Origin of the sequence: Duganella rivi (assembly GCF_009857435.1) — a bacterium.
Classification (GTDB): Bacteria; Pseudomonadota; Gammaproteobacteria; order Burkholderiales; family Burkholderiaceae_D; genus Rugamonas; species Rugamonas rivi.
On the sequence record NZ_WWCK01000003.1, the window covers coordinates 683713 to 741383 of the forward strand.

40 protein-coding genes (1 of these 40 running past the window's edge) are annotated in these 57671 nt (G+C 63.0%); 25 read left to right on the forward strand and 15 right to left on the reverse strand.

Translation table 11 applies throughout. The features are described from left to right. Window positions 1–2: 2 nt before the first annotated feature. From GTP45_RS11785 to GTP45_RS11795, 3 genes are read right to left on the reverse strand one after another with little or no spacing between them, the layout of a single operon-like run. Window positions 3–356: an Hpt domain-containing protein gene (locus tag GTP45_RS11785; protein WP_161014036.1), complete on the reverse strand. Its 354-nt coding sequence runs from the start codon at window positions 354–356 to the stop codon at window positions 3–5. Between the two features lie 10 nt (window positions 357–366). Then, entirely contained in the window at window positions 367–1017 is a 651-nt protein-coding gene (gene upp / locus GTP45_RS11790) for a uracil phosphoribosyltransferase (RefSeq protein WP_161014037.1), read from the reverse strand. 60 nt (window positions 1018–1077) lie between these two features. After that, the gene (locus GTP45_RS11795) at window positions 1078–2754 is read right to left on the reverse strand and encodes an isovaleryl-CoA dehydrogenase (protein ID WP_161014038.1); all 1677 of its coding nucleotides are present in this window, start codon (window positions 2752–2754) and stop codon (window positions 1078–1080) included. Window positions 2755–2832: 78 nt separating this feature from the next. On the opposite strand from GTP45_RS11795, the gene GTP45_RS11800 reads away from it, so the two are divergent. The 4 genes from GTP45_RS11800 (at window position 2833) to GTP45_RS11815 (ending at window position 8265) form a co-directional block, all read left to right on the forward strand. After that, window positions 2833–4035, forward strand: coding sequence for an acetyl-CoA C-acetyltransferase (locus GTP45_RS11800; protein WP_161014039.1), 1203 nt, complete (start codon window positions 2833–2835; stop codon window positions 4033–4035). Between the two features lie 2 nt (window positions 4036–4037). Beyond that, complete coding sequence (locus tag GTP45_RS11805) at window positions 4038–4886, forward strand: enoyl-CoA hydratase/isomerase family protein (protein WP_161014040.1); 849 nt, start codon at window positions 4038–4040, stop codon at window positions 4884–4886. Window positions 4887–5098: 212 nt separating this feature from the next. Continuing rightward, window positions 5099–6772 carry a putative bifunctional diguanylate cyclase/phosphodiesterase gene (locus GTP45_RS11810; RefSeq protein WP_161014041.1) on the forward strand — a complete coding sequence of 558 codons (1674 nt, stop codon included), beginning with the start codon at window positions 5099–5101 and terminating at the stop codon, window positions 6770–6772. Further along, complete coding sequence (locus GTP45_RS11815; RefSeq protein ID WP_161014042.1) at window positions 6769–8265, forward strand: HDOD domain-containing protein; 1497 nt, start codon at window positions 6769–6771, stop codon at window positions 8263–8265. Before GTP45_RS11810 ends, GTP45_RS11815 begins: the two co-directional genes overlap by 4 nt. On the opposite strand, the gene GTP45_RS11820 is transcribed toward GTP45_RS11815, so the two are convergent. Together GTP45_RS11820 and aroC are read right to left on the reverse strand one after the other, a co-directional pair. Next, window positions 8266–9417, reverse strand: coding sequence for an MFS transporter (locus GTP45_RS11820; RefSeq protein WP_161014043.1), 1152 nt, complete (start codon window positions 9415–9417; stop codon window positions 8266–8268). Window positions 9418–9420: 3 nt separating this feature from the next. Next, on the reverse strand, window positions 9421–10518 hold the full coding sequence (gene aroC / locus GTP45_RS11825) for a chorismate synthase (RefSeq protein WP_161014044.1): 1098 nt from the start codon (window positions 10516–10518) through the stop codon (window positions 9421–9423). 264 nt (window positions 10519–10782) lie between these two features. Here aroC and GTP45_RS11830 point away from each other — a divergent pair, with 264 nt between their 5' ends. Both GTP45_RS11830 and GTP45_RS11835 read left to right on the forward strand, forming a co-directional pair. Continuing rightward, entirely contained in the window at window positions 10783–13044 is a 2262-nt protein-coding gene (locus GTP45_RS11830) for a putative bifunctional diguanylate cyclase/phosphodiesterase (protein ID WP_161014045.1), read from the forward strand. A gap of 175 nt (window positions 13045–13219) precedes the next feature. Continuing rightward, window positions 13220–21826: a beta strand repeat-containing protein gene (locus tag GTP45_RS11835; RefSeq protein WP_161014046.1), complete on the forward strand. Its 8607-nt coding sequence runs from the start codon at window positions 13220–13222 to the stop codon at window positions 21824–21826. 58 nt (window positions 21827–21884) lie between these two features. On the opposite strand, the gene GTP45_RS11840 is transcribed toward GTP45_RS11835, so the two are convergent. Then, on the reverse strand, window positions 21885–22340 hold the full coding sequence (locus GTP45_RS11840) for a CBS domain-containing protein (protein WP_161014047.1): 456 nt from the start codon (window positions 22338–22340) through the stop codon (window positions 21885–21887). Window positions 22341–22529: 189 nt separating this feature from the next. Here GTP45_RS11840 and GTP45_RS11845 point away from each other — a divergent pair, with 189 nt between their 5' ends. Further along, window positions 22530–23213: an alpha/beta fold hydrolase gene (locus GTP45_RS11845; RefSeq protein ID WP_161014048.1), complete on the forward strand. Its 684-nt coding sequence runs from the start codon at window positions 22530–22532 to the stop codon at window positions 23211–23213. On the opposite strand, the gene GTP45_RS11850 is transcribed toward GTP45_RS11845, so the two are convergent. Then, complete coding sequence (locus GTP45_RS11850) at window positions 23197–24573, reverse strand: YihY family inner membrane protein (protein WP_161014049.1); 1377 nt, start codon at window positions 24571–24573, stop codon at window positions 23197–23199. The two genes, GTP45_RS11845 and GTP45_RS11850, sit on opposite strands and share 17 nt — an antisense overlap. A gap of 64 nt (window positions 24574–24637) precedes the next feature. Between GTP45_RS11850 and wrbA the strand changes: the two genes are divergently transcribed. The 16 genes from wrbA (at window position 24638) to GTP45_RS11930 (ending at window position 44484) form a co-directional block, all read left to right on the forward strand. After that, window positions 24638–25237 carry an NAD(P)H:quinone oxidoreductase gene (gene wrbA / locus GTP45_RS11855; RefSeq protein WP_161014050.1) on the forward strand — a complete coding sequence of 200 codons (600 nt, stop codon included), beginning with the start codon at window positions 24638–24640 and terminating at the stop codon, window positions 25235–25237. 5 nt (window positions 25238–25242) lie between these two features. Then, window positions 25243–25650 carry a DUF2069 domain-containing protein gene (locus tag GTP45_RS11860; protein WP_161014051.1) on the forward strand — a complete coding sequence of 136 codons (408 nt, stop codon included), beginning with the start codon at window positions 25243–25245 and terminating at the stop codon, window positions 25648–25650. Next, window positions 25647–27053 carry an FAD-binding oxidoreductase gene (locus GTP45_RS11865; RefSeq protein ID WP_161014052.1) on the forward strand — a complete coding sequence of 469 codons (1407 nt, stop codon included), beginning with the start codon at window positions 25647–25649 and terminating at the stop codon, window positions 27051–27053. Before GTP45_RS11860 ends, GTP45_RS11865 begins: the two co-directional genes overlap by 4 nt. An 11-nt stretch (window positions 27054–27064) precedes the next feature. Continuing rightward, window positions 27065–27472 (forward strand): DUF4124 domain-containing protein, encoded by a 408-nt coding sequence (locus tag GTP45_RS11870; RefSeq protein WP_161014053.1) that lies wholly within the window; start codon window positions 27065–27067, stop codon window positions 27470–27472. Next, window positions 27472–30039, forward strand: coding sequence for an FtsX-like permease family protein (locus GTP45_RS11875; protein WP_229258419.1), 2568 nt, complete (start codon window positions 27472–27474; stop codon window positions 30037–30039). The genes GTP45_RS11870 and GTP45_RS11875 overlap by 1 nt, the downstream gene beginning before the upstream one ends. Then, window positions 30039–31115, forward strand: coding sequence for a lipocalin-like domain-containing protein (locus GTP45_RS11880; RefSeq protein ID WP_161014054.1), 1077 nt, complete (start codon window positions 30039–30041; stop codon window positions 31113–31115). The genes GTP45_RS11875 and GTP45_RS11880 overlap by 1 nt, the downstream gene beginning before the upstream one ends. A gap of 70 nt (window positions 31116–31185) precedes the next feature. Beyond that, entirely contained in the window at window positions 31186–33018 is a 1833-nt protein-coding gene (locus GTP45_RS11885; RefSeq protein ID WP_161014055.1) for an ABC transporter transmembrane domain-containing protein, read from the forward strand. A gap of 22 nt (window positions 33019–33040) precedes the next feature. After that, window positions 33041–34126: a threonine aldolase family protein gene (locus GTP45_RS11890; protein ID WP_161014056.1), complete on the forward strand. Its 1086-nt coding sequence runs from the start codon at window positions 33041–33043 to the stop codon at window positions 34124–34126. Window positions 34127–34141: 15 nt separating this feature from the next. Then, complete coding sequence (locus tag GTP45_RS11895; protein WP_161014057.1) at window positions 34142–35743, forward strand: DEAD/DEAH box helicase; 1602 nt, start codon at window positions 34142–34144, stop codon at window positions 35741–35743. A 55-nt stretch (window positions 35744–35798) separates the two neighbouring features. Continuing rightward, window positions 35799–36770, forward strand: a complete 972-nt coding sequence (locus tag GTP45_RS11900) for a thymidylate synthase (RefSeq protein ID WP_161014058.1) — start codon at window positions 35799–35801, stop codon at window positions 36768–36770. Then, window positions 36767–37459: an alpha/beta fold hydrolase gene (locus tag GTP45_RS11905; RefSeq protein ID WP_161014059.1), complete on the forward strand. Its 693-nt coding sequence runs from the start codon at window positions 36767–36769 to the stop codon at window positions 37457–37459. The genes GTP45_RS11900 and GTP45_RS11905 overlap by 4 nt, the downstream gene beginning before the upstream one ends. Before the next feature lie 4 nt (window positions 37460–37463). Beyond that, on the forward strand, window positions 37464–37949 hold the full coding sequence (locus GTP45_RS11910) for a dihydrofolate reductase (RefSeq protein ID WP_161014060.1): 486 nt from the start codon (window positions 37464–37466) through the stop codon (window positions 37947–37949). Window positions 37950–37976: 27 nt separating this feature from the next. Continuing rightward, window positions 37977–38549, forward strand: a complete 573-nt coding sequence (locus tag GTP45_RS11915; RefSeq protein WP_161014061.1) for a DUF4337 domain-containing protein — start codon at window positions 37977–37979, stop codon at window positions 38547–38549. A gap of 217 nt (window positions 38550–38766) precedes the next feature. Further along, complete coding sequence (locus GTP45_RS11920) at window positions 38767–41022, forward strand: arginine/lysine/ornithine decarboxylase (protein WP_161014062.1); 2256 nt, start codon at window positions 38767–38769, stop codon at window positions 41020–41022. A gap of 266 nt (window positions 41023–41288) precedes the next feature. After that, window positions 41289–43037 carry a DUF1800 domain-containing protein gene (locus GTP45_RS11925; RefSeq protein ID WP_161014063.1) on the forward strand — a complete coding sequence of 583 codons (1749 nt, stop codon included), beginning with the start codon at window positions 41289–41291 and terminating at the stop codon, window positions 43035–43037. Window positions 43038–43047: 10 nt separating this feature from the next. Then, window positions 43048–44484: a DUF1501 domain-containing protein gene (locus GTP45_RS11930; RefSeq protein ID WP_161014064.1), complete on the forward strand. Its 1437-nt coding sequence runs from the start codon at window positions 43048–43050 to the stop codon at window positions 44482–44484. On the opposite strand, the gene GTP45_RS11935 is transcribed toward GTP45_RS11930, so the two are convergent. The 3 genes from GTP45_RS11935 to GTP45_RS11945 form a co-directional block, all read right to left on the reverse strand. Then, on the reverse strand, window positions 44481–45377 hold the full coding sequence (locus GTP45_RS11935; protein ID WP_161014065.1) for a dioxygenase family protein: 897 nt from the start codon (window positions 45375–45377) through the stop codon (window positions 44481–44483). The genes GTP45_RS11930 and GTP45_RS11935 overlap by 4 nt on opposite strands. Window positions 45378–45446: 69 nt before the next feature. Further along, window positions 45447–46145 carry a hypothetical protein gene (locus tag GTP45_RS11940; RefSeq protein WP_161014066.1) on the reverse strand — a complete coding sequence of 233 codons (699 nt, stop codon included), beginning with the start codon at window positions 46143–46145 and terminating at the stop codon, window positions 45447–45449. 56 nt (window positions 46146–46201) lie between these two features. After that, complete coding sequence (locus GTP45_RS11945) at window positions 46202–46711, reverse strand: Spy/CpxP family protein refolding chaperone (protein WP_161014067.1); 510 nt, start codon at window positions 46709–46711, stop codon at window positions 46202–46204. Between the two features lie 205 nt (window positions 46712–46916). Here GTP45_RS11945 and GTP45_RS11950 point away from each other — a divergent pair, with 205 nt between their 5' ends. Both GTP45_RS11950 and GTP45_RS11955 read left to right on the forward strand, forming a co-directional pair. Next, complete coding sequence (locus GTP45_RS11950) at window positions 46917–47609, forward strand: response regulator transcription factor (RefSeq protein WP_161014068.1); 693 nt, start codon at window positions 46917–46919, stop codon at window positions 47607–47609. 3 nt (window positions 47610–47612) lie between these two features. Then, on the forward strand, window positions 47613–49298 hold the full coding sequence (locus tag GTP45_RS11955; protein ID WP_161014069.1) for a sensor histidine kinase: 1686 nt from the start codon (window positions 47613–47615) through the stop codon (window positions 49296–49298). A gap of 12 nt (window positions 49299–49310) precedes the next feature. Here GTP45_RS11955 and dcd read toward each other — a convergent pair whose 3' ends face one another. From dcd to GTP45_RS11980, 5 genes are all read right to left on the reverse strand, one after another. After that, window positions 49311–49877 carry a dCTP deaminase gene (gene dcd, locus GTP45_RS11960; RefSeq protein ID WP_161014070.1) on the reverse strand — a complete coding sequence of 189 codons (567 nt, stop codon included), beginning with the start codon at window positions 49875–49877 and terminating at the stop codon, window positions 49311–49313. A 37-nt stretch (window positions 49878–49914) separates the two neighbouring features. Beyond that, the gene (locus GTP45_RS11965; protein ID WP_161014071.1) at window positions 49915–50751 is read right to left on the reverse strand and encodes an alpha/beta fold hydrolase; all 837 of its coding nucleotides are present in this window, start codon (window positions 50749–50751) and stop codon (window positions 49915–49917) included. A gap of 74 nt (window positions 50752–50825) precedes the next feature. Beyond that, window positions 50826–53249: a DNA internalization-related competence protein ComEC/Rec2 gene (locus tag GTP45_RS11970; RefSeq protein WP_161014072.1), complete on the reverse strand. Its 2424-nt coding sequence runs from the start codon at window positions 53247–53249 to the stop codon at window positions 50826–50828. Between the two features lie 84 nt (window positions 53250–53333). Continuing rightward, on the reverse strand, window positions 53334–55133 hold the full coding sequence (locus GTP45_RS11975; RefSeq protein ID WP_161014073.1) for a glycosyltransferase 87 family protein: 1800 nt from the start codon (window positions 55131–55133) through the stop codon (window positions 53334–53336). Between the two features lie 109 nt (window positions 55134–55242). Further along, a protein-coding gene (locus tag GTP45_RS11980) for a TonB-dependent receptor (RefSeq protein ID WP_161014074.1) crosses the window boundary here: on the reverse strand, window positions 55243–57671 show its 3' portion. It continues 463 nt past the right edge of the window; the window shows 2429 of its 2892 coding nt (coding positions 464–2892); its start codon lies beyond the right edge, outside the window; the stop codon is at window positions 55243–55245.

The window sequence follows — 57671 nt, forward strand, 5'->3', positions numbered from 1 at the left end:
AATCAATCGAACTGGCTTGCCTTGGCGTCCCGTGTGGCCCACTGCAACAGTTTTTCGACTTCCGGCACTACCGCCGCCCAGCCGGTTTGCGTGTTCAGCACGCCGCGCACCATCTGCTCGATGCGGCGCGATTCCTGTCCAAACACCGCATAGCCGAAAGTGCCGGCCGATCCCGCCACGCCGTGCAGCACTTCGTGCAGCTGGTGCAGCGCGTCTTGCGGCGGCTGCTCGCCGCCGGCCACGCAAGCGCCCAGCGCAGCACGGATTTTTTCGAGGGTGCCCGGCACGGTGGCGGCGAACTTCTCGTTCAGCGCCGCCAGCCGCGCCCGGAAATCAGGATCGACAGGAGTAGCCATGGGGATGAGATTATTTAGTGCCGAAGATACGGTCGCCTGCATCGCCCAAGCCTGGGATGATGTAAGCGTGATCGTTCAGGTGCGAATCTAGCGAGGCGCAGTAAATCTTCACGCCCGGATGGGCTTTCTGGAACACTTCAATGCCTTCTGGCGCCGCCACCAGCGCCAGGAAGATGATCTGGTCGTCGGTAACGCCGCGCTTTTTCAGCACGTCCACCGCGTGCACGGCCGAATTGCCGGTCGCAACCATCGGATCGCACAGGATGAAGGTGCGCTCGGCGGTGTCCGGCAGGCGCACCAGGTATTCCACCGGCTGGTGCGTTGCAGGATCGCGGAACACGCCGATGTGGCCGACGCGGGCCGACGGCACCAGATCCAGCAGGCCGTCGCTCATGCCGATACCGGCGCGCAGAATCGGCACGATGGCCAGCTTGCGGCCGGCAATCACCGGCGCTTCGATGGTCATCAGCGGGGTTTCAACGGTGCGGGTGGTGAGCGGCAGGTCGCGGGTGATTTCGTAACCCATCAGCAGCGTGATTTCCTTGAGCAGGTCGCGGAAGGTACGGGTCGACGTATCCTTGGCGCGCATGTGGCTCAGCTTGTGCTGGATCAGCGGGTGATCGGTGATGAACAGGTTAGGAAAACGCGGATCTTGTTTCATTAGTTTTGCTCTTCATTAGACGGTTATCAGCGGCATTATACTATTGGGACGGCGGGCATCTTATTCGACCAGCGCCCGCGCCAGGATCGCCGGGCAATCCACGCCCGGCGGCAAGCGGCCATATGCGCCGCCAGGTTCGCGCTTTAAGCGCGAGGCCATGAAGGCCCCCGACACGCAGGCCGGCGCGTGGCGCAGCAGCAGCGCCGCTTGCACCGCCAGCACCACGCGCTCAGCCAGCACGCGGGCGCCGAATTCCTCGGGCTGTTGCTGCGCGAGGTCGGCCAGCAAGGTCGAGCGATAGGCGACAAAGAAGGTGTCGCCATTGCCGGCCAGCGCCAATTCGGCGGCCAGCGCCTCGCGCGCCTCCGGCGACTTGGCAAAGGCGCGCAGCAAGTCGAGGCACATCACGTTGCCCGAACCTTCCCAGATCGAGTTGACCGGCAGCTCGCGGTACAGGCGCGCCAGCGGGCTCTCCTCCACGTAGCCGCTGCCGCCGATAACCTCCATCGCCTCCGCACCAAAGCCGGGGCCGCGCTTGCAGACCCAGTATTTAGCGGCAGGCGTCAGCACGCGCGCCAGCATGGCTTGCGCCGGATCGTTGATCTCATCGAAGCAGCGCGCCAGCCGCATCGCCAGCACCGTTGCGGCTTCGGATTCCAGCGCCAGATCGGCCAGCACGTTTTGCATCAGCGGCTGCTCGGCCAGCGGACGGCCAAACGCCACGCGGCGGCGCGCATGATGCAGCGCATGCGTCAGCGCAGCGCGCATCGTGCCTGCGCTGCCGAGTACGCAATCGAGCCGGGTGTAGCCGCCCATCTCCAGGATGGTCGGAATGCCGCGCCCCTGCTTGCCGATCAGCCAGCCGTAGGCGCCGGTAAACTCCACTTCCGACGAAGCATTCGAGCGATTGCCGACCTTGTCCTTCAGCCGCTGCACGCGGATCGCGTTACGCTCGCCGTTCGGCAAATAGCGCGGCAGGAAGAAACACGACAGCCCCGCGCTGCCTGCCTCGTCGGTCTGCGCCAAAATGAGATGCGCATCGCTTTGCGGCGCCGAGAAGAACCACTTGTGGCCGACGATGCGGAACACATCCTCGCCCTCCTCGCCAAACAAGGCGCGCGCCTCGGACGGCAGCACCGGCGCGGCGCGGGTAGTGTTGGCGCGCACGTCCGAACCGCCCTGCTTCTCGGTCATGCCCATGCCGATGATTACGCTTCGCTTCTGCTCGACAGGCAGCGAGCGCGGATCGTAATCATTGGACAAGATCTTGGGCAGCCATTTGGCGGCAATGCGCGGCGCCTGCTTCAGCGCCGGTACCGAGGCGTAGGTCATGGTCACCGGGCACTGCGAGCCATTTTCCAGTTGGCCGAACATCAAGTAACGGGCCGCTCGCGCCACCTGCGCGCCGGCGCCGCCCTGCCATGGCGAAGAATGCGTGCCGTGGCCAATCAGCAGCGCCATCAGGCTATGCCAGGACGGATGGAACTCCATCTCGTCAATGCGATGGCCTTCGCGATCGTAATTGTGCAGCTTAGGTGTGTACAGATTGGCGAGCCGCGCCAGATCCAGCATTTCAGCCTTGCCCAGCTCGGCGCCGAGCGCATGCAGCGAGGCCGCCGCATCTGCCGCGCCTTCGCGCTCCAAGGCTTCCTGCAGGGCCGGATCGGCCGCAAACAGGTTGATATTGCCAAACGGCGCAACAGTATTGCGCACTTCGTGGGTGTCAAAAGGCTGCATATTGTCTCCGTTCAAAACGTCATTATTGGTTTTCTTGAACAATGCCATATGATAAGCGCATAACAAGAGGGAGACCGCATGACCGAAGCGTATATTTATGAGGCCATCCGCACCCCGCGCGGCAAGGGCAAAAAGGACGGCAGCCTGCATAGCGTCAAGCCGATCTCCTTGCTGACCGGCTTGATGAGCGAACTCCAGCAGCGCCACCAGCTCGACACTGCGCTGGTCGATGACGTGGTGCTCGGCTGTGTGACACCCATCGGCGAGCAAGGCGCGGACATCGCCAAGATCGCCGCGCTGGCTGCGGGCTGGGACTGGAAAGTGGCCGGCGTGCAGCTCAACCGCTTTTGCGCTTCTGGCTTGGAAGCCGTCAATCTCGCCGCGCAAAAAGTGCGTTCTGGCTGGGAGGATTTAATCGTCGCGGGAGGCATTGAATCGATGTCGCGCGTGCCCATGGGTTCCGACGGCGGCGCCTGGACGCTTGATCCTGAAACCAGTTTAAAAACCGGCTTCGTCCCGCAAGGCATAGGCGCGGATTTGATCGCCACCCTGGACGGCTATCACCGGGAACAGCTGGACGCCTTCGCGCTACGCTCGCAGCAAAAAGCCACCGCCGCGCGCGCAGAAGGCCGCTTCCGCTCCATCGTGCCGGTACGCGACCAAAACGGCGTCTTGATATTAGCGGAAGACGAATTCATCAAGCCCAACACCAGCATGGAAGCGCTAGAAAACCTGCAACCCGTCTTCGCCGCCATGGGCCAGCAGGGATTTGACGCCATCGCCCTGCGCAAATATCCGCAACTGCAACGTATCGAGCACCTGCACACGGCCGGCAACTCCTCCGGCATTGTGGATGGTGCGGCGCTGGCGCTGGTCGGCAGCCAAGCCGCCGGTTCGCGCCTTGGCCTTGAGCCGCGCGCGCGCATCGTGTCGGTCGCTGTCACCGGCTCCGAGCCAACCATCATGCTGACCGGCCCTGCGCCGGCGGCCCGCAAGGCACTGCAGAAAGCCGGCCTCTCCATCAACGACATCGACCTGTTTGAAGTGAACGAAGCCTTCGCCTCCGTGGTACTGCGTTTCATCAACGGGATGGAAGTCCCGGAAGACAAAGTCAACGTCAATGGCGGCGCCATCGCACTCGGCCACCCGCTGGGCGCGACCGGCTGCATGCTGCTCGGCACCCTGCTCGACGAACTGGAAGTGCGCAAGCTGCGGCGCGGCATGGTCACCATGTGCGTGGGCGGCGGCATGGGCATCGCCACCATCATTGAACGGATATGAACATGATTACCACCCACCAGAGCGGCGCCACCCTCACCGTCCTGCTGGCGGCGCGCAGCATCAACCCGCTAAGCCGCTTATTCCAGCGCGACCTGACCGCGCTGCTCGACAAGCTGGAATCGCGCCGCGCGCAGCTGGGCGCCGTCATTATCGGCTTCGACACCGAGACTGCGGATCGCAGCCATGAACTGGAACACATCATGGCGCTGACGGCGGCCCAGGCCGCCGACTGCATGCACATGCTGGACGCCTACAACGCGCTGCTGTGCCGCCTGGAAGGCTTGGGCGTGCCGGTCACGGCCACGTTGAGCGGCGACATCAGCGGTCACGCGCTCGGCCTGGCGCTGGCTTGCCATCGCCGCATCGCCTTGCCGAACGCGCGCTTCAGCATGCCGCAAGTGCAGCTGGGGCTGGCGCCAGTCGCTGGGGAAATCGCTCGCACCGTGCGCCTGACCGGCCTGCAAGCGGCCATGCCGCTGTTGCTGGACGGCGCCGTGCTGAACGCGGAGCAAGCGTTGCAAGCCGGCCTGCTGCATGCCGTCGCCGCGGGCGAGCCCGAGCTCACCAACACTGTCCTGAACAAAATCGCGCTGAGCCAGCCGTGGAATGCGCGCGACTACCGCCTGCCGGGCGGCGGACTCGACACCGCGCCGCTGCGCGCCCTGCTGCAAACCGCACCGGCGCTGCTGCGCATGCGGGCCGGCGGCCCATCACCGGCAGCCGAGGCCGTGTTATGCGCCATGGTCGAAGGCCTTCAAGTCGATTTTGAAAATGCACTACAAATCGAGAGCCGGTATTTTTGTCAAACAGCCATCAATCCGTTGCCTCGGAAAGGCAGTTTTTCACTCTGAGCAGCGGTTTTTTTAGCGATCTCAAGAGATTTCTCAAAAAGTCGCTGTAATGTTGTCTTTTTTCATGCAATTTGCTTCTCAACAGTGATACATTTCGTTATGGTTTTGCAAGATTCGCCTAGCCCAATTGTTACATGCATACTTTGAAAGAATAGATCTTCGCGATGCCAACGAGTGTTTCATCCCAGCCGCGTCATGAATTGGATAACCTCATGGAAGAGGCTGGCGATGTAGTTTTTCGCCTGAATCAGCTAGGCCAGCTGCTGTTTGCCAGCCAACGCGCCACTGCCCGCATTGCCAGCGCCGCGCCGCTGGCTGGCAGCGCCATGGCCAAGCTGGTGGCCGATGGCGACCAGGCGCCGCTGGCCGCCGCATTGGCCGAAGTGCTCGAATCGCGCAATCCACGCCTGCTGGAAGTGCGCATCAAAACGCCCGACATCGAAATCTGGCATGAGCTGCGCATCTCGGCGTTCCTTAACGCGCAAGACACGCTGGAACTGCTGGTGATTGGCCGCGACATGACGGTGCAGCACGCGACCGAAGAGCGCCTGCGGCACATGGCCACGCACGATGCGCTGACCGAGCTGCCGAACCGCCTGCTGCTGTCCGACCGCATGCGCATGGTGATTGCCAATGCGCGCCGCTCGGGCCAAGGCTTCTCGGTGGCCACGATTGGACTGGACGGCTTCAAGAAAGTGAACGATGGCCTCGGCCATCCTATCGGCGACGCCATGCTGCGCATGGCCGCGCAGCGCCTGCGCAAGACCCTGCGCGACAGCGACACGCTGGCCCGCGTCGGCGGCGATGAATTTGTCGCCGTCCTGCCCGGCACCGCCACCGAAGCGCAAATCAAGCTGGTAACGGGCCGCTTGATCGCCACGCTGCAATCGCCGTTTGAAATTGAGAGCCACACGATTTATGTCGGCGCCTCGGTCGGCGTCTCGGTCTACCCGCAGCACGCGGAAGACGAGATTCGCTTGCTGGCGCTGGCCGACGCCGCCATGTCGCGCGCCAAGGAAACCGGCAAGGCGCGCGCCGTGGTCTACAGCCCATCGCATTCCGGCCCGCCGCAGCACGACATCTCGCTGGAAGCGGCGATGTTCCAGGCGGTGCGCGAGGGCGAGTTCCAGCTGTACTACCAGCCGATCGTCGATGCCCACACGCGAGAGATCCAGGGCTTTGAAACGCTGATGCGCTGGAAGCACCCGACGCTGGGCATGGTGCCGCCGGCGCGCTTCATCCCCATCGCCGAGACCAACGGCCTGATTAATCTGCTGGGTGCATGGGCGCTGAAAGCGGCCTGCGTGCAGCTGAAACAATTTGAAGAAGTGGCCAAGCGCAGCTTGTACATCTCTGTTAATATCAGCCCGCGACAATTCCGCAATGATAAATTTTTGGATGTGCTGGACGATGCCATCGCGTTCTCCGGCCTACTTGGTGAGCAATTGGTTTTAGAAATCACAGAAGGCACACTGATGATCGATCCAGTGCATGCCGAGTCTATCTTGTCCAAAATGGCCGAACGTAACGCCCGCATCGCGATTGACGATTTCGGCACCGGCTACTCGTCGCTGGCCTATCTCAAGCGCTTCCCGATCTCCGTACTGAAAATCGACCGCACCTTCATCCGCGACCTGCCCGGCTCGCAGAAGGACGGCGCGATCTGCAACGCCGTGCTGGATCTGGCCAAGCACCTGAACTTGTCGGTGGTGGCGGAAGGCGTGGAGACCGAAGAACAACTGCACTACCTTGAAGAACGCGGCTGCCAGTACATCCAGGGCTACCTGACCGGCAAGCCGATGGCGGCCAACGTGGCGCTGGCCGCGCTCAAGGAAAGCATCCACGCCAAAATGGTGCCGGCGGAGCTGCGACAGGTGGCGCAATGAACACCAGCTTCAAGGCCAGTACGCCGCTCGGCAACAAGACCCTGTCCGAGCTGGGAGACTGCACCCGTCGGCGCGGCGACATGCCAGGCTTCGCCAAGGCCATCACCGCCATTCTCGGCGCCATGCGCGGCGAGGACGAGCAAGAATTCAATATGACCCGCACCGTGTTGTCCGACCCGGTGTTGACGCAAAAGGTGCTGCGGCTGGCCAACAGCGGCATGTACTCGGCCTTCGGCCAGCACGTGAACACGGTATCGAAAGCGGTGCTGGTGCTGGGCACGGAAGCCATCGGCCACTTGGCGCTGGGCCTGAAACTGATTGAAGAATTGGCCGCCACATCAACCGACACCACCATCGCCCATATCGAAATGGAGAAGGCGGTGCTGGCCGGGATCGTGGCGCAGCAAATCGCCTTCACCGCCGAAAGCCGCCATGGCGAAGAAGCCGTGGTGTGCTCCATGCTGCACACGCTGGGCCGCATGATGCTGACCTTCTACATGCCGGATCGCTGGCACGAGCTGCAGCGCCTGGCCGATCAATCGCAGCGTTCGGTGGAAGACGCCGCGCCGGAACTGCTCGGCCTCTCGCTGGAAGAAATCGGCCACGCCGCCGCGCTGCATTGGGGCTTGCCTGCGTCGCTGCTGAACGGCATGCGCACCGTCGGCCCGGCCGAAGCAGGCGCGGAAGTTTCGCCATCCGACTGGATCGCCGGCCTCTCGACCATGGCCGCCAGCTGCGCCGAATCGTTGTGGCATGACGACGCGGAAGGCGCGGAAAAAGTGAAGCAGCTGACCGAGAGCTACGCCGCCATGCTGGGTGTGGAAGCGCCGAACCTCATGAACGCCATCGAGCAAGCCAAGGTGGTGGCGGCCAACGACTTGACTATCGCGCCCCTGTCGCGTCCCGCCGAACGCCGCGCCAAGGCGCTGGCCAAGACGCGCCAGCGCGCCGCCGGCAACAAGATCCTGCTCAGCGGCCTGGCCGATATGCGCGACGTGCTCGATACCGCCAGCCCGGGCCAGATGGTGCAGATCGCGCTGGAGACGGTGTACAAGGGACTGGACTTCTCGCGCGCGGTGGCCTTTGTCCGCAACCGCAAGGACAACCAGTACGCGGCCAAGATCAGCTTCGGCGAAGGCACGCGCGAGCTGCTGGCCGGGATGACTTTCGACGACGCTTACGAACCGAATGTATTTCACGCAGCGCTCAATAGCGACCGCGTGATCTTCATCGAAAACGCGCGCGACGCCAAGTTCGCCGCCAAGCTGCCGCTGTGGTGGAAGACCTCCTTGTCCGAGGCGCGCAGTTTTGTGATTCTGCCGCTATCGGCCAACGGCCAGCCGGCCGGTTTCCTGTACGGCGACTGGGACGATTCCTTCCCGCCGATCTCGCTGAGCGCCACCGAGTTCTCGCTGCTGAACGATATGCGCGCGATGGTAGTGCGCGCAGTGGAACGCCGCCACGGCATTGCGCCGGAAGCGGTCACGCGTTAATTAGTGCCCGTCTCGCTGCTGCCAGCGGAACGACAGCATGGCAGCCAGCGCGGACAGCAGCACCAGCACCGAGGCCAGGTAGTACACCGACTCGGCGCCCGCCCTGTCCCACCACTGCGCCAGGAACAAACCGCCCAGCGAGCCGCCGATGCCGTACGAGATGCTCATGTACAGCGCCTGCCCGCGCGCCTGCAACGGCCCTGAGAACCAGCGCTGCAAGGACATCACCGAAGACGAGTGATGCAGCGCGAAGGTCGCCGCGTGCATCACCTGCGCCAGTATCAGCAGCCACAAAATATGCGAGCCGAAGCCGATCATCAGGAAGCGCACCACGGCAATCCCCAGCGCCAGGTACATCATGCGCATCGCGCCCCAGCGCTTGAACAGCGGCGCCTGGAAGTAGAACAGCAGCACCTCGGCCAGCACGCCCAAGGACCACATGGCGCCGATCACGGTCTTGCTGTAGCCATTGCGCTCAAGGTAGAGCGAATAGAAGGTGTACAGGGCCGTATGCGCCGACACCATCAGCGCGGTCGAAGCGAAGAAGGCGATCACCTCGCGCCGGCGCAGCAGCGACATTAACGGCGGCGGTGCGGTCTTGTGCGTGCGGCGCGGCACATCGCGCAGGCGGAACGCAGCAAGGATGGTCGCCACCAGCAGCGCCGCGGCCACCCACGGCAGCGTGATGATGCCGTAATGCTCCAGCGCCAGCGAGGCCAAGGTCACGGAGACGATAAAGCCGATCGAACCCCACATCCGAATCCGGCCATAGTAGGTCAGGTCGCCCTTCATCTCGGACAGCATCAGCGCTTCGCAAATCGGCGCTTGTCCGCTGGTGAATAGGTTGAGGATCACCATGGCCAGCATGAAGTGGCCAAAGGTGCTGCCGAAGAAGAAGCCCGAGAATCCCACCAGCGCGGCAAAGCCGGCCAAGCGCAGCACCAGCACGCGGCGGTCGTAATGATCGGCGACGTAGCCCCACACATTGGGACCGACGATGCGCAGCACCTGGATCATCGACATCAGCACGCCGATCTGCGCCACGGTCATGCCTTTATCGGCAAAGAACAGCGTGGCGTAGGTGCTCCAGGTTCCAGCGTGTGCGTAGTAGCAGAAGAGGAATAAGGCGAAGCTGAAAGCTTGCGCGGGCACTGCTTACAACTCGATATTCGGCGTGGAGACTTTGACGTCGCCGCACTGCGCGCGGTGCATCAGCGCGTGGTCGATCAGCACCAGCGCCAGCATCGCTTCCGCAATCGGCGTAGCGCGGATGCCGACGCATGGATCGTGGCGGCCGAAGGTTTCCACCATCACCGGGTTGCCGTCCTTGTCGATCGATGGACGCGGGGTGCGGATCGACGACGTCGGCTTGATCGCAATCGACACCGTGATGTCCTGGCCGGTGGACAGGCCGCCCAGCACGCCGCCGGCGTTGTTGCCGACGAAGCCTTGCGGCGTCAGCGGATCGCCGTGCTCGGTGCCCTTCTGCGCAATCGATTTGAAACCGGCGCCTATCTCCACGCCCTTGACGGCGTTAATGCCCATCATGGCGTAAGCGATATCGGCATCCAGCTTGTCGTAAATCGGCTGGCCCAGGCCGACCGGGATATTCTGCGCCACCACGTCGATGCGCGCGCCGATCGAGTCGCCGGCCTTGCGCAGCTCATCCATATAAGTTTCCATGCTGGCGATCACGCCGGCGTCGCCGGTGGCGGCAAAGAATGGATTGTCCGGCACATGCTTCCAGTCCTCGAACGGCACCACGATATCGCCGAGCTGGCTCATGCAGCCCTTGAACACCGTGCCGTACTGCTGGTGCAGCCACTTCTTGGCAATCGCCGCCGCGCCCACCACCGGCGCCGTCAAACGCGCCGACGAGCGGCCGCCGCCGCGCGGATCGCGGACGCCGTACTTGTGCCAATAGGTGTAGTCTGCATGACCAGGACGGAAGCTTTCGGCGATGTTGCCGTAATCCTTGCTGCGCTGGTCTTCATTGCGGATCAGCAGCGCGATTGGCGTGCCGGTGGTCACGCCCTGGTACACGCCGGACAGGATTTCCACCGTGTCCGATTCCTGGCGCTGGGTCACATGGCGCGAGGTGCCCGGTTTGCGGCGATCCAGTTCTGGTTGTATATCCGCTTCAGACAACGGTAATCCCGGTGGGCAGCCATCGATCACACAACCAATCGCAGGACCGTGCGACTCACCAAACGTAGTAACGGAAAACAATTTGCCAAAAGTATTACCGGACATAGGAAAAGAATCTTCGGAAAAAAGGTGGAAAGTCCCCCATTCTACCAGCCGCTACCCCGTGGCGTCCCGTCCACACAATAATTTCCACAAAGCAAGTTTCGCTTGGTAAAATATCATTCTTTTGATACAAGTATGCTGCAACTTGTACACTGACTTGCAGAAGTGCGCACAAGCTTCGGTTGAATGCCATGAAAACCGCATTCTTTTTGACAATTCGCTATATACTTGAACGCAAGAACACCGAGTAATCTGGAGAAGCTACACATGCCCCCACCGGTCACACCCCTTGAGCAATCCAAGGATGATCAAGACGATTTGGTATTCTTAGAAGAGCATCCGGTTGCGCCTGCTACGACGGGCGCGCGCAATGTTTGGCGGGTCATGATTATCGATGACGATGAAGACGTCCACTCGACCACCACCTTTGCGCTCGGTAACCTCGATATGCAGCATCGTCCGCTCGAATTCGTGCACGCGTATTCGGCTGGGCAAGCACGCGAATTGCTCAAGCACGAAAGTGAAATCGCCGTCATCCTGCTTGACGTGGTGATGGAACAGGACGATGCCGGCCTGCACCTGGTGCGCTACATTCGCGAGACCCTGAAACTGCACGACGTGCGCATCATCCTGCGCACCGGCCAGCCGGGCTACGCCCCTGAAATCGACGCCATCCGCGATTTCGACATCAACGATTACAAGACCAAGTCGGAGCTGACCCGCATCAAGCTGTTCACCACGGTGACGGCGGCGATCCGCTCCTACGAGCAAATCCGCAAGATCAACGACAGCCGCCGCGGCCTGAACCAGATCGTCCACGCCAGCACCCAGCTGATGACGCTGCACGGCGTGCAGAATTTCGCGGCCGGCGTGCTGGCGCAGATTGCCGACCTGCTGGGGCAAGAAGCCAACGGCGTGCTGTGCGTGCAGGAGTGCCCGGACACCGGCTGCCACGAGCTGATGGTAATGGCCACCGCCGGCACCTACCGCCATCTCGACAATATCACCCTGACCGTGCGCGAAGACCCGCGCATCCACGACGCCATCGAGCACGCGCTGGCGCAGGGCCGCAACGTCTATGGGGCGGACTTCATCACGCTGTACTTCGCCGGCAAGGCTAGCCGCGATTTCGTGGCCTTCCTCGAAGTCAAGCGCGCCGTCACCGAAATTGATGAGCGCCTGCTGGAGGTATTCTGCAGCAACGTCGCAGTGGGACTCGATAACGTCGAGCTGGTGACGCATTTGCACAACGCGGCCTTCTACGACCAGCTGTCCAAGCTGCCGAACCGCACGCGGCTGGTGGAAATCCTCGACACCACCCTCGCCGGCCCGGCGCGTGAAGACGCCACCTTGTCGCTGGTCGACCTCGACCACTTTGCCGAAACCAACGACGCGCTCGGCCACCAGTTTGGCGACATGCTGCTGATCGCCGTCGCCGGCCGGCTGCAAACCGAGCTGGGCGGACAGCTGACCGTGGCCCGCATCGGCGGTGATATTTTCTGCGTGCTGGGCGACTCCTCGCAGGTGAATCCTGGCGCCATTCTCAGCCTGTTCCAGCGTGCGTTCAGCATTGATGGGCAGGATGTGCAGCTGTCGGCCACGCTCGGCCTGGTGCGCCTGAGCGAGCACGAAGGCAGCGGCGCCGATGCGCTGAAAGACGCCGACATTGCCCTGAAACGCGCCAAGTCGCAGCAGCGCGCCGGCCACTTCTACTTCTCGCGCTCGATGGGCGTGGAGATCCGCGAGCGGGTGCGCATGATGCACGCGCTGCGCACGGCGTTTGGGCAGAACCAATTGTTCGTGGTGTACCAGCCGCAAATCGACCTCGCCACCCGCCGCCCGGTCGGCGCCGAGGCGCTGCTGCGCTGGCAAACGCCGGACGGCAAGTTCATCTCGCCAGACCGCTTCATCCCGATTGCCGAGTATTCCGGGCTGATTATCGACCTTGGTGAATGGGTGATGCGCACCGCCTGCCGCGAGCTGGTGGATCTGCGCAAGGCCGGCCACCATGATTTCATGATGTCGATTAACGTCTCGCAGGTGCAGTTCCGCCACCCGCACTTCCTCGACATGCTGCGCAAAGCGCTGGAAGACACCGGCGCGCCGCCACAGAACATCGAGCTCGAAATCACCGAATCGATGGCGATGGAAGAGCCGGATTTGCTGATCAAAATGCTGGGCCAGATCAAGCAAACCGGCGTCAGCATCGCGATAGACGACTTCGGCACCGGCTTCTCGTCATTGTCGTACTTGCAACGACTGCAGATCGACCGGCTGAAAATCGACCGCGCCTTCGTCACCGAAATTACCGGCTCGGCGCGCGGCAGCAGCATTGCCGAAATGGTGATCCAGCTGGGCCGCAATCTCGGCCTGGCCGTGATCGCCGAAGGCGTGGAAGACGAGCGCCAGGCGCAAATCCTGCAATCGCTGGGCTGCCCGCTGGCCCAGGGCTTCCTGTTCGCCCGCCCAATGACCGCCACCGCCCTGAACGGCTGGCTCAGCAACGATGCGCTGGAGGGCGCGGCTTAAACCGCGTTCCCTGCCCTGCCCAAAAAGCCGCGTTGATCGCGGCTTTTTTATTTCCCGAGCGAAAATGTAGAGTCTTTCTTCGCAAGTGTAACGAAAAGTGACAATTGTTAGAATCGTCACCCATATTGCATGGTATCCTCCCGCGCTAACATAGATTGATTAAAGGAAAAACAACGTGGCGAGCTTTCAGGGAACCAGTGGCAACGACAGCTTGGTAGGCAGCAGCGGTAACGACACCCTGAAGGGCCTTGCAGGCAACGATACCCTCAAAGGTGGCCTGGGCGCCGACCTGCTGGATGGTGGCGACGGTAATGATGTATTCAGCGCCGACGACGATAGCGGCAGCGACACCATGCTCGGCGGCAGCGGCAACGACACCTTCAACCTCAGCTACAATTACGCCCACACCTTCGCCTCCAGCACAGTGGCCAGAATCGATGCTGGCGACGGCGACGACACCATCAACGTCAGCTTTGCGCAATGGGCCTACGCCAAGCAGCCCGAGGTCACCGGCGGCGCCGGCGCCGACACTTACGCCTTCGGCTACTGCGCCAGCTTCCAGCCCCTGACGGTGACCGATTTCACGGTCGGCGCCGGCGGCGATCGGATTGATCTGCGCTACCTCTACCAGGAGTTCGGCAGCAACTACAACGGCTACCACGGCGGCAATCCCTTCGCTACCGGCCAGCTCAAGCTAGTCCAGGTCGGCAACGACACCCAGGTGCAAGGGCTGGGCTACTACAACGGCTACGTCCAGACCATCCTGGTGCTGAAGAACGTCACGGCCAGCAGCCTGACCAGCGCCAACTTCGTCGGCGACTGGAACCCGGACGGCTCGGCCATCGCCGGCAAGGTCGTCACCTCGGGCCAGACCTCGGCTATCTCGCTGGTGGGCGACGTCTTCAACGACACAATTACCGGCAACAGCTATAACAACACCCTGTACGGCTTTGGCGGCGATGACTTGCTCAACGGCGGCAGCGGCAACGAATACCTGTTGGGCGGCTATGGCAACGACACCTTGCACGGCGGCGCCGGCGATGACACCCTGAGCGGCGACGAAGGCAACAACCTGGTCGACGGTGGCGACGGCAACGACCTGTTCTACGCCAATAGCGGCACCGGCGGCGGCCAGGATACCCTGCTGGGCGGCGCAGGGGACGATGTGTTCGAATACAGCGTGCGCAAGCTGGAAGCCACGGCCACCGGCGGCGATGGCCAGGATACCTACCGCCCCAGCTACTACAGCTACTATGGCCGCTACCTGCCGACCAACCTGAACGTGACCGACTTCACCGCCGGCGCCGGTGGCGACAAGATCGACCTGATGACGCAGCTCAGCTACAGCACCAGCTACGCTGACGGCAATCCATTCAGCGCGGCCAACGGCTACCTGCGCGTGATCCAGGACGGCGCCGACACCAAGATCCAGATGGACATGGATGGCGCCGCCGGCGCCAACTACACCTACACCACCATCCTGACGCTGAAAAACGTCACCGCCAGCACGCTGACCGTCGACAACTTCGTCAACGGCCTGAAGCCCGACGGCTCACCGATCATCGGCGTGGTGGCCAGCGTCAGCGGCGGCAAGCTGCTGGCCGGCGCCAAATTCGACGACCAGTTGACCGCCATCAGCGGCGCCAACACCCTGGTGGGCAATGGCGGCGACGACCTGCTGGTGGCCGGCAGCGGCGACGCCAACGGCCTCGGCGACCAGTTGCAAGGCGGCAGCGGCAACGACACTCTGGTCGGCGGCAACGCCAACGACAAGCTCACCGGTGGCACCGGCAACGACCTGCTGCAAGGCGGCGGCGGCAATGACACCCTGGTCTCCGCAGGCAATGAAGCGCTCGGCAACGACACCCTGCAGGGCGGCGATGGCGACGACCTGTTCATCGTCGGCCAAGGCACGGATCGCGCCCAGACTGTCGCCACGGGCGGCGCCGGGCGCGATGTGTTCCAGCCCTCCGCGTATCAATACGGCGCGGATGGCGAGCATCACTATGCCTTCACGGTCAGCGACTTCGTGGCCGGCGCCGGCGGCGACCTGATCGACCTGAGCGCCATCCTGCAGGGCAGCGGCTATACCGGCGGCAATCCCTTCAGCGCCGACCAAGCGTACGTGCGCCTGGTGCAGGTGGGTGCCGACACCGTGGTCCAGTACAGCTGGGGCGCCGGCGTCCACGACGACTATGCGACCGTGCTGGCCTTGCAGAATGTCGACAAGAGCACGCTCACGGCCGACAACTTCATCGATGGCCTGAAGCCGGACGGCACCCACATCGCCGGCCTCAACCTGACCACCAGCGAGACCGTCAACCAGCTTGAAGGCGCCAGGTTCGACGACACCCTGACCGGCACCGGCGGCGGCAACCAGCTGTCCGGCATGGGTGGCGACGACCGCCTGCAAGCGGGCGCCGATGCGCAAGGCCTGGGCGACACGCTGTCTGGCGGCTACGGCAACGATACCCTGCTCGGCAGCGACGGCAACGACAGCCTCAACGGCAACTCCGGGACCAACCTGCTGCAAGGCGGCGCCGGCAACGACACCCTGGTCAGCGCGTACGACAGCATCAACGATACGCTGGATGGCGGCGCCGGCAACGACCTGTTCACTATTTCCCAGAGCGGCACCGGACAAGCCGCCACTGCGCGCGGCGGCGATGGCAACGACCGTTTCGCCACCCATATCGTTGAGGATGGCCTGGCCGCCATCTTGAGCGGCGGCAGCGGCAGCGATACCTACATCCTGAGCACTGATCTCACCCTGATCGACGGCCACGTCGACATCAGCGACTTCACCGCTGGCGACGGCGGCGACATTCTCGACATCACCCAACTGATGAGCGGCGCCGCCTACTACGGCTACACCGGCGGCAACCCGCTCAGCGAAGGCTACTTCCTGCGCCTGGAGCAAAGCGGCGCCGATGTCCTGCTGAAATTCGACCTGATTGGCCGCGGCGCCAGCGGCATGTACACGGTGGCGCTGCTGCGCAATGTCAACCTGGGCGACCTGACGGCGCAAAACATGATCGGCGCCAATCCCAAGGGCGACGTGGTGCCCGGCGTGCTGGCCGAAGGCACGACGGCCGGCGAGCACCTTGACGGCGGCTACTTCAACGATACGCTGCATGGCAACGGCGGCGCCGACAGCATGAGCGGCGGCGCTGGCGATGACTTGCTGGTGGCCGGCGACGTCGAGGACGTCCAGTCCGGCAGCAGCATGGGCGGCGGCGACGGCAACGACACCCTGATCGGCGGCAACGGCGCCGACCGCCTCATGGGATCGGCCGGCAACAACCTGGTATCCGGCGGCGGCGGCAATGACGACATCCACATCATGGAAGGCAGCGACAGCGTCGACGGCGGCGAGGGCAACGATACCATCTCCGTCGAAGGCAGTGGCAACAGCACCGTCACCGGCGGGGCCGGCAACGACCTGCTGGCCGTGTATGCCCACAACGCGCCCAGCATCACCCTGCGCTTCGACGGCGGCGCCGGCAACGACCGCGTGGAAATCCGCGGCAACGATCTGGGCGCGTCCAAAATCACCCTCACCGGCGGCGCCGGCGTCGACACCTACACCTTCGACGGCCCGGCGTTCAGCAGCAATGTGCACATCACCGACTTCGCCACCGGCGCCGGCGGCGACCAGCTCGACCTGAACGCCATCCTTCAGCAATTCGCCGGCGACGGCAAACTGCTGCTCGACCCGATGGCGTCCGGCTTCCTGAAACTGGTGCAGCAGGGCCCGAACGTGCTGGTGCAGTTCGACTACGACGGCAGCGGCAGCGGCACGACCCCGCGCACCATCCTGACTCTGGATAACGTCAAGCTCAGCGACATCACCGGCGCCAACTTTGTCGGACGCTATGTCTCCCTGAACTGGGGCGACGGCTACGGCAGCAACGGCAGCGATGTCATGGAAGGCGGCGACGGCCCCAACCGCTTCGAAGCGGGCGGCGGAGACGATACCCTGATCAGCGGCGGCGGCGCCGACACCCTGATCGGCGGCGTCGGCAACGACCTCTACGTCCTTGACAACAACAGCAGCGCCACCATCGTCGAGGCGGCCAACGGCGGCGTCGACACGGTGCGAACCAGCCTGGCCTCGTACATCCTGGCGGCCAACCTGGAAGGCCTGCAATACAGCGGCACGGGCGACTTCTCCGGCGTCGGCAACGCCAGCGGCAATATGCTCACCGGCGGTGCCGGCAACGACACGCTGGACGGCAATGGCGGCGGCGACATTCTCACCGGCCTGGCCGGCGACGACGTCTACGTGGTCCGCAACGCCACCGACCGCGTGGTTGAAGCAGCCGACGGCGGCTACGACCTGGTGCAGGTCAGTTACGCCAACGCGGCCTACACCTTGGGCGCCAACGTCGAGCACGGAACGCTGACCAACAGCGCCGCAGCCGGCACCCTGACTGGTAACGAGCTCAACAATTACCTCACCGGCAACGGCCAGGCCAACACCCTCAACGGCGGCGCCGGCAACGACACGCTCGATGGCGGCGCGGGGGCCGACAAGCTGGCCGGCGGCAAAGGCGACGACCTGTTCATCGCCGACAACACCGGCGACACCATCACCGAGCTGGCCGGCGAAGGCAACGATACGGTGGAAACCACGGCAGCCAAGTACACCCTGGCCGCCAATGTCGAAAACCTGCGCTACACCGGCAGCAGCGCCTTTGCCGGCAGCGGCAATGAGCTGGCCAACCGCATCAGCGGCGGCAGCGGCAACGACACCCTGCTGGGCAACGCCGGCAACGACACCCTGTCCGGCGGCGGCGGCACTGATGCGATCGACGGCGGCGACGGCGACGACACCCTCTTGCTCAGCGACAGCATCGGCCACTACACCCTATCGCGCGCCAACGGCGTGCTCACGCTGAGCAACTCCATCCTCGGCGAGACCCTCAACATCAAGGGCATTGAAACCCTGGTGTTCACGGATGCCACCCGCACCATCAGCGAACTGCTGCTAAACCAGATCAGCGACGGCGACGACTATCTGTCCGGCACCGACGGCAACGACAGCCTCAACGGCCTAACCGGCGCCGACACCATGAGCGGCGGCACCGGCGACGACCGCTACGTGATCGACAACGTCAAGGACAGCATCAAGGAACTGGCAGGCGAAGGCACCGACACGGCCGAACTGGCCTTCAAGGCCGCGGCGACCTACACGCTCGACGCCAACGTGGAAAACGCAGTGGTGACGGCAGCAGCCGCGGTGGCGGCCAGCGTCACCGGCAATTCGCTCGACAACGTCCTGACCGGCAACGCTGCGGTCAACACGCTGAGCGGCGGCGCCGGCAACGACACGCTGGACGGCGCGGCGGGCGCCGACAAGCTGATCGGCGGCCTCGGCAACGATGTCTATCGCGTCGACAACGCCGGCGACACCATCACCGAAGCGCTCAACGAAGGCAGCGACACGGTGTACACCACACTGTCCACCTACACGCTGGCGGCCAACGTGGAAAACCTGGCCGGCCCGGGCAACGGCGTGTTCAACGCCACCGGCAATGCTGTCAACAACCAGATTGACGGCGGCCTCGGCAACGATACCCTGTCCGGCCTGGCCGGCAACGACACCCTGCGCGGCAGCGTCGGTAACGACTCGCTGCTGGGCGGCGACGGCGATGACTTGCTGGACGGCGGCATCGGCGCCAATATTGTCGACGGCGGCGCCGGCAGCGACACCGCCGTGGCGCTGGACGACTTCAGTGCCTACAGCGTGAAGCGCCCGAACGCCACCGACACCGTGCTGACCCATGCTACCAGCGGCGAGGTCATCACCCTGCGCAACATCGAGTTCGTCAGCTTCCACGGCACCCTGATGGCGATCCAGGACGTGCAGCTCAACATCAAGAGCGTGGGCAACGACTACATCCGCGGCACCGACGGTGACGATACGCTAGACGGCGGCGCGGCAGGCGCCGACACGCTGGCCGGCGGCGACGGCAACGACACTTACCTGATCGACGATGCAGGCGACTTGATCGTCGAAGCCGATAACGGCGGCACGGATGTGGCGCAAGTGGCGTTGACCAAGGCCGGCACCTACACGCTGGGCGCCTATGTCGAAAACGCGACCGTGACCTCGGCCGCCAGCGTGGCCGTCAACCTCACCGGCAACGACCGCGACAATGCGCTGACCGGCAACGCGGCCGCCAACACCCTGACCGGCGGCGCCGGCAACGATACGCTGGATGGCATGGCCGGCGCGGACAAGCTGATCGGCGGCACCGGCAACGACGTCTACAAAGTCGAGAACAGCGGCGACTCCGTCACCGAACTGGCCGGCCAGGGTACCGACCGCGTGGAAACCACGCTGTTCAAATACACCCTGGGCGCCAACGTCGAAAACCTGCTGTACACCGGCACGCTGGCCTTTGCCGGCACGGGTAACGAGCTGGCCAACAGCATAGCAGGCAGCAGCGGCAGCGACACCCTGAGCGGCCTGGCCGGCGACGACGTCCTGAGCGGCGGCGCTGGCAACGACTCGCTGCTGGGCGGCGACGGTGCCGACCAGCTCGACGCCGGCACCGGTAGCGATGTCGTCGACGGCGGCGCCGGCAGCGACACCCTGGGGCTGCTGGGCAACTTCAAGGACTACACCCGCAGCCGCCCGAACACCACCGATATGGTGCTGACCAATAGCAGCACGCATGAGAGCATCACCGTGCGCAACGTCGAGAAGTTCCTGTTTGCAGACGGCCTCAAAGATCTGTCCGATCTGGCCTACAACACCGCCAGCACCGGCAACGACAGCCTGTTCGGCGGCGACAGCGACGACAACATCAACGGCGGCGCAGGCGCTGACCAGATGTTCGGCGGCCTGGGCGACGACACCTATACCGTCGATCAGGCCGGCGACAAGGTGTTCGAATCGGCCGACAGCGGCGACGATCTGGTACTGGTCGCCTTCACCAAGGCCGAGACCTTTGTCATGGGCGATAACGTCGAGCGCGCGACCATCACGGCGGCCGCCAGCATTGCGGCCAGCGTTACCGGCAACGCGCTGGATAATCTGCTGATCGGTAACGCTGCCGCCAATACCCTGACCGGCGGCGCCGGCAGCGACACGCTCGACGGCGGCGCCGGCGCGGACAAGCTGATTGGCGGCCTCGATGACGATTTCTACAAAGTCGACAATGCCGGCGACGTGGTCACTGAGCTGGCCGGCCAAGGTCAAGACCGGGTTGAAACCACGCTGGCCAAGTACACCCTGACCGCCAACGTGGAGGACTTGCAGTTTGTCGGCACGGTGGCATTCACCGGTATCGGCAACGGTCTGGCCAATAGCATCATCGGCAGCAGTGGCAACGATACGCTGAGCGGCATGGCCGGCGACGACGCCCTGAACGGCGGCGCTGGCAATGACTCGCTGCTGGGCGGCGATGGCGCCGACCAGCTCGACGCCGGAACTGGCAGCGATGCGGTTGACGGCGGCGCCGGCGTCGATACGCTGACCCTGCTGGGCAATTTCAACGACTACACCCGCAGCCGTCCAAACGCCACCGACGTGGTGCTGATCAACACCATCACGCATGAAAGCATCACCGTACGCAACGTCGAACAATTCATCTTTGCCGATGACAGCAAAGCGCTGGCCGGCGTGGTGGTCAATGCTGCCAGCACCGGTAACGACAATCTGACCGGCACCGACGGCAACGACAGCCTCGACGGCGGCAGCGGCGCCGACACGCTGGCTGGCGGCCTCGGTAACGACGTCTACACCATCGACCAGACTGGCGACGTGGTCACCGAGAATAGCGGCGAAGGCACGGATCTGGTCAACGTCGCCTACACCAAGGCCGGCATCTACACGCTGGGCGACAACGTGGAAAACGCCACCGTCACGGCAGCGGCGAGTATCGCCGTCAACCTGACCGGCAACGACCTGGCCAACATTTTGACCGGCAACGCCGCAGCCAACACCCTTACCGGCGGCGCCGGCAACGACACGCTGGACGGCGGTGTGGGCGCGGACAAACTGATCGGCGGCAGCGGTGACGACAGCTACGTGGTCGACAACGCCGGCGACACCATCACCGAACTGGCTGGTGGCGGGCGCGACCTGGTCACCGTCAAAGGCATCAGCAGCTACAGCCTGTCGGCCGAGGTGGAAGACATGGTCTTCAGTGGCGCCACCGCCTTCACCGGCAACGGCAACCTGCTGGCCAACAGCCTCACCGGCGGCAGCGGCAACGACGTGTTGAACGGCCTGGCCGGCAACGACATCCTGATCGGCAATGCGGGCAACGACAAGCTGCTGGGCGGCGACGGCGACGACCTGCTGACTGGCGGCGATGGCGCCGACACCGTCACCGGCGGCAATGGCGCGGATACCATCGTGCTGTCGTCAAAGGTAGGTGTGGATACCTTCATGGACTTCGTCAGCGGCACGGACAAGGTGTCGCTGAGCCAAGCTGTGTTCGGCGTCGGCAATGGCGACCTGGTGATCGATAACGCCATGGTCAAGGCCGGCCCGGGCGACTTCGCCAACGACGCGGAACTGGTGATCCTGACGCAAAACGTCGCCTCGCTCAGCCTCACCACGGCAGCAACGGCCATCGGCTCGGCCACCAGTGCCTACGCGCTGGGTGACAAGGCGCTGTTTGCCCTGCACAGCGGCAACACCACCACCTTGTACCTGTTCACCTCGAACGGCACGGATGCGGTGGTGAGCGCCGGTGAACTGACCCAGCTGGCCACACTGACCGGCGCGGCAGCCACCACGGCCGCCGATTACCAGTTCGCATAAACGAAAAAAGGCGCTACCGGACAACACCGGTAGCGCCTTATATAGTTTCCCGCCGGAATTAGTCTGCTGCTTGTTCGGCTTCAGCCGGCCAATCGCGGATGTAGGCTTTCAGCATGCGGTTTTCGAAGCTCTGCGCTTCCAGCACCGCGCGGGCGACGTCGTAGAACGAGATCACGCCAAGAATGGTCTTAGCGTTCATCACCGGCAGATAGCGCGCGTGCTTTTCCAGCATGATGCGGCGCACTTCATTGACGTCGGTGTCCGGCGTGACGGTAATCGGGTGGTCTTCCATGTGCTTGCGCACCGTGCCGCCGCCGACATTGCCCTGGTTTTCGTGCAGCGCGCGCAATACCTCGCGGAAGGTCAGCATGCCGACCAGATCGCCGAATTCCATGACGACCAGCGAACCAATGTCCTTTTCGGCCATGGTATTGGCGGCGTCCGCCAGTGGTTGATCGGGAGAGATGGTGTAAAGGATAGAGCCTTTAACTTGGAGAATTTCCGAGACTTTCATTTTGGGCCGTCCTGTCCGCTGATATACGCTCTGTGAATGGGAGTTCTAATTGTTGTAGCCTTTGTTGCGAATGTAGCCTATGCCCAGCAAAAAAGCCAGTGCTTCGGATAAGCAAAACATAACAATGTTGTCGTACTGTTGCCACGCTGCGTTTCGGGTTAGGATGGCCGCAAAAAAGGAGACACGCATATGCAGCTGGTTTTCATCCACGGCGCCATGAACGACCACACGGTATGGACAGCGCAGAGCCGCTATTTTGCAGAGCGCGGCCACCAAGTGCTGGCCATCGACCTGCCGGCCCACTGCGACGACGGCGCGGCGCCATTAAGCAGTGTCGCCGCCATGGCCGACTGGCTGCTAGCCAGGCTTGACGCGGCTGACATTAAGCAAGCCGCCTTGATCGGCCACAGCATGGGATCGTTAATCGCGCTGGAAGCGGCCGCCCGGGCGCCGCAGCGCATCACGCATCTGGCCATACTAGGTTCCAGCTACCCGATGAAAGTGGCCGATGCACTGCTCGACACCGCGCGCAACGATGAGGCAAAAGCCATCGACATGGTCACCAAATGGTCGCACAGCCGAGGCTATGCCAACACCGAACCGCTGCGCCAACTAATGCTGCGGCTGGCGGGCAAGCAGTTGCTGCATACCGATCTCGCCGCCTGCAACGCCTACGACAACGGCGCCGCAGCCGCAACACAAGTGCGCTGCCCCGCCCTCTTCATCTACGGCGCAAACGACGTGATGACGCCACCGGCGCCGCCCTTCATCACCAACGCCCAATCCATCACGCTAGCCAGCGGTCACGCCCTGATGACCGAACAAGCCGACGCCGTCAATGAAGCGCTGGCAAATTTTATCGGCAGTCGATAGGGCCAAAGTGGTCGGCGAGGGTCTTGCCGAGGCCTGCTTCGACGGCGGTTTCGACTTCGCGGGCCAGTGCTGCGGCCTCGCGGGCGGCCTGGAGGTCGCGCTCATCGTCGCCGTCGGCAATGACGCCGGCGTTGACCGGCATGCCGGCGAAGACGAATAAGCGGTAGACGTCGGCCAGCGTGAGCTTATCCATGTTGGCGAGGATGACCCAGTGATCGGAACCCTCACTCACGCGCTTGCCCCACTGGACGCGCGGCGGATTGGCGACCGGCACCCGGCCCACCCAGCCCTCCTGCATCATGCGCTCCAGCAGATTGTCCATCTCATCGAAGCCCAGGCGCGTGCGGGCGCGGATTTGGCCGGCGCTGACCAGCGCCGTGTCGCCGCATTTGCAGGCTACATGCAGCACCTTGAGGATCGCCATCGCGTCGACAAATTCGCCGCCCGGCTGCGCCTCGTGCCACCAGCGTTCGTACTTCACCACCGGCAGCGCGGCCACCAGCAGAGCGCCGAACAAGGTAATCAGCCACGATAGATAGACCCACAGCAGGAACAACGGCACCGCAGCCAGCGCCCCGTAAATCTTGGAATACGTCGGGAACTGAGTAATGAAGATGGCAAAACCGCGCTTGGCCAACTCAAACGCGAGGCCGGCCACCAGGCCGCCCCATGCCGCATCGCGCCAGTCGACATCACGGTTCGGCACTGCCACGTACAGCAGCGTGAAGGTGGCCGTGGTCAGCGCCAGCGACAGGACGGTGTAGATCAGCGCCCCAATAATCGGCACGTGGCCAACCAAGTCGCTGGTCGCCATGAACACCTGCGACGACAAGGTGATCGACACACCGATCAGCAACGGCCCGAGCGTAATCAAGGCCCAGTAGACGAGTATCCGCTTCGTCCAGGCGCGCTGGCCGCGCACGCGCCAGATGCGGTTGAACACGCGCTCGATCAGATTCATCATCGCGATCGAGGTCACGATCAGCGTCACCGCACCCACCGCCGACAACCGCGTGGCCTTGGAGGCGAACATGGTCAGGTAGTTGAGGATATTGCTGGAGATCGACTTCGGCATCACGCTCTGCACGAAGTACGCCTCCAGCGAACTACGGAAGGTGGTGAACAGCGGGAAGGTGGTGAAAATCGCCAGCGCGATGGTCAGCAGCGGCACCAGCGCAAACACGGTGGTAAACGTCAAACTACCGGCCACCTGCGGCAAACTCTCCTCGCGCAGCCGCCGATGCGCAAACAAAAACAAGTCCCGTACCTCAGGCCAGGACAAAGAACGTGCTGTCTGCCAGCCGCTTTTACAGGCGCGGTAGACATATTGGAACAACCATTGAGTATATTTTTCGACCATGGGGCGTATCGTATTACAACAGTGGCAATGATGCCACCTGCTAAAGCGCCCTATAATAACGCCGATGAACTCTCTGACCATTCTCGTTTTGTTTTACTCCCGCCACGGCGCCACCCGCAAGCTGGCGGAGCTGATCGCCCAAGGTATCGAAAGCGTACCGGGTTGCGACGCGCGCCTGCGCACCGTGCCGGCCGTGTCCACCGTCACCGAAGCTACTGAGCCGGAAGTGCCGGCCGACGGCGCGCCTTACGTCGAACTGGATGACTTGACCGAATGCGCCGGCATCGCCGTCGGTTCGCCGACGCGCTTCGGCAATATGGCTTCGGCCATGAAGTATTTTTGGGATGGCACCGCCAGCCAATGGCTGTCCGGCGCGCTGGCGGGTAAGCCGGCCTGCGTCTTCACCTCGACCGGCAGCCTGCACGGCGGGCAGGAGTCGACGCTGCTGTCGATGATGATCCCGCTGTTCCATCACGGCTTGATGGTGATCGGCCTGCCCTACACCAACCCCGAACTGATGACCACTTCCAGCGGCGGCACGCCTTACGGCGCCAGCCACTGGTCCGGCCTCGATGGCAAGAAGGTCATCACCGAAGACGAGAAACGCCTCGCCATCGCACTGGGCAAGCGGCTGGCCGAGACAGCAGTCAAACTACGCGGATAAGCGCCATGGAAACCACAATGCAAAAATATTTTCACTGGGGCGCCATCGGCAGCCTGGTGACGCTGATTATCTGGTGTGTGTTGTGGGAGATGGTGCTGGCGCCTTTAAAACCGGGCGGTTCGTGGCTGGTGCTGAAAGCTGCGCCGCTGTTGCTGCCGCTGTACGGCGTCTACAAGCGTGACATCTACACGCTGCAATGGACGTCGATGATGATCCTGCTGTACTTCACCGAAGGCGTGGTGCGCGGCTGGAGCGATATCGGCAGCTTGTCGTCGTGGCTGGGCTGGGGCGAGGCGGCCGTAGTGTGCGTGTATTTTGTGTGCGCGGTACTGTACCTGCGTCCTTACAAGCGCGCTGCCAAGAAGCTGGCCAAGGAGCTGCTCGATAAGGTGAAGGTCAACACGGTTAAATGATGGACTTCCTCACGCAATGCCGCGCCATCATCGGCGAGCCGTATGTGCTCGATACGCCAGACGGCATGGCGTCCTTTCTCACCGATCAGCGCGGGCGCTTCACCGGCAAGGCGCAGGCGGTGCTGCGTCCCGGCTCGGTGGAGCAAGTGGCGACATTGGTGCGCGCTTGCGCCGAGCATCGCGTGGGCATCGTACCGCAAGGCGGCAATACGGGACTGGTGCTGGGCAGCGTGCCCGATGCCAGCGGTGCGCAGGTCGTGCTGTCGCTGGCGCGGCTGAACAGCATACGCCAAGTCGATGCAGTCAACCGCACCATGACGGTGGATGCGGGCTGCATTCTTCAACACATACAGGAAGCTGCGGCGGCCGAGGGCTGCCTGTTCCCGTTGTCGCTGGCGGCGGAAGGCAGCTGCACGATAGGCGGCAATCTGGCCACTAATGCCGGCGGCACGGCGGTTCTGCGCTACGGGAATACGCGTGAGCTGTGCCTCGGCCTGGAGGTCGTCACGCCGCAGGGCGAGATTTGGAGCGGCTTGCGCGGTCTGCGCAAAGATAATACCGGCTACGATTTGCGCGATTTGTTCATCGGTGCAGAGGGCACGCTCGGCATCATCACCGGTGCGGTGTTGAAGCTGTACCCACAGCCTAAAGCCAGCATTACGGCGCTGGCGGCGCTACCCTCGCCTGCTGATGCGCAGCAGTTGCTGGTGCTGATGCAGGATCACTGCGGTTCGAGTCTGACAGGCTTTGAGCTGATGTCGCGCTACTGCCTTGAACTTGTGGCGCAGCAGTTCCCGCAATTGCCTCGGCCTTTCACGGAGCCGCATCCGCAGTATGTGCTGTTGGAATTGTCGAGCAGCGAATCCGAGCAGCACGCAGTTGGGCTGCTGGAGCATGCCATCGGCGCGGCGCTGGAACGCGGAGTGATTAATGATGCAGTGGTGGCGACGTCGGTGGCGCAATCGGCGGGCCTGTGGCAATTGCGCGAGCATATTCCGTTGGCGCAGGCCAAGGCGGGCAAGAACATCAAGCACGATATTTCGCTGCCGGTGTCGCGCATTGCGGACTTTATCGCGGCAACCGAACCGTTGCTGGATGCGGCGTTCCCCGGCTGTCAGCTAGTGTGCTTTGGCCACTTGGGCGACGGTAATCTGCACTTCAATGTTGCGCCCCCGGCGGGCGTATCAAATGAAGACTTCCTGCACAACCAGGATGAGGTCAACCGCGTGGTGTATGACAGTGTGATGGCCTTTGGCGGTTCGATTTCGGCGGAGCACGGCATCGGCGCCTTGAAGCGCGATGAACTGGCGCGCTATAAGTCGCCGGTAGAACTCAATATGATGCGAGCCATCAAAGCGGCATTGGATCCGCTGGGTATTATGAATCCCGGTAAAATCCTTTGAGCGAGGCTGAGATGAATATTCTGATCGTTGCGGCGCTAGTCGGCGCTGTGTACAAATGCACGGTGGATGGCAAGGTCAGTTATAGCGATGCGCCTTGTCCGGCGGGCGCGCAGGCGTCTACGCTGGAAGCGCCGGCAGCGCCTTCGGCCGATCCCGCGGCTGGCGCCACGCTGCGCAAGCAGCAAAAGCAGGCCGACACGCTGGAGAAAGCGCGCCTCAAACGCGAGGAGCGTGAAGAACGCGAAGCCGCCAGCGCCGCCAAAGCCGCTGCTGTACAGCGCAAAAAGTGCGATCAGCTCCAACTCAAAAAACGCTGGGCCGACGAAGATGCCCGCCGCGCCACCGGTCAAGCCACCGAAGCCGCCCGCCTCCGCGCCCACCGCGCCGGCGAAGCCATGGCCTTGGAGTGCCCCCGCTGATGCAGGCCGCATCGATGCGCCGCTTGTCGCGCTGGCTGCTGCTGGGTGAGTGGCGCGCGCACCCGGTGCGGGCTTTGGTGGCGATAGCCGCCATCGCGGTCGGCATCTCGCTCGGTTTTGCCATTCATCTGATTAACGCAGCGGCCTTCAACGAATTCTCGGCCGCCGTGAAGAGCCTGTCCGGCGTGGCCGACATCCAAGTGCGCGGCGCAGAGCCGTTCTTCGACGAAGGCATCTACCCAGCACTAGCCCAGCGCGAGGGCGTAGTCGTCGCCTCGCCAGTACTAGAATTCGACGCCTCCACCCCCGGCGAACGCACTGCCCTCAAAATCATCGGCATCGACGCCTTCCGCGCCAGCTACGTCACGCCCGATCTACTCGGCACGCCCACAGATGGTCGCGTTGAAGACACGCTAGCCGACGACGCCCTCTTCCTCTCGCCCGCCGCCCAGCAATGGCTGCAACCAAAGGCCAGCACGGTAACCCTGCAAGTCGGCACCAATCAACTAGCGCTGCGCGTTGCCGGCCCAGTAGCAGGCGCACGCGCCGGCCAGCGTATCGCCGTGATGGACATCGCCACCGCCCAATGGCGCTTTGAAAAACTCGGCCAACTGTCCCGCGTCGACCTCAAACTGCGCGACGGCGTGAACCGCGAAACCTTCAAAGCCCAGCTCCAGCAAGACTTGCAAGCCCAATACCCCGGCCGCTTCCGCGTCAGCCAGCCTAACGACGAAGAACAAAACAGCCGCAACGAAAGCATGAGCCGCGCCTATCGCGTCAACCTCACCGTGCTGGCACTCGTCGCACTGTTCACCGGCGCCTTCCTGGTGTTCTCGACACAGGCGCTATCCGTAATCCGCCGCCGCAGCCAATTCGCGCTACTGCGCGTGCTGGGCATGGACCGCCACCGCCTGTTGCGCCAAATCCTGATCGAAGGCCTGTGCCTCGGCGTAGCCGGATCGGCGATCGGTATCGCCGCCGGCTATGGCCTGGCTGCAGCCGCGCTGCACTTCATGGGCGCGGATCTCGGCGCTGGCTTCTTCTCCGGCGTGCGTCCGCAAGTGCATTTCACACCGGTGGCTGCTGCCGTCTATTTCGCACTGGGCGTGGTGGTAGCGCTACTGGGTTGCGCCGCACCGGCGTTGGATGCCGCCCGCGCCAAGCCCGCCGTCGCCCTCAAATCCGGCACCGAGGAAGCCGCGATGTCGCGCCTGTCGCGCGCATGGCCGTCGCTGGTGCTGATGTCATTGGCCGCACTGCTGTCGCAAGCACCGCCAGTATTTGAGCTGCCACTGTTCGGCTACCTGTCGATAGCCCTGCTGCTGATCGGCGCCATTGGCTTGATGCCGCGCCTCGCCGCCATCATATTCCGCTTCGCGCACCGTCGCTGGAGCGCGGCCACGGCCGACAAGCCGTACGCCTCCGCCGTTGTCACGCTCACCTTGGCGCGGCTGGCCAACGCTTCCAGCCAAGCCGGCATCGCCCTAGGCGGCGTGCTGTCCAGCTTTAGCCTGATGGTGGCGATGGCCATCATGGTCGCCAGCTTCCGCGTGTCGCTGGACGACTGGCTGCAACACATCCTGCCTGCCGATATCTACGTCAGCGCATCCACAGGCGGCGCTACCGCCGGCCTGCGCCCGCAAGAACAAGCATCGCTAGCTTCCCTGCCCGGGGTGGCCCACGCCGACTTTCTGCGCACGCGCGCCGTGTCACTGGCAACCGAACGCCCTGCCGTCGTCCTCATGGCGCGCAACGTCGATGCCGCCAATCCAGGCAGCTCGCTCGCCATCGTCGGCGAAACACTAAAGCCCACCGACGGCGCACCGCCGCCAGTATGGATCTCCGAAGCCATGGTCGATTTGTATGGGATGCGCGTCGGCCAGCACATCGAACTGCCGCTGAACGGCGCGCAGCACGCCTTCCAGGTGGCAGGAGTGTGGCGTGATTACGCGCGGCCGACCGGCACCATTCAAATGCGTCTCAGCGACTACCGCGCTATCACCGGCGACCAGGAGGCCAGCGGCGTGGCGCTGTCGCTCAAATCCGGCGCCAAGGCCGAAGAGACGCTCGCCGCGCTCAAACGGCTGCCATTTGCCGCCGCATTGGAAGCCAGCGAACCATCCGAAATCCGCGCCATGAGCATGAAAATTTTCGACCGCAGCTTCGCCATCACCCACCTGCTTGAAGCGATTGCCATCGTCATCGGCCTGTTCGGCGTGGCCGCGACCTTCTCTGCGCAAACGCTGGCGCGCGCCAAGGAGTTCGGCATGCTGCGCCACGTCGGCGTCACGCGCAAGCAAGTGCTGGCGATATTGGCGATTGAAGGCGGCTCGCTGACGGCGCTCGGCATCGCCACCGGCTTCGTGCTTGGATGGGTCATCAGCTTGATCCTGGTCTTCGTCGTCAATCCGCAGTCCTTCCACTGGACCATGCAACTGCACCTGCCTTGGCCGCTGCTAGGTGCCGTGGCCGGCCTGCTGCTGGCAGCCGCCGCGCTGACCGCATTGCTGGCAGGCCGCCAATCGCTGTCCGGTGGGCCGATACGCGCCGTCAGGGAGGACTGGTAATGCTGCGCCGCCTGCTCATCCTGTTGCTGCTTGCCGCGCTGCCGGCTCTCGCCGCAGCACCACAGTTCACCGCCGTCACGCCGCTACGTCCTGGCGCTGCGCTCACCTTCCCGAAAGACTACGGCGCGCATCCCGATTACAAAACCGAATGGTGGTACGTCACCGGCTGGCTCAATACGCCGGACGGCAAGCCGGTCGGCTTCCAGGTCACCTTCTTCCGCGTCGCCGGCAGCCATGACCGCGCCAATCCTAGCCAGTTCGCGCCCAAGCAAATGATCATCGGCCACGCCGCGCTGTCCGATCCGGCCAATGGCAAACTGCTGCACGACCAGCGCAGCGCGCGCGAAGGCTTCGGCCTGTCCTACGCCAAAACCGGCGATACCGACGTCAAATTGGAGGACTGGAATATGCGCCGCACCGCCGACGGCAGCTACAGCGTTCACGTCGACGGCGCCCAAGTCAAGTTCGACCTGAAGTTATCACCCACACAAGCCGTGCTGCCCGAGGACGACCGGGGCTACTCGCGCAAAGGCCCGCGCCCGGGCCAAGCCAGCTACTACTACAGCGAACCGCACCTGCAAGTTAGCGGAAATATCACACGCGGCGGCAAACCGGTCGCCGTCACCGGCTCCGCGTGGCTCGATCACGAGTGGTTCAGCGAGTACGTCGATCCCAACGCCAATGGGTGGGATTGGCTAGGCGCCAACCTGTCCGACGGCGGCGCGATGATGGCTTTCCAGATCCGCAGCAAGACAGGTGCTAAACTATGGGCGCACGCGACATGGCGCGATGCTTCCGGTAAGATCACGCAGTTCACGCCGGATCAGGTCAAATTTACCCCGCAAAGGCGGTGGCGATCGCCCCGCACCAATGCCGAGTATCCCGTTGCGACCCAGCTCACCACCGGCAGTACCGTGTGGGATATCGTGCCCTTGCAGGACGATCAGGAGCTGGATTCGCGCCGCTCGACCGGCGCCGTGTACTGGGAAGGTGCGGTAACGCTGAGCCGCGATGGCAAGCCGGCGGGCCGCGCCTACCTGGAATTGACCGGCTATGTCAGTCCGATGAAACTGTAATAACAATATAGAACAATATAAAGCAGTACCACACGTCATAATCAGCATCTTCACGCAACCGTAGCCACACATGACCAACAGCACCACCGCCAGCACGATGTCCGCCGCCGCACCGACCACCACCCGGGAACTGAAGAAAGGCAGCCTCGCCACCTTGCGCGAGCTGCTGCCCTTCCTCGCGCCGTACAAGCGCCGCTTCGCCATCGCCGGTATCGCGCTGCTAGTGGCGGCCGGCGCCACGCTGGCGATTCCTGCGGCCTTCAAGCAGATGATCGACCTTGGCTTCGGCGGCGGTGCGCGCAGCATTCAGCACGTGGATCTGGTATTCCTCGCGCTGTTCGGCCTTGCCACCGTGCTGGCGCTGGCAACGGCGGCGCGCTTTTACAGCGTGTCGTGGCTGGGCGAGCGCGTGACGGCCGACATCCGCGCAGCGGTCTATAACCACGTCGTTACGCAAAGCCCGGAATTCTTCGAGACCACGCAGACCGGGGAAGTCCTGTCGCGCATCACCACCGACACCACGCTGATTCAATCGGTGGTCGGCACCAGCATCTCGATGGCGCTGCGGAATATGCTGCTGTTTATCGGCGGTCTGGTGATGCTGTTCGTGACCAGCCCAAAACTGTCGGCCATCATCATCGGCCTGCTGATTTTGACCGTGCTGCCGATCGTGATGTTCGGCCGCCGCGTGCGCAAGCTGTCGCGTGATTCGCAAGACCGCGTGGCCGATGCTTCCGCCATGGCCGGCGAAATCCTCAACGCCATGCCGACCGTGCAGGCATTCACTCACGAGAAAATTGAATCGCAACGTTTCGGCGGCTCGGTCGAAGGTGCATTCCAAACCGCGATGAACCGCATTCGCGCGCGCGCCGTTCTCACCATGCTGGCAATTGTGCTGGTGTTCGGCGCGATTGTGTTCGTGCTGTGGCTGGGCGCCCACGCCGTGCTGTCGGGCGAAATGACGGGCGGCGACTTGGGCCAGTTCATTCTGTACGCCTCCATCGTGGCCGGCGCGATCGGCGCACTGTCCGAAGTGATGGGCGAGGCGCAGCGCGCCGCCGGCGCCACCGAGCGCTTGCTGGAGCTGATGTCGGTGAAGTCCAAGATTCAATCGCCTGCCGTGGCGCTGCCATTGCCGCCGCGCGCCGCCAACGGTGCCGCGTTGAGCTTGAGTGACGTGGTGTTCTCTTACCCTTCGCGCCCTGAAACCCATGCGCTGAGCCACCTCGCTCTCGATATCAAACCGGGTGAAACGGTGGCGGTAGTCGGCCCGTCCGGCGCCGGCAAGACAACCCTGTTCCAACTATTCCTGCGTTTCTACGATCCGCAAAGCGGCAGCATCAAGCTCGATGGCGTCGACATTACTCAGCTGGATCTGCACACGCTGCGCGGCGCCATCGGCATCGTGCCGCAAGATACCGTGATCTTCTCGGCCAACGCGATGGAAAACATTCGCTACGGCCGCGCCGACGCCACCGATGAAGAAGTGATCGCCGCCGCCAAGCTGGCCGCCGCGCACGAATTCATCGAACGCCTGCCACAAGGCTATCAATCCTTCCTCGGCGAGCGCGGTGTGCGCTTGTCGGGCGGCCAACGCCAGCGCATTGCGATTGCGCGCGCACTGCTGAAAAACCCGCCATTGCTGCTGCTGGACGAAGCCACCAGCGCCCTGGATGCGGAATCGGAACGCCTGGTACAGAAGGCCTTGGAAGCGGCGATGGTCGGCCGCACCACCGTCATCATCGCCCACCGCCTGGCGACCGTGCAGCGCGCGGATCGCATCATCGTCATGGAAGACGGTAAAATCGTGGAAACCGGCACGCACGCATCGCTGGTGGCGCTGGGCGGCATCTACGCCAATCTGGCGGCCCTGCAGTTCCATAACGTGCACGTGGAGCATTGAGCGTATCTTTCAGGAGCACGCCATGACCGATGCAGAATTGAAGCAACGCTGCCGCCAGCACTTGCCGGGCCATCGCGCACTGACGCCTGCCGAATTGTTCGCGGCCATGGGCGACTGGTGCCAGGCGCGCGATATCGCGCATGATGTCTATGGCAGCGGCACGCTGATTCAGGACTTTGAGCAGAAGGTCGCCCGGCTGCTCGGCCAAGATGCCGCAGTGTTTTGCATCACCGGCACTATGACGCAGGCCACGGCGCTGCGCATCGCTTGCGCGGAGCGCGGCAGCAAGCTGGTGGCCCTGCATCCAAGCTCGCACATCCTGAAGCATGAACGCGGCAATCATCAGTTGTTCGATCATTTCCATGCGCTGCAAATCGGCGATCCGCATCGTCCTTGGACGTTGGATGAACTGAAGGCGATTCCCGATCAACTGGGCGCGGTGTCGCTGGAACTTCCGGCGCGCGAGATCGGCGGCCAGTGTCCAAGCTGGGATGAACTGGCGGAGATAAAGGCTTACTGCCGCGACCAAGGCATTCACCTGCACATGGACGGCGCGCGTTTGTGGGAAACAGCGGCGGCTTATGGCCGTTCGGCCGGCGAGATTGCAGCGGGCTTCGATAGCGTCTACGTTTCGCTCTACAAGGGCATCGGCGGCATGGGCGGCGCGGTGCTGGCTGGCAGTGCCGCTTTTGTCGCCAAGGCGCAGGAGTGGTTCAAGCGCCAAGGCGGCAATGTCTACCAGCGCACGCCCTACGTGGTGGCTGCGGCAATGCAGTTCGATGCGCGGCTGGCGGCGATGCCGGACTACTTCAAGCGCACGCAGTGGCTGTACGAAACGCTGCGTGACTACCCGCTGCTGACGCCCAATCCGGCGCAGCCGCATGCGAATATGCTGCACTTGCATTTGCCGGTGAGCCGCGAGCGCGCGCTGGAGATACGCAATCAAATCGCGGAACAGCACAGCATTTGGCTGTTCAACGGCGCTAATCATGCGGCGCTGCCGGGCCGCTGCTCGGTCGAGCTTTACATCGGCGACAACTTACTGCACCTGCCGGATCAGCGTGTGCGCGAGATTCTGGCCTTGTGGTCGGACGCGCTGACCAACTAATTCTTTGGATTTCACATGACTTTTCAAGCACTGGGTCTGATCGACCCTTTATTGCGTTCACTGGAGTCGCTAGGCTACAAGCAGCCTACACCAGTTCAGAAGCAAGCCATTCCTGCCGTGTTGGCGGGCCGCGATGTAATGGCGGCGGCGCAAACCGGCACCGGTAAGACAGCTGGTTTCGCGCTACCTATTTTGCAGCGTTTGACGCTGGACGGCGCGACTGCACCGCAGTGCGTCCGCGCGCTGGTGCTGGTGCCGACGCGCGAATTGGCCGAGCAGGTTTTCGAAAGCTTCCGCAGCTATGGCGGTAATTTGCCGTTGCGTAGCGCGGTGGCGTACGGCGGCGTCGACATCGCGCCGCAAATCAACAAGCTTCGCAAAGGGCTCGATGTGCTGGTGGCGACGCCGGGCCGCTTGATCGACTTGCACGACCAGGGCGTGATCAGTTTCGAGCTGCTACAAACGCTGGTGCTGGATGAAGCAGACCGCATGCTGGATCTGGGCTTCGAGCGCGATCTGGATATTTTGCTGGAGGCTTTGCCTAAGCAGCGTCAGACCTTGATGTTCTCGGCGACGTTCTCCGATGCGGTACGCAAGCTGGCCAAAGGCATGGTGCGCGATCCGGTGCAAATTCAAGTTGAAGCGGCGAATACGGCGGTCAAGACGGTTAAGCAGTGGCTCGTGACGACCGATAAGCGCCGCAAGCCGGAGTTGTTCCTGCATTTGCTGAATAAGCTGGGCTGGGCGCAGGCGCTGGTATTCGTCAAGACGCGCAAGGGTGCGGAGGCTTTGGTCAAGGAGTTGCTGGAGCATGGCCTCACCGCTGATGCCATTCATGGCGATAAAACGCAGCCTGCACGTTTGCGCGCGCTGGATCGTTTCAAGCGCAAAGAGGTGCAGTTGTTGATCGCCACCGACGTAGCAGCGCGCGGTCTGGATATTGAGGCGCTGCCGCTGGTGGTGAACTTTGATATGCCAAGCGTGGCGGAGGATTACATTCACCGTATCGGCCGTACTGGCCGTGCGGGCATGGCTGGTGAGGCGGTGTCGCTGGTGTGTGCGGATGAAGTGGACATGCTCAAGGCGGTGGAAACGCTGACGCGGCAGGTCATCCAGCGCTTTGAGGAAGCAGGCTTCGAAGCCGATCACCGCGTGCCGGAAACCGCACCTAAAGGCAGCGCTGCACCGGCACAGAGACTGTCCCCACCGCGCGCCGGCAAGGCGGCAGGCAAGCCAGCTGCAAGCGCCAAGCGCCCTGCTGCTGGCGCGTCCACGGCGGGCAGCAAGCCGGCAGCGGCCGTCGTCGCTCGCCCAGCGGGCGGTAACGAGTCGCTCGGCACTTACATCCCACCGGAGAAACCATCAAAATCGTCGGGCCGCGACCGCGCGATCAGCGATGAGCCAAACTTTGGCCACAAATCCGGCGGCAAAGGCAAAGGGCCGCGCGCAAGCGGGCCTGCTGGCGGCTTTGGCGGTGGATCGCGTGGCGCTGGCGGCGGTGCGCCGAAAGGCGCGGTGGTGGTGACCAGCGGCCGCGGCGCCAAGTCGCAGGCCCGTGTCGCGGGCCGCGCTGCGGCGCAACCGGGCGGACGCAAATCCAAGCCGGGTTCGCGCTGAACGCCGCCCTGCTAAAATAACCATCTTTGAGCGACACCCCACGTTGGAGAACTGAATGCAGCAGTACAAGGAATTGATCCAAACCGTCATCGACACCGGCAGTTGGCAAGACAACCGCACCGGCATTCGCACCTTGAGCGTGCCGGGCGCGATGATGCGCTTCGACCTGACCAAGGGCTTCCCGGCCGTGACGACCAAGAAGCTCGCATTCAAATCCGTCGTGGGCGAGTTGTGCGCCTTCCTGCGCGCCTCGCGCAGCGCCGCCGACTTCCGCGCGCTGGGCTGCAAGGTCTGGGATCAAAACGCCAACGAAAACCAGCAATGGCTGGACAACCCATACCGCCTGGGCACCGACGATCTGGGCCCGGTCTACGGCGTGCAGTGGCGCCAATGGCCCGGCTACAAAGTAATCGACGCCGATCAGGAAGCCCAACTGGCCAACGCACAAAAGAACGGCTTCACCGTGGTCGCGCCGATTGAAGAAAACGGCGTAAAGAAAGTCCTGCTCTACAAAGCGATAGACCAGCTGCGCGAGTGCCTCGACACCATCGTCAACAACCCGGGCAGCCGCCGCATCCTGTTCCATGGCTGGAATCCGGCCGTGCTGGACGCTGTCGCCCTGCCGGCTTGCCACCTGCTCTACCAATTCATCCCGAATCCGACCACCAAAGAACTGTCGATGTGCCTCTATGTGCGCTCTAATGATCTTGGCCTGGGTACGCCATTCAACCTTGCAGAAGGCGCAGCGCTGATGCACCTGGTCGGCCGCCTGACCGGCTACACGCCGCGCTGGTTCACCTACTTCATCGGCGATGCGCACATCTACGAGAACCACATGGAAATGGTGCAGGAACAGCTGACGCGCGAGCCATTCCCGCTGCCGCAGCTAATCATCTCCGATCGCGTACCGTCGTTCGCGCAAACTGGCAAGTACGAGCCAGAGTGGCTGGAAAAAATCGAACCATCCGACTTCGCGCTGGAAGGCTACCAGCACCACGCACCGATCACCGCGCCCATGGCAGTATGATGCAGCTGGATTTTGTACCCGGCACCCTGTGCGATGAGCGCATGTGGGGCCGCCTGCTGCCGCTGCTGGGCGACGGCTTTGCGTTCAACCATATCCCGCTGCACAAGGCCCGCTCGCGCGAGCAAATGCAAGAACTGATCGGCGCGCACGCTGCGCCGAAAGCTAATCTGGTGTCATTCTCGCTGGGCGCATACCTGGCGGTGGAATTCGCGCTGGCGCATCCCGAGCGCGTGAACTCGCTGGTCATCATCGCCAGCTCCGCCAAGGGATTGCAGGAAAAAGAAAAAGCCACGCGCCTGCGCATCATTCCGCAGCTGGAAAAAAACCACTACACCGGCATGACGCAAATGCGCCTGCGTGAAATCCTCGCACCCGAACACATGGACGATCCAGCGATAGTCGACGTGATCCAGACGATGGCCGTAGAACTGGGCAAAGACGTCCTGCTCACCCAATTCCGCACCACCATCGAACGCCCGGATCTGATGAGCCGCACCGGCGAGCTACACTGCCCAATGATGGTGGTCGCCTCCGCGAATGACAAACTAGTCGCCGTCACCGACGTCAGCGAAATCAAACAACACTACCCAGCCGCCCAGCTCCACATCCTAAGCGAAGGCGCCGGCCACATGATCCCCCTGGAAGCCCCCCAAGCGCTAGCAAACCACCTGCTAGCCTTCTACAATTAAGAACATGAGTAAACTCACCATCATCGTCGCGACTGATGCCCAGCGGGGCATTGGGATTAATAACACGCTGCCTTGGAAGCTGCCGGAGGATCTGGCGCATTTCAAACGCCTCACCACCGGCCACCCGATCATCATGGGCCGCAAGACTTTTGATTCGATCGGCCGCCCGCTGCCCAACCGCCGCAACATCGTCATCACGCGCAACGCGGAATGGCAGCATGACGGCGTGGAAGTGGTCGGCTCGATTGAAGCCGCTATCGCGCTGCTCGGCGGCGCTGAGGGCTACGTCATCGGCGGCGCGGAGATTTACAAGCAGTCACTGCAACTGGCCGAACAGTTGATTATCACCGAGATCGCCCACACTTTCGATTGCGACGCGTTCTTCCCTGAGCTGGACGCCAGTGCATGGCAAGAAACCGCGCGCGAAGAACACGCCTCCGAGGCCTCCGGTTTGAAGTACGCATTTGTCACCCTGTGCCGCAAGGCCTAAGTTTTACTTTTAGTTTTAAGGATACCCATGTCTGGTCAAGGCTTCCACGTGCACGGCCCGCACGATCACGCTGTCGAACACGCCGCACACGGCAATGACGGCTTCTCCAACAACATCGCCGTGATGACGGCCATCCTCGCCACCGTCGGCGCGGCTTTCGGCTATCTCGGCGGCGCAACGCAGAACGACGCCGCCCTGTTCAAGAACAACGCCGCCATCGACAAGACCCAGGCCGCCAACAGCTGGAACTACTACCAGGCCAAGTCGGCCAAGCAAAACCTGGCCGAGCTGGCCATGACCCTGCCCGGCGTCGATCCTAAGCGCTACGAGGCCGAAGTGGCCCGCTACAAAAAAGAGAAGGAAGACATCAAGAAGGACGCCGAAAAGTGGGAGGAATCCTCTAAAGAGTGGAACCACAAGTCGGACGAAGCGATGCACCAGCACCACCAGTGGGCACTGGCCACCACCGCCGAGCAGATCGCCATCTCGCTGGCCGCCATCACCCTGCTGACCCGCAAGAAATGGATGATGGGCCTGGCCTACGGCGTGGCCGGCGTCGGCATCATACTCGGTGCGCTGGCGTGGTTTGGTGCCCACTAAGTGTTCACTAAGTGCTCACCAAACAACGTTTCATGAAAGGCATGGCGCCGTTGTAATAAGGGCGTCATGACAAGCGTTCATTCTGTTACGATAATTTTTTCCCGCAGAGCCGCTATTTCTGCGAGAATCCCGTTCTTATTTTTTTGCGGCCTACCGGTCGCGCCCTAGTCCGCCCCTCAACACATGTCAGGGGCGGCTTGCTTTTTTGGAGACATGCATGAAATTTCGTTTCCCCATCGTCATCATTGACGAGGATTTCCGTTCCGAGAACACGTCCGGCCTGGGCATTCGCGCCCTTGCCGATGCAATGGAAAAAGAAGGCATGGAAGTGGTGGGCGTGACCAGCTACGGCGACCTGGCCCAGTTCGCCCAGCAGCAATCGCGCGCGTCGGCCTTCGTGCTGTCGATCGACGATGAAGAATTCGGCACCGGCTCGGTAGAAGATACCGACACCGCGCTGAAATCGCTGCGCGCCTTCGTCGAAGAGATCCGCTACAAGAACGCCGACATCCCGATCTACCTGTACGGCGAAACCCGCACCTCGCGCCACATCCCGAACGACATCCTGCGCGAGCTGCACGGCTTCATCCACATGTTTGAAGACACGCCGGAATTCGTGGCGCGCCACATCATCCGCGAAGCCAAGTCCTACCTGGACGGCTTGGCGCCGCCGTTCTTCCGCGCGCTGGTGGAATACGCCAACGACGGTTCCTACTCGTGGCACTGCCCGGGCCACTCGGGCGGCGTGGCCTTCCTGAAATCGCCGATCGGCCAGATGTTCCACCAATTCTTTGGCGAGAACATGCTGCGCGCCGACGTCTGCAACGCGGTGGAGGAACTGGGCCAGCTGCTGGATCACACCGGCCCGGTTGCCAAGTCCGAGCGCAACGCTGCCCGCATCTTCAACGCCGACCACTGCTACTTCGTCACCAACGGCACCTCCACCTCGAACAAAATGGTGTGGCACTCGACCGTCGCGCCTGGCGACATCGTGGTGGTTGACCGCAACTGCCACAAATCGATCCTGCACTCGATCATCATGTGCGGCGCGATCCCTGTGTTCCTGATGCCGACGCGTAACCACCTCGGGATTATCGGCCCGATCCCGCTGGAAGAGTTCTCGATGGAGAGCATCATGCGCAAGATCGAAGCCAACCCGTTCGCGCGCGACGCCGTGAACAAGAAGCCGCGCATCCTGACCATCACCCAATCGACCTACGACGGCGTGGTCTACAACGTGGAAACCCTGCGCGAAATGCTGGACGGCCAGATCGACACCCTGCACTTCGACGAAGCCTGGCTGCCGCACGCCACCTTCCACGACTTCTACAAGAACATGCACGCGATCGGCAAGGACCGTCCGCGCGCGAAAGAGTCGATGATCTTCTCGACCCAGTCAACCCACAAGCTGCTGGCCGGCCTGTCGCAGGCCTCGCAAGTGCTGGTGCGCGAATCGGAAACCGTCAAGCTGGACCAGGACGCCTTCAACGAAGCCTACCTGATGCACACCTCGACCTCGCCGCAGTACTCGATCATCGCCTCGTGCGACGTCGCCGCCGCGATGATGGAAGCACCGGGCGGCACCGCGCTGGTGGAAGAATCCATCCTGGAAGCACTGGACTTCCGCCGCGCCATGAAGAAAATCGATGCCGAATGGGGCAAAGACTGGTGGTTCAAGGTGTGGGGCCCGGACGAGTTCGCCGAAGAAGGCATCGGCTCGCAAGCCGACTGGATCTTCACCGAGCAGAGCAAGGAATGGCACGGCTTCGGCGACTTGAAGCCGGGCTTCAACATGCTCGACCCGATCAAGGCCACCATCGTCAACCCTGGCCTGTCGCTGGACGGCAAGTTCGACGAGACCGGTATTCCTGCGTCCATCGTCACCAAGTACCTGGCCGAGCACGGCGTGATCATTGAGAAGTGCGGCCTGTACTCGTTCTTCATCATGTTCACCATCGGCATCACCAAGGGCCGCTGGAACACCCTGCTGACCGCGCTGCAGCAGTTCAAGGACGACTACGACAAGAACCAGCCGATGTGGCGCATCCTGCCGGAATTCGCGGCCGCCAACCCGACCTACGAAAAGATCGGCCTGCGCGACCTGTGCCAGCAGATCCACGATTTCTACAAGGCCTACGACGTGGCGCGCCTGACCACCGAGATGTACCTGTCGGACATGGTGCCTGCGATGAAGCCGTCCGACGCGTTCGCCAAGATGGCGCACCGCGAAATCGAGCGCGTCGCCATCGACGAGCTGGAAGGCCGCATCACCTCGATCCTGCTGACGCCTTACCCACCGGGCATTCCGCTGCTGATCCCGGGCGAGCGCTTCAACAAGACCATCGTCGACTACCTGCGCTTCGCGCGCGACTTCAACGAGCGCTTCCCGGGCTTCGAGACCGACGTGCACGGCTTGGTCAAGCGCGAAGTAGACGGCAAACGCGGTTACTTCGTGGATTGCGTCAAGCAATAAACCCCGCATACCACAGCAAAAGCCCGATCCATTGTCGATCGGGCTTTTTTTTTTGCAAATTTCAACATGAAACAGACACATTTCTAGAAAAAAACTTCCGTAAACTCCTTAATAAGTTCACCTAAACCGAGCTCATCTTCGGCCAATTTCGCCTAAAAAAATAGCAATACCTCAATGTTGCAGCGCATCATTAAAAACGCGCTTTTCTTGCCCAAAAAAATTATTTTACAATCGACCCCATGTTAAATGATTCCTTGGGGAAACTAATGAAATTGGGAAACTTGCGGTTACCGTTGGCCGCCATCTGGTTACTAGGGCTAGCTGCGTGCGGCGGCGGCAATCAAGACACTACCGCACCGGATGCCGCTCCTAGCAGCATGACCGCCGCCCGCGTGGTCATGGGCGGCACTACCGCAACTGCCACCACCAACGTCGCCATCACGCCGGCACAAGCATCGCGCTTCCTGGCGCAGGCTACTTTCGGCCCGACCGAGAAATCGATTGCAGAAGCAGCGGCCATGGGCCAGGACGCATGGATTACGGCGCAATTCGCCAAGCCGCGCACCAGCCACCTGGCCAGCATGAACTCGCTGGCCGGCGTGGTCGGCGGCGAGGCCAACCTGACACAAAACAACTTCCTGGAAAGCTTCTGGAAACAGGCCGTCACCGGCGACGACCAGTTGCGCCAGCGCGTGACCTTTGCCCTGTCGCAGATTTTCGTGGTCTCGAGCCAGCACGACTCGCTCTGGAAGTACCCGCGCGGCATCGCCAATTACTACGACCTGCTGTCCAAGAACGCCTTCGGCAACTTCCGCGACCTGCTGCAAGACGTCGCCACCAACCCGATGATGGGCATCTACCTGTCGCACCTCGGCAGCCGCAAGGAAAGCGCGACCCGCATGCCGGACGAGAACTTCGCGCGCGAAATCATGCAGCTGATGAGCATCGGCCTGTACGAGCAGTACCAGGACGGCACGCTCAAGCTCGCCAACGGCAAGCCGATCGAAACCTATAGCCACGACGATGTGATGGGCTTGGCCAAGGTATTTACCGGCTTTAGCTGGGGCGGCGCCGACAAGTCCGACGCGCGCTTCTACAGCCAGATCAAGGACTCGACGCGCGAGATCCTGCCGATGCAGGGTTACCCGGCCTTCCACTCGACAGCGGAAAAGCGCTTCCTGGGCCGCACCATCCCGGCCGGCGGCACGCCCGAGGCGGATCTGAAGATCGCGCTCGACACCATTTTCGCCAACCGCAACGTCGGCCCCTTCATCGCGCGCCGCCTGATCGAGCGGCTGGTCACCAGCAACCCGAGCCCGGCCTACGTGGCGCGCGTCGGCCTGACCTTCAACGACAACGGCCAGGGCGTGCGTGGCGACATGAAGGCTGTGATCCGCGCCGTGCTGATGGCGCCCGAAGCGCGCTGGGGCGGCGTCCCCGGCCTGACCGCGCCGCCCAAGGTGCGCGAGCCGGTGATCCGCGTGGCCAACTGGATGCGCGCGTTCAACGTGACTTCCAAGTCCGGCCGCTTCCTGATGTTCAACACCGACAACCCAGTGGTCTACCTCGCGCAGACCCCGATGAGCTCGCCATCGGTGTTCAATTTCTACCGCCCCGGCTACATCCCGCCCAACTCCGAGCTGGCGGCGCAAAACATGTCCGCGCCGGAGCTGCAAATTGCCCACGAGACCACGGTGATCGCCTATCTGAACTTTATGCGCTACGTGGTGGCGTGGGGCACGGGCGGCAGCAATGGCGTGAACGACATCATGCCCAACTACACCGCCGAGAAGGCGCTGGCCTACCAGCCCGAAGCGCTGGTCGACCGCGTCAAACTGCTGGTCATGAACGGCAACATGTCGGCCAGCCTGCGCAGCCAAATCCTGTCCGGCCTGAAGTCGATCGCCGAGCCGAATCCGAACAACGCCAGCGACGTGACCGCCTTCCGCGACTCGCGCGTTGCCCTGGCCATTTTCCTGGCGATGGCCTCGCCGGAATACATCGTGCAGAAATAAGGACTATCCCATGAGCAACCAAGAATTTTCGCGCCGCCGCTTCCTCGGCTCCCTGCTGGCTGCGGCCGGCGCCAGCGCTGCCCCGTTCGCGCTCAACCTCGCCGCCATGGGCTCGGCCGCCGCCGAGAACGCCAGCGACTACAAGGCCATCGTCTGCCTGTTCATGACCGGCGGCAACGACGCCTTCAACACCGTGGTGGCCACCGACCCGGCTTCGTGGAGCGAATACCAGCGCCTGCGCGGCGGCGCCGACAACGGCCAGATGGCCCTGCCCGCGCCGGGCCTCGGCAATGGCCTGCTGCCGATCACGCCCAACACCCCGCAAAGTGGCCGCAGCTTCGCACTGCACCCGGCCATGGCCTCGCTCAAGGCCGTGTTTGACGGCGGCCGCGCCGCCATCGTCGCCAACGTCGGCACGCTGGTACAGCCGACCACGCTGGCCCAGTACAAGGCCGACTCGGTGGCCCTGCCACCCAAGCTGTTCTCGCACAACGACCAGCAGGCGGTATGGCAGTCGGGGGCGGCCGAGGGCGCCAGCAGCGGCTGGGGCGGCCGCATGGCTGACCTGCTAGCGGGCGGCAACAGCAACGCGACCTTTACCAGCATCTCGACCTCGGGCAACACCGTATTCCTGGCCGGCCGCAACGTGCGCCAGTTCCAGATGAACCCGTCCGGCAACCCGGCGATCGAGCTGCTCAACGGCCAGCTGTTCCATACCACCGCGACCGGCAACCCGCTGCAATCGATCATTACCGCCACCAGCGCCGACCCGATGGAGAAGGAATACGCCACCATCACCCAGCGCGCGATCGCCACCCAAGGCGTGCTGGCCAGCGCGATCCCGCCGGCCGGCGCCGGCGGCGTGGCCGACCCGGGCACCTACATCAGCCCGGTGACCCGGCAAGCCACCGCCAACCCGCTGGCCAAGCAGCTGCAAATGGTGGCGCGCACCATCGCCGGCCGCAGCGGCCTGGGCGCGAAGCGGCAGGTGTTCTTTGTCAGCATGTCCGGCTTTGACACCCACAGCGGCCAGCTGGACACGCACGCCGAGCTGCTGGCCAAGGTCTCGCACGCCATCGCCTATTTCGACGGCGTCATGGCCAGCCTGCAAGGCACCGATATGCGCCAGCAGGTGACGCTGTTCACCGCCTCCGACTTCGGCCGCACCTTCGCCAGCAACGGCGACGGCACCGATCACGGCTGGGGCTCGCACCACTTCGTGGTGGGCGGCGCGGTCAAGGGCAAGGATATTTACGGCGCCTTCCCGCCAAGCGGCGAAGGCCACGCGCTGGACGTCGGCTCCGGCGCACTGCTGCCGACCATCTCGGTCGATCAGTACGGCGGCACCTTGGCCAGCTGGTTCGGCCTGTCGGACAGCCAGGTTGCCAGCGTGTTCCCCAACATCGGCAACTTCAGCACCCGCAACCTGGGCTTTATGAAGGCTTAAGCCGACACTGCCACGACCAGAGTCGCCACGTAGCCATCGGTGGTGTTGCCGGTGATGGTGGCCATCTGCAGCGAGTAGCCGTCGCTGAAGACGTTGTCGGTGGCGAAGCTGATCGCTGCGAGGTTGCGCACGCTGGCGCTGTAGCCGCTGGTGGCGTACACCTCTTGGCTGGTCGCCACCGGGAAGGTGAACTGCGAGGTCTTGATGCGGCTCGACGCCGTGCTGGCTTTCGCCAGCGACGGGTAGACCTCGAAGTGCACGTGCGGCACGCGGCCCGAGTAGCAGCCCGGATAAATGGTGGTGATGGTGAGGTTGCCGTTGCTGTCGGTCTCCTGCACGCCGCGCAGGTAGTTCTGGCTGGTCACGCCGCTCGAATACAGCGAGTAATTGCCATCGCGGTCGCAGTGCCACAGGTAGACTGCGGCATTCGCCAGCGCCGCGCAGTTGTTGTTGGCGTTGACGATTTGCAGCTTGATGGTCAGCGGTACACCGGCCGCCGTGCCGCTGGCGCTGCCGAAGCTGCTGCGGATATCGCTGCGCACCACGCCCGACTGGGTCAGCACGTTCACCACGCCGCTGCTGTTGCTGTTAGTGCCATCGGCTGGATACGGGCCGCCGGTTTCTTCCGGGATCACCGAGCACGAACCTGCGGTTGGCGTGGTGGTGGTCGTGGTGGAAGTGCCGGTGGTAGGCGTGGTGGTAGTCGCCGTCGACGTAGTGGTAGTGGTGCTGCTGTCGCTGCCGCTGGAACCACCGCCGCAACCCAGCACCGGCAAGGCCGAAGCGCCGGCCAGCAGCCAGCGCAAAGTCTGGCGGCGGTCGCTGTTCAGGTTGAGCATTGCGGTCAGGTCGGCCGCCAAGCTGTGTTCGTGATGATCGTCGTGAGAATCCATGCCTACTCCTACTTGGGTGAGAAAGCCGCCGCCACGCAAGGACGCATGGCGGCGGGTGCTGCTGAAGCGTTAAACCGTAGTGTTGACCAGGTTGCCGCTGGCGCCGTGACCGCCGACCTTGGTCGACAGCGCTTGCAGGAAGGCCGCCAGCTTGGTGGACGCGTCGCTGCTGGTACTGGTCGTGCTGCTGGTGCTATCGGTGGCACTGTCCGTGCTGTCGCTGCTTACGCCCAGTTTGTCGAGCAGGTTGGCGAAGGCGCTTTCCAGCTGATCGACGGCGTCGCTGCTTTCCGTGCTGGCGGTGGCATCGGTGGTGCCCGAACCGGAGCCCAGTTCAGCAATCAGGCTTTGCAGGTCGGATTCCAGCTTGCCCGGGCCGCCGGAGCCGCCACCTTGCTGATCGCCGTATGGCGGCTGCGCTTCGCTGCTGTCCGCGTTTTGCGCGTGCAACGCACCCATCAGGCTTTGCAGGAAGCTGCCCAGCGCCGCCGCCACGTCGGTGGCGTCAGTGGTGGTGCTGTCGGTCGAGCTGCTGGCCGATGCGGTCGAGCTGTCGGTACTGGTACTCGAACTCGTGTCGGTGATGCCGATCGACTTCAGCGCCTCGGCGATGGCGTCGGCGAAACCGCCGCCGTCCTCCGGCGGTGGCGGAGGCGGACGCACACCTTCGGTGCTGTTACTGCTGCTGGTGCTGTTGGTGCTGCTCAAACGGCTCAGGAAACTGAGCGCGCTGGCGGCGCTGGTGGAACTCAAGGCGCTGATAGACATACGGTTCTCCGCTTATTAGGTTTGAGGGGGACTACGGGACTACGCTGCAATAAACGTCAAGGGCGCTGCGGATGGCGCGGCTTGTCGTCCGCTTGCTTCTTGCGCTGCTCCGGCGTCAGCACGGACAGCAATTTCTGTTGCGTGCGCACGTGCTGGAGGGCGATATTGGCCTCGGCGATGGCGGCTTCCTTGGCCAGGGCAGCGGCCTTGGCATCGTCGTATTTGTCGGCGCTGGCCAGTGCGCGCAGTGCCTCGCGCGCCTTGGCGGCGGCCTTGAATTGTTCGCGCAGGTATGGCGCATCGGCGTGCAGGATCGCGAAGATCTTGTCTTCCTGCACTTCGCTCAGATCAAGGCCGCGGAAGAACGGCGGCCGGCCGGGGCCAAAGCCGGGGCCGCGATCCGGGCCGTCGCGTTCCGGGCCACGCGGGCCATGCTCTCCCTGCATCATCGGCGGGCGATCCGGGCCAAATTCCTCAGCTTGGGCGGCGCCGCCCATCGATAACAGCGGCAGCGCCAGCATGGCGGCCAGCAGGACATTGCGTACGCCTGGTTTTGATGTTTTCATGCAAATAATCCTTGTTCGGTAGTGAGACGCCATTCTCGGCGTCACCCGTGTTAAGTGACGTTAGGGCAAGGTAAATCAGCGTAAAGATGTTGATCTGACACGTAATTCCCATGTGGAAACGCGGTGTAAAACGGCGTAAAAGCCAGTCGCCATGCGGTTTCGGGCTGTTATGATGGGCGATCTGTATCCAAAGAAAATCGCTGCAATGAAGAGCAAAGTACTGCTGATAGACGACGACATCGAACTGGTGGGCATGTTCCAGGAATATCTGGAACAAGAAGGATTTGAAGTCAAAACCGTGCACGACGGCGAGGCCGGCACCGCCGAAGCTTTTACCGGCCTGTACTCCATCGCCATCCTGGACGTGATGATGCCGCGCATGAACGGTCTGGAGACCCTGCGCCGCATCCGCACCAACAGCCAGTTGCCGATCCTGATGCTGACCGGACGCGGCGACGACACCGACCGCATCGTCGGCCTGGAACTGGGCGCCGACGATTACGTGGCCAAGCCGTGCACGCCGCGCGAACTGACCGCCCGCATCCGCGCCATCCTGCGCCGCGCCCAGAGCGCGCCGGCCGACACCAGCCAGCAAACCGCCATCACGGTCGGCCAGCTCACCATGTGGCCGGAACAGCGCCGCGCCACCTGGGCCGGCGACAAGCTGGAACTGACCAGCACCGAATTCAATCTGCTGGAAGTGTTGGCGCGCAATGCCGGCCGCCCGGTCAGCAAGAACACCCTGTCCGAGCAAGGCCTGGGCCGCCCGCTGGCGCGCTTCGACCGCAATATCGACGTTCACCTGAGCTCGCTGCGCCACAAGCTCGGCACCATTGCCGATGGCCGCTCCTGCCTGCAAACCGTGTATCGGCTTGGCTACCAGCTGATCAAGGAGTAAGCCTTGGGCCGTTTGTTCTGGAAATTTTTCCTGTCCATCTTGTTGGCGCAGCTCACCGCGACTGTCGGTATCGGCGGCGCCATCTGGCTAAAGAACCGCAATCAGTTCAGCGGCCAGCCGCCCAACCTGGACACCAGCCCGCCAGCTGAAATGGCGATCAATTCCGCTGCCGCCACCTTGGAGTTCGGCGGCGTGAAAGCCTTGCAGCGCATGCTGGAGAACATGGAACGGCACCGCGTCTACGCGGTCAATGACGAGGGCCAGGAGCTGCTGGGGCGTACCGTCAACCCGCGCATCTTGCAGGAGTCGCGCACCCGGGTGAAAGAAGAAGGCAAGCGCCGCGTGGTGCGCCAGGTGCCGGGCGACGACGGCAAACGCTACCTGCTGTTCCTGCCATCGGGCGAACACCTGCGCGGCCTCGACGGCGAAGGCCGCCTGATGGCCAATCTCGGCAGCGGCGCCCAAATAGCGATGCGCGCCGCCTCGGCGCTGCAAGGCGGTCGCGACGGTCTTGGCGACCCAAACCGCGGCGCCGAGCGCGACATTCGCCGTCCACCTGGCCCGCCGCCTACCGGCGCAGCGCCCCTCCCTGCCCTCGACGGCGCGCAAGCAAACGCCGCCGGCCCTAACGCCTTCCCTCGTCCTGCGCCGCCATCTGACGGCCCCGGTAGTCCACAGGCCGGCGTCCAGCCGGGCCCCGGCGGCTTCGGCAATCCCGGCGGCCCGGGCCGCGGCATGGACGAGCGCCGCGACATGGGCGGTGAGCGCCCGTGGGGGCCGCGCTTCACGCCGCTGGGCCCGTGGGTGCCTCTCGCCGCCGCCACGCTGGCCAGCCTGCTGTTCTCGGTTCTGCTGGCCTGGTACTTCTCGCGCCCGATCCGCGCCCTGCGGCAAGCGTTTGACGCCGCCGCCAACGGCGACCTTGCCCCGCGCTTCACCAAAGACAGCGGCAAGGCCGGCAACGAACTGAACGATCTCGGCCGCGACTTCGACCGCATGAGCGCCCGCCTGCGCAGCCTGATCGACGGCCAAACCCGGTTGCTGCACGATGTTTCGCACGAACTGCGCTCGCCGCTGGCGCGCCTGCAAGCGGCCATCGGCCTCGCCCACCAGCAACCGGAAAAATGGAGCGCCTCGATGGAACGCATCGAGCGCGAAAGCGTCCGCATGGACAAGCTGGTCGGGGAACTATTGACGCTGGCGCGCCTGGAAGCCGGCGCCATCAGGGCCAGCCAGGAAGAAATCAGCATGGCCGACCTGCTGGAACAAATCGCCGACGACGCCCGCTACGAAGCGGCCAGCCAAAACCGCACGGTGCGGCAAGAAGGCGAAGCGGACGTGCAGGTGATCGGCCAGCCCGACCTGCTCGGCCGCGCCATTGAAAACGTGGTGCGCAACGCCATCAAGCACAGCCCGGAGGGCGGCGAAGTGCAGCTGCAAGTGCGCTCGCTGCCGGAGTCGCGTCAGTTGGTCATCCGTGTGCTGGATCGCGGGCCGGGCGTGTCGCCGGCCGATCTGGACACCATCTTCCAGCCCTTCTTCCGTTCCAGCAACGCCAGCACCGAAGGCCACGGCCTCGGCTTGGCGATTGCCCAGCACGTCATCGAAGCGCACGGCGGCAGCATCAAAGCCACCAACCGCGCCGGCGGCGGCTTGTGCGTGGAGATGATTTTGCCGGTCAAGAACTGACCGGCGGGGGTTTTACGCTTTCGGTAGGGTCACGCCGTGCTGGCCCTGGTATTTGCCGTTGCGATCCTTGTACGAGACGTCGCACAGCTCGTCGCTTTCGAAGAACAGCACTTGTGCGCAGCCTTCGCCGGCGTAGATCTTCGCTGGCAGCGGCGTGGTGTTGGAGAACTCCAGCGTCACGTAGCCTTCCCATTCCGGCTCGAACGGCGTCACGTTGACGATGATGCCGCAGCGCGCGTAGGTCGATTTACCCAGGCACACGGTCAGCACGCTGCGCGGAATACGGAAGTATTCCATGGTGCGGGCCAGCGCGAACGAGTTCGGCGGGATGATGCACACGTCGCTCTTCACGTCCACGAAGGAGTTGGAGTCGAAGTTTTTCGGGTCAACGATGGTGCTGTTGATGTTGGTGAATACCTTGAATTCGTCGGCGCAGCGGATGTCGTAGCCATACGACGAGGTGCCGTAGGAAATCACTTTGCGGCCGTCTTCCTGGCGGATTTGATCCGGGAAGAATGGTTCGATCATCCCGTGTTCTTCCGCCATACGGCGTATCCATTTATCGCTTTTAATCGTCATCGCAAGGCATTCCTAAAGTTTTACAATGCCCGGGATTTTACGCTAACGCCGCATTTTTAAGAACTTTTTTACCAGCTTGCACGGATAACAGTTCTTCCACCATTTCCTTGGTGGCGCGCGCCGCCGCCGCCGGGCTCTCCATCGGGAACAGGTGGCCGCCGGGCAGGATGCGGAAATGGCGGCCTACCAGCGCTTGCGTGTGCTGGTGGCCGGACTGGCTGGTCTCCCACGAATTGTCGCCGCCAATGAAGCCGATCGGCACCGGGTAGCCCTTGCTCAGCAGCTTGGGCAAGTGGTGCGGCAAGGTGGCGTAGACCGCCGTTTCGTTCTCGCGCGTGAAACGCAGCTGGACGCCGTCCGGGTGCGGTTTCAAGCCGCTGTCCATGTAATCGGCCAGCACGCCCGGCGCCCATGCGGCGAACAAGTCCTTGGCGGCGAAATGGTCGTGTGCGGCTTGCGGGTTCGGCCAGACGTTGCGGCGGCGGATGGAGAACTTGGCCGGCGGCACGCTGTAGGCCCGGCCCAGCAGCTTGATCATGCGCCAGGCGAACGCGCGCCAGCCGCCGACCACCGGCGCATCCAGCATCACCACGCAGCGCACCAGGTCGGGACGCTTGTGCGCCACCATCAAGCTCAGCATGCCGCCCAGCGAGTGGCCGACCAGGATCACCGGCTCGGTGTAGCGCGTGGTCAGTTCGTTGATGTATTCGTCCACCAGATGCGGCCAGCCATCGCTGACCGGGTATAGTGGGTTGTGGGCGTGCATGTCGAGCGACTGGATGTCGAAATCCTCGGACAGCAGCGCGAAAAACTGGCGGTACACGCCCGCCGGATAGCTGTTGGCGTGGGCGAAATGCAGCTTGGGCTTGCTCACAAGCGGTCTCCGTATGGTTGTTTTTTCCCCATTGTAATGTGAGTGCGGCTGTCGGGCTGGTGGAAACGTTCTAATTAGCGCGCTTGCCAATAGCGCGGACGGGTGCTTCGGTAGCTGGAAATTCGGATAGTTTCATCGAATTCTAGCGTGACGGCGCCGGCTTGGTCGGTCCGGTAGCGCTGGATCTGCATGGCGCCGTAGCGGTCGTAGACTTCCTGTTTCGGATGCCTGTAGCGGTTGCGGTGGCCAACCTGGAAGATGGCGGCTTGCGGTTGGACGGCCAGCAGGAAGTCTCGTGTCGAGCTGGTGCCGCTGCCGTGATGCGGCGCAAGTAGTACATCGGCCTTGAGTGCTGTCGCTGCGCCATGCACCAATAGTGCTTCCTGCTCCGCTTCGATATCGCCCGCCAGCAGCATGGATTTGCCGTTGGCCGTGATCTTCAGCGTGCAGCCGCGTGCATTCGGCTTGAGCGAGGCGATGGCGTAGCTGGCGGCTTGCGGGTGCAGGATCTCGAAGCGGACGCCGTCCCATGTCCAGCCTTGGCCAGCCGCGCATTGCACATGCTGGCGCGCAGCCTGCGCGATGGCGTGCTGCGGCGGCAATGAGGACAGCACCCAGCCGGTTCCGACGCCATCCAGCACCGACAGCGCGCCGCCAGAGTGATCGGCGTCGCTGTGCGAAACGATCATGCCGTCCAAGCGGCCAATGCCACGCGCCCGCAAGTACGGCAGGATGATGCGGTTGCCGGCATTGGTTTCGGGCGTGTAGCTTGGCCCGGTGTCGTACAGCAGGCGATGGCCGCTGGTTTCGATCAGCAGCGCCATGCCCTGTCCCACATCGAACGCGGTAACAGTCATGCGGCCCGGCGCGGGATGCGATGGCTCGGCGGCCAGCAAAGGAATCCACGTTGCGAGGCCTAGCCAGCGTACCGGCCATCCGCGCGGAGCGAGTAGCCAGATGGTGCCGAACATGGTCCAGCAGAATAGCCAGAACGGCGGCACCGGCGCGCTCCACACGGCGTAGCGCATGGCGCTGAACCATTGCAGGCATTGTGCCAGCGCGTCAACCAGCATGTGTGCGAGGCCCAGCAGCGGCACCGCGAGAAACTGCGGCATCATGCTGCCCACCAGCGCGAGCGGTGTGACCACAAGGCTGATCAAGGGAATGGCAACAGCATTCGCCAGCGGACTGACAATCGACACCTGGCCGAACAGCAGCATCGTCATCGGCACCAGGCCAAACGTCACCACGTACTGCGTATGCACGCCGACCTGCAACGCCAGCATCAGCCGCTCGCGGCGCGAAGCCTGCATCGGAACATGCGGCGCCCCCGGCGCTGCCGCCCTCCTCGTCACTTGCGTGGTCCGGCCTACGGTCGCGTACAAGATAATGGCGACCGCGCCGAACGACAGCCAGAAACCCGGCCACAGCACCGCCCACGGATCGATCAGCACCACCACACCGAGCGCAGTGCACAGCACATGCGAGATACTGGTCAGGCGATTGAGCCACAGTGCAGCGGCCACCACCATCAGCATGTACAAGGTGCGCTGCGCCGGCACGCCGAATCCGGCCAGCAGCACATACAACAGCGCCACCGATGCACCAACCAGCGCCGCGACCTTCTGTGCCGGCAGCAGCAACGGCAATTGCGCATGCGTGAAAAACGACCAGCGCCACAGCGTGAACGCGGCCCACGCGAACAAGCCCGCCACCATCGTGATGTGCAAGCCGGAGATGGAAATCAGATGGCCGATTCCTGTGCGGTTAAACACCTGCCAATCCGCTTGATCAATGCCGCGCTGATCGCCGACGACCAGTGCCACAATCACGCCGGCATATGGTTTGCCGGGAAGCGCAGCCAATATCCGTTCGCGCAGCACCGCCCTGCCGCGCTCAATCACATTGCCGGCGCTGAAAACAAAACCATCAATGCGGCGATTGTCCCGCGCCACGCGCACATAGCCCGTCGCGCGCACGCCCTGCTCCAGCAGCCACGCTTCGTAATCAAAACCGTAGGGATTGGCGTTACCGTGCGGCCGCTGCAAGTGCACCGTCAACTGCCAACGTTCGCCGGGCTGCACCTCCGGCACCTCGGTGCGCTGATCGCGATAGCCGGAATACCACGACAGCGCAATCCTCGGCGGCACCAGACCGTCGGCGCGCTCTACTGCAAAATTAAACCGCACACCCTGCGAAAACTTATACGGCAAACTATCGACCGTGCCGACGATACGCAAATCGCGGCCCTCATCCTCCAACGCGAGCTGCTGCGCCAGTGCCATGTGCGCAATCCAGGCCGCCCACAAAAATCCCAGCACACCGCCTACCAGCAGCACCACGCCTACACGCACCGCAGGCCGCACAATCCAGCGCCAAACCAACAGCAACGCCGCCAACAAACCGAGCGCCAGTGCAGCCATCAACAACGATGGCAATATCGCCTGCACCTGCAAGCAGGCCGCTCCTACTGCAAAGCCGATCAGCACCGTCCGCATAGCACCGCCTCCTTGGACGCATGGTACGCAGAGGGGGCGGCGGCGGACTGGGAAGTTGGCCGCCGCTTGATGTGGCTCAGTAGGCTAGCGCCACGTAGCGTCGGGGGTGACGCGGCAGAGCTGGTAGTTGTAGGTGCGGCGACCCAGGGCAGCTGGGTAGGCTTGGCAGCTGTTCACATCCACCGCGATGCCAAAACGCTGGAGGTGCTGGGCGGCAGTGTCGGCAATGGTGCGGTTGGGCGTAAGCAAGTCGATTTCGCGGTGCTGCGGCAGCAGCGCCAGCGTGCATCCTCCCGTTGGCAGCCGCTGCAAGTCGGCTTGCAGGCGCACATGGCGGCTCAGCCAATCGAGCTTGGCACAGCCCGATGCGTTCTTAGTCCAGCCCAGCCATTGCACCACGGCCAGCTTGTTGCGCAAGGTGTCGAGCTTTTCGTTTTTGACGCCGCCAAGCAGGACGTAATGCTGCCCCTTGCGCTCGGCCACCGCTTGGTGCATGCGCTCCCGCCATGCCGGCGATTCCGGGAAGCCGATATCGACGCCGATGAATTTCAATTGCTGCGGCAGCATGGTGGTCAGCCACGAGATCGGCGGCTCCGGCAGCGCGATGAAGACCACGCTTTGCTCCGGCTTCTCAAACGGCGGCACCTCCGCGCTGTAGGCGCGCGCGCCCCATGCGGCGTTACCCCACTGCGGCGTCGGCACGGCGCACAACAGCAGCACGCCCAGCGTCGCGCCAGCCAAACGATTCGCCATTGGTGCGGAAGCGATAATGCGATGCCACACCAGCCAAATCGCCAACGGCGCCAGCAATTCCAGCGCAATCAAATAGCGGTAGATGCTGAAGGTGCGCATCCACACCAAATACGCCAAGCAGAAGAACAACAAGAAAAAGGCTGTGCGTGGAGGGATCACCGATGCCGCCGTGCCGCGCACGCGGCGCAGCACGGCCAGCAAGCCCCACACGGCCAGCAGCACGTAAGCCACCGGCCACATGCCCAGCCGGTGCGCCACTTCTGTCACGCGGCGTGAATCGGCAGCAAAGATGAACGGCCATTGCAGGTATTCAAGCCAAGTCTTGGGCAGGAAGTAGGTGTCAATCACACCGCTCTCGATGGCCCACGGACTATGGAAGATGTTGTTAAATTGCGGGAACAGCGGATTGCCGAACAGCTGCCACATCTTGACGAACCACCAGCCGCCCGTCACTGCCACGCCGCCCAGCACACCAATGCCGAACATGAACGCCAGTCCCACGCGCTGACCAAGCGCCAGCGGCACGGCAAGCAACGCAAGGCACAGCGCCACCGCATACGGCGCATTGGTGAGCTTCAAGCCCACGCCGAGTCCCATCAGCAGGCCAGCAAACAGCGCCGGCGCCATCGCCTTGACGCCCCACTCCAGCAAGGCATCCCAGCGCATCAGCACCACCAGCAAGGAACCCAGCACCAGCAAGGCAGTCAGGTTATCGCCCATGGTGTTACCGAGTTCGCCACGGAAGCCGGGGCCGAGCACGCATACCAAGGCCAGCAGCAGGGGCACGCGCGTGCCGGCCGCAGAGCCGGCCAGTTGACGCGCTATCGCCAGCAGCAGGACAAAGTTCAAGCCGTGCAAAACGCCCATCAAAAAGCCTGCGCCACGCGGCGACAAAGCTTGGTTCAAGCCGTAGTACAGCAGGTCGATGGTGGGATTGAAATAGGTCTGGAAGCGTGCCGGCGCAAGGTCGAAGCCGATGCGGCCGTTCAGCAGCGCGTGGACGTTGTAGACGTGGTAGTTACGCAAATCCCAGTTATCGTCCTGCCCTATCGCCAACGAGACCAGGCCAAACAGCACGGGAATTAACAACGCCGCCACAAGGCCGGCGCGGGGATGGTTCAAAAATCGCATGGTGACGCCAAGTTACATCAATGGCGCCATTATAATTACTTTGTAGAATCGTTGCAAAATAGGCAAACGACCGGACACGCCAGGCGTGCCGGCCGTTCAGAAATGCGGCTTACATCTTCCAGCGCAAGCCGAACGACACCGAGCGTCCGATCTGCAGCGTGCCGAAATTGGTCACCTGCGCGTTACCCGCATTGCCGAAGTGGTAGTACTGCTGCTGCATTTCGTTGGTCAAGTTGACGCCGCTGATATCGACCGACATATTGTCGTTGATTTTGTAGGACACCTGCATGTCCACGCTCTTTTCCGGGTGACGCCAGATACCGATTGGATTGGCAAACAAGGCGGCTTCGTTGGCGGCCAGGAAGCCGGAGCGCCAGACATAGGACAAGCGCGCACTGACCGGGCCTTTTTCATAAGCCAAGGTGGCATTGTAAGAGCGGTCGGACACGCCGAAGAACGGCGTCTTGAGCTGGGCGACGATCTCGCCGGCGTCATTGGCGTCCGGCACGTTCTGCGACGAGGTCAGTTTCGTAAAGCTGCCCTGGAAGCCCAGGCCGTCCAGCACGCTCGGCAGCCCTTTCGGGAAGTAGATCAAGCCGAGCTCGGCGCCACTGATCTCGCCGTCGGAGGCATTGACCGGCGAGTTGATCACGTAGTCATAGCCGTTGGTATGATCGCCGCCCGAGGTCGAGTTGCGGAACGGGTCGTTGGCCGGGTCGACGTGTACCTTGCGACGCAAGCCCACCACCAGGCCGTCGATCTTGCGCTTGAACGCAGTGCCGTAAAGCGCGCTGTCCTTCTGGAAGTACCATTCAGCCGTCAGATCGAGGTTCTTGGAGCGCGTTGGTTTCAGGTCAGGATTGCCGCCGCTGCCCGAGCCATAGCCCACCTTGGACACATCGTCGCCAAGCTGCAAGACCGGATTCAGATCACCGAAGTTCGGGCGGCGCAGGGTTTCACCATAGTTCAGGCGCAGCACCACGTCCTTGGATGGATCGTAAATCAGGGTCGCGCTCGGCAGCACTTTGCTGGTCGACTTGCTGGCACTGGACGGCGTGACCGCCTTGGTGGAGGCATCCACCTTGTAGAAGGTCATGTCGGTATCGACCTTGACGTAGCGCGCACCGAAATTGCCGCGCAGACGATGGCCGAACAGCTCGGTTTGGGTATTCCCCATCAAGAACAGGTTGCTGGTCTTTTCTTCGACCTCGAAGGTTTTCTGCAGGCTCAGTTTGTCCGTGGTCAGGAAGTTGGGATCGACCGAGTTATACAGCTTGCGCCAGGCGTCGATATTGTCGCGGATGTAGTAGGCATTCGGCTCGATCCATGAGCGCGGAACGTCCGAGATGTCAGTGCCGAAATTCGCGTTGGTGATGGAATACTCCTTACCCAGCGAGGCAAGGTTGCGGTTCAAGGTGCCCGATTGCGTCCGGTTAGCTTCCGACGCCTTGCGGTCGTCGAAGCGCACGCCGAAGTGGATGGTCTGCAGCGGCCCCCAGTCGGCATCGTAGACGCCCGACAGATTGGCGGTCGCGGCGCTGCCCTTGTTGCGGTTGGCGTTATCGTAGAACTGCGCCACGTTCCACTTGGTCGGGTCGGTCAGGTCGGCATCGTTGTTGAAATGGAAGGCCGTGTTGCCGCCGCCGGCATTGAAATCGACGTTGATGGAAGGTGCAACGCGATCAATCCGGGTGGCGGTGAATTCCGAGTGATAGGTACTGGTCTGGTAGGACAGATCACCGTCCAGCTTCAGGCGGTCGCCGATATTCCACTTGCCGTTCAGGGCATACACGTAGGAATCGGTTGCCGAGGTGGTGTAGTCGCCGCTGTTGAAGCCATAGACGTTGTTGACCGTGCGGCTCTTGATCACGTTGGTGCCCGGGTAGGTCGTGATGGTCGACGCCGGGTTGCTGCCGAGATCGCCCCACCAGTCAACAAAGCTGAACAGCAACTGGTTGAAGGCCTTGTCGCGGTAACCGTTGTACATCGACTCAAAGGTGTAGACCGTATCGCTGTTCGGCTTCCACTGCAAGGCGATATTGGCGGCTGGACGCTCGCGCTTGCCCTGCAGGTCGCTCTGGAACACCGCATCGCGCGCCAGGTAGTAAGGATAGGCTTTGCCGTTGAAATTCAGCGTCGAACCAGCGGTCATCGGCAAGCCGGTGTGGGTGCCCGGCGTCCAGATCGTGTTGTCGAAGATGCGCTGCAAGGGCGTGTAACCTGGCGGCACTTCGGCGGCGTTCGGGCTGGTAAATGGCACCATCGCGCCCGGCGTCACGCTTTCGTTGCGGTACTTGGTCTGGCTAGCCGACAGATTGACCAGCGCGCCGACTTCGCCGATGCCGGTTTCCCAGCGGTTGCTGAACATGGCGCTCAGTTGCGGGTTGGTCTTTTCCGCAGGTTCGAGATAAGTGCCACGCGCCGACAGCGACACTTTCGGCCCCTTGAAATCAAACGGGCGCAGCGACTTGACGTCAACCTGGCCGGCAATGCCGGTGTCCAGCTGGCTGGCGTCGCGCGTCTTGTAGACGTCAATCT

Bases quoted from the DNA above. Each gene is read 5' to 3' on its own strand.
- GTP45_RS11915 (WP_161014061.1), top strand. From the start codon at position 37,977: ATGTCTGGTCAAGGCTTCCACGTGCACGGCCCGCACGATCACGCTGTC.
- GTP45_RS11935 (WP_161014065.1), bottom strand. From the start codon at position 45,377: ATGGATTCTCACGACGATCATCACGAACACAGCTTGGCGGCCGACCTG.
- GTP45_RS11810 (WP_161014041.1), top strand. From the start codon at position 5,099: ATGGAAGAGGCTGGCGATGTAGTTTTTCGCCTGAATCAGCTAGGCCAG.
- GTP45_RS11885 (WP_161014055.1), top strand. From the start codon at position 31,186: ATGACCAACAGCACCACCGCCAGCACGATGTCCGCCGCCGCACCGACC.
- GTP45_RS11910 (WP_161014060.1), top strand. From the start codon at position 37,464: ATGAGTAAACTCACCATCATCGTCGCGACTGATGCCCAGCGGGGCATT.
- wrbA (WP_161014050.1), top strand. From the start codon at position 24,638: ATGAACTCTCTGACCATTCTCGTTTTGTTTTACTCCCGCCACGGCGCC.
- upp (WP_161014037.1), bottom strand. From the start codon at position 1,017: ATGAAACAAGATCCGCGTTTTCCTAACCTGTTCATCACCGATCACCCG.
- GTP45_RS11945 (WP_161014067.1), bottom strand. From the start codon at position 46,711: ATGAAAACATCAAAACCAGGCGTACGCAATGTCCTGCTGGCCGCCATG.
- GTP45_RS11850 (WP_161014049.1), bottom strand. From the start codon at position 24,573: ATGGTCGAAAAATATACTCAATGGTTGTTCCAATATGTCTACCGCGCC.
- dcd (WP_161014070.1), bottom strand. From the start codon at position 49,877: ATGACGATTAAAAGCGATAAATGGATACGCCGTATGGCGGAAGAACAC.
- GTP45_RS11895 (WP_161014057.1), top strand. From the start codon at position 34,142: ATGACTTTTCAAGCACTGGGTCTGATCGACCCTTTATTGCGTTCACTG.
- GTP45_RS11860 (WP_161014051.1), top strand. From the start codon at position 25,243: ATGGAAACCACAATGCAAAAATATTTTCACTGGGGCGCCATCGGCAGC.
- GTP45_RS11870 (WP_161014053.1), top strand. From the start codon at position 27,065: ATGAATATTCTGATCGTTGCGGCGCTAGTCGGCGCTGTGTACAAATGC.
- GTP45_RS11795 (WP_161014038.1), bottom strand. From the start codon at position 2,754: ATGCAGCCTTTTGACACCCACGAAGTGCGCAATACTGTTGCGCCGTTT.
- GTP45_RS11800 (WP_161014039.1), top strand. From the start codon at position 2,833: ATGACCGAAGCGTATATTTATGAGGCCATCCGCACCCCGCGCGGCAAG.
- GTP45_RS11920 (WP_161014062.1), top strand. From the start codon at position 38,767: ATGAAATTTCGTTTCCCCATCGTCATCATTGACGAGGATTTCCGTTCC.
- GTP45_RS11900 (WP_161014058.1), top strand. From the start codon at position 35,799: ATGCAGCAGTACAAGGAATTGATCCAAACCGTCATCGACACCGGCAGT.
- GTP45_RS11975 (WP_161014073.1), bottom strand. From the start codon at position 55,133: ATGCGATTTTTGAACCATCCCCGCGCCGGCCTTGTGGCGGCGTTGTTA.
- aroC (WP_161014044.1), bottom strand. From the start codon at position 10,518: ATGTCCGGTAATACTTTTGGCAAATTGTTTTCCGTTACTACGTTTGGT.
- GTP45_RS11880 (WP_161014054.1), top strand. From the start codon at position 30,039: ATGCTGCGCCGCCTGCTCATCCTGTTGCTGCTTGCCGCGCTGCCGGCT.
- GTP45_RS11830 (WP_161014045.1), top strand. From the start codon at position 10,783: ATGCCCCCACCGGTCACACCCCTTGAGCAATCCAAGGATGATCAAGAC.
- GTP45_RS11970 (WP_161014072.1), bottom strand. From the start codon at position 53,249: ATGCGGACGGTGCTGATCGGCTTTGCAGTAGGAGCGGCCTGCTTGCAG.
- GTP45_RS11890 (WP_161014056.1), top strand. From the start codon at position 33,041: ATGACCGATGCAGAATTGAAGCAACGCTGCCGCCAGCACTTGCCGGGC.
- GTP45_RS11815 (WP_161014042.1), top strand. From the start codon at position 6,769: ATGAACACCAGCTTCAAGGCCAGTACGCCGCTCGGCAACAAGACCCTG.
- GTP45_RS11905 (WP_161014059.1), top strand. From the start codon at position 36,767: ATGATGCAGCTGGATTTTGTACCCGGCACCCTGTGCGATGAGCGCATG.
- GTP45_RS11805 (WP_161014040.1), top strand. From the start codon at position 4,038: ATGATTACCACCCACCAGAGCGGCGCCACCCTCACCGTCCTGCTGGCG.
- GTP45_RS11950 (WP_161014068.1), top strand. From the start codon at position 46,917: ATGAAGAGCAAAGTACTGCTGATAGACGACGACATCGAACTGGTGGGC.
- GTP45_RS11845 (WP_161014048.1), top strand. From the start codon at position 22,530: ATGCAGCTGGTTTTCATCCACGGCGCCATGAACGACCACACGGTATGG.
- GTP45_RS11875 (WP_229258419.1), top strand. From the start codon at position 27,472: ATGCAGGCCGCATCGATGCGCCGCTTGTCGCGCTGGCTGCTGCTGGGT.
- GTP45_RS11865 (WP_161014052.1), top strand. From the start codon at position 25,647: ATGATGGACTTCCTCACGCAATGCCGCGCCATCATCGGCGAGCCGTAT.
- GTP45_RS11925 (WP_161014063.1), top strand. From the start codon at position 41,289: ATGAAATTGGGAAACTTGCGGTTACCGTTGGCCGCCATCTGGTTACTA.
- GTP45_RS11840 (WP_161014047.1), bottom strand. From the start codon at position 22,340: ATGAAAGTCTCGGAAATTCTCCAAGTTAAAGGCTCTATCCTTTACACC.
- GTP45_RS11785 (WP_161014036.1), bottom strand. From the start codon at position 356: ATGGCTACTCCTGTCGATCCTGATTTCCGGGCGCGGCTGGCGGCGCTG.
- GTP45_RS11930 (WP_161014064.1), top strand. From the start codon at position 43,048: ATGAGCAACCAAGAATTTTCGCGCCGCCGCTTCCTCGGCTCCCTGCTG.
- GTP45_RS11940 (WP_161014066.1), bottom strand. From the start codon at position 46,145: ATGTCTATCAGCGCCTTGAGTTCCACCAGCGCCGCCAGCGCGCTCAGT.